This is a genomic window from Pectobacterium carotovorum (genome assembly GCF_900129615.1).
GTDB lineage: Bacteria > Pseudomonadota > Gammaproteobacteria > Enterobacterales > Enterobacteriaceae > Pectobacterium > Pectobacterium carotovorum.
Genome location: NZ_FQWI01000004.1, coordinates 230,520 through 288,190 on the forward strand (window position 1 = coordinate 230,520; position 57,671 = coordinate 288,190).

The 57,671-nt window shown below is 52.5% G+C and carries 50 protein-coding genes (2 of these 50 cut by a window edge); 17 read left to right on the plus strand and 33 right to left on the minus strand.

The annotated features are described in order from the left end of the window. From lpdA to pdhR, 4 genes are all read right to left on the minus strand, one after another. On the minus strand, positions 1–1,165 hold the 5' portion of the coding sequence (gene lpdA, locus BUB06_RS10690; protein ID WP_010306320.1) for a dihydrolipoyl dehydrogenase. 260 nt of this gene lie to the left of the window's left edge; the window shows 1,165 of its 1,425 coding nt (coding positions 1–1,165); it begins with the start codon at positions 1,163–1,165; its stop codon lies beyond the left edge, outside the window. Positions 1,166–1,379: 214 nt separating this feature from the next. Then, positions 1,380–3,266, minus strand: a complete 1,887-nt coding sequence (gene aceF, locus BUB06_RS10695; RefSeq protein WP_039470082.1) for a pyruvate dehydrogenase complex dihydrolipoyllysine-residue acetyltransferase — start codon at positions 3,264–3,266, stop codon at positions 1,380–1,382. A gap of 14 nt (positions 3,267–3,280) precedes the next feature. Next, entirely contained in the window at positions 3,281–5,944 is a 2,664-nt protein-coding gene (gene aceE, locus BUB06_RS10700; protein WP_010306325.1) for a pyruvate dehydrogenase (acetyl-transferring), homodimeric type, read from the minus strand. A 141-nt stretch (positions 5,945–6,085) separates the two neighbouring features. Beyond that, positions 6,086–6,850 carry a pyruvate dehydrogenase complex transcriptional repressor PdhR gene (pdhR, locus tag BUB06_RS10705; RefSeq protein WP_010306328.1) on the minus strand — a complete coding sequence of 255 codons (765 nt, stop codon included), beginning with the start codon at positions 6,848–6,850 and terminating at the stop codon, positions 6,086–6,088. Between the two features lie 682 nt (positions 6,851–7,532). Between pdhR and BUB06_RS10710 the strand changes: the two genes are divergently transcribed. From BUB06_RS10710 to BUB06_RS10720, 3 genes are all read left to right on the plus strand, one after another. Next, positions 7,533–8,891, plus strand: coding sequence for an amino acid permease (locus BUB06_RS10710; protein ID WP_039470080.1), 1,359 nt, complete (start codon positions 7,533–7,535; stop codon positions 8,889–8,891). Between the two features lie 188 nt (positions 8,892–9,079). Beyond that, a complete protein-coding gene (locus BUB06_RS10715; RefSeq protein WP_039470078.1) occupies positions 9,080–10,513 on the plus strand; it encodes a glycoside-pentoside-hexuronide (GPH):cation symporter in 1,434 nt (477 codons plus the stop codon). Then, complete coding sequence (locus BUB06_RS10720) at positions 10,491–11,447, plus strand: glycoside hydrolase family 43 protein (protein ID WP_039470969.1); 957 nt, start codon at positions 10,491–10,493, stop codon at positions 11,445–11,447. Before BUB06_RS10715 ends, BUB06_RS10720 begins: the two co-directional genes overlap by 23 nt. A 36-nt stretch (positions 11,448–11,483) precedes the next feature. Here the strand turns inward: BUB06_RS10720 and ampE are convergent, their stop codons facing one another. Both ampE and ampD read right to left on the minus strand, forming a co-directional pair. Continuing rightward, positions 11,484–12,338 carry a beta-lactamase regulator AmpE gene (ampE, locus tag BUB06_RS10725; RefSeq protein ID WP_039470076.1) on the minus strand — a complete coding sequence of 285 codons (855 nt, stop codon included), beginning with the start codon at positions 12,336–12,338 and terminating at the stop codon, positions 11,484–11,486. Further along, the gene (gene ampD, locus BUB06_RS10730; protein WP_039470074.1) at positions 12,338–12,910 is read right to left on the minus strand and encodes a 1,6-anhydro-N-acetylmuramyl-L-alanine amidase AmpD; all 573 of its coding nucleotides are present in this window, start codon (positions 12,908–12,910) and stop codon (positions 12,338–12,340) included. The genes ampE and ampD overlap by 1 nt, the downstream gene beginning before the upstream one ends. Before the next feature lie 418 nt (positions 12,911–13,328). Here ampD and BUB06_RS10735 point away from each other — a divergent pair, with 418 nt between their 5' ends. The 5 genes from BUB06_RS10735 to hofC all read left to right on the plus strand — a co-directional run bounded on the left by BUB06_RS10735 (position 13,329) and on the right by hofC (position 18,682). Beyond that, positions 13,329–14,189, plus strand: coding sequence for a nucleoside-specific channel-forming protein Tsx (locus BUB06_RS10735; protein ID WP_039470072.1), 861 nt, complete (start codon positions 13,329–13,331; stop codon positions 14,187–14,189). Between the two features lie 144 nt (positions 14,190–14,333). Beyond that, positions 14,334–15,224, plus strand: a complete 891-nt coding sequence (gene nadC / locus BUB06_RS10740) for a carboxylating nicotinate-nucleotide diphosphorylase (protein ID WP_039470070.1) — start codon at positions 14,334–14,336, stop codon at positions 15,222–15,224. A 322-nt stretch (positions 15,225–15,546) separates the two neighbouring features. Further along, positions 15,547–15,993, plus strand: a complete 447-nt coding sequence (gene ppdD, locus BUB06_RS10745; RefSeq protein WP_039470068.1) for a prepilin peptidase-dependent pilin — start codon at positions 15,547–15,549, stop codon at positions 15,991–15,993. Between the two features lie 2 nt (positions 15,994–15,995). Beyond that, positions 15,996–17,480: a type II secretion system protein GspE gene (gspE, locus tag BUB06_RS10750; protein WP_039470066.1), complete on the plus strand. Its 1,485-nt coding sequence runs from the start codon at positions 15,996–15,998 to the stop codon at positions 17,478–17,480. Beyond that, positions 17,477–18,682 (plus strand): protein transport protein HofC, encoded by a 1,206-nt coding sequence (gene hofC, locus BUB06_RS10755; protein ID WP_039470064.1) that lies wholly within the window; start codon positions 17,477–17,479, stop codon positions 18,680–18,682. The genes gspE and hofC overlap by 4 nt, the downstream gene beginning before the upstream one ends. Positions 18,683–18,766: 84 nt before the next feature. Here hofC and BUB06_RS10760 read toward each other — a convergent pair whose 3' ends face one another. Next, a complete protein-coding gene (locus BUB06_RS10760) occupies positions 18,767–19,807 on the minus strand; it encodes a GMP reductase (RefSeq protein ID WP_010297966.1) in 1,041 nt (346 codons plus the stop codon). Between the two features lie 419 nt (positions 19,808–20,226). Here BUB06_RS10760 and coaE point away from each other — a divergent pair, with 419 nt between their 5' ends. Genes coaE through yacG form a run of 3 tightly spaced genes read left to right on the plus strand, consistent with a single transcriptional unit; the run spans position 20,227 to position 21,850 of the window. After that, complete coding sequence (gene coaE / locus BUB06_RS10765) at positions 20,227–20,853, plus strand: dephospho-CoA kinase (RefSeq protein ID WP_039470062.1); 627 nt, start codon at positions 20,227–20,229, stop codon at positions 20,851–20,853. Beyond that, on the plus strand, positions 20,846–21,598 hold the full coding sequence (gene zapD / locus BUB06_RS10770) for a cell division protein ZapD (protein ID WP_039470059.1): 753 nt from the start codon (positions 20,846–20,848) through the stop codon (positions 21,596–21,598). Before coaE ends, zapD begins: the two co-directional genes overlap by 8 nt. A 57-nt stretch (positions 21,599–21,655) precedes the next feature. Next, positions 21,656–21,850 (plus strand): DNA gyrase inhibitor YacG, encoded by a 195-nt coding sequence (yacG, locus tag BUB06_RS10775; protein WP_010297975.1) that lies wholly within the window; start codon positions 21,656–21,658, stop codon positions 21,848–21,850. A 64-nt stretch (positions 21,851–21,914) separates the two neighbouring features. Here the strand turns inward: yacG and mutT are convergent, their stop codons facing one another. From mutT to secM, 3 genes are all read right to left on the minus strand, one after another. Next, a complete protein-coding gene (gene mutT / locus BUB06_RS10780; protein WP_039470056.1) occupies positions 21,915–22,310 on the minus strand; it encodes an 8-oxo-dGTP diphosphatase MutT in 396 nt (131 codons plus the stop codon). 90 nt (positions 22,311–22,400) lie between these two features. Then, entirely contained in the window at positions 22,401–25,103 is a 2,703-nt protein-coding gene (secA, locus tag BUB06_RS10785) for a preprotein translocase subunit SecA (protein ID WP_039470054.1), read from the minus strand. Positions 25,104–25,215: 112 nt separating this feature from the next. Beyond that, the gene (secM, locus tag BUB06_RS10790) at positions 25,216–25,731 is read right to left on the minus strand and encodes a secA translation cis-regulator SecM (RefSeq protein ID WP_170310035.1); all 516 of its coding nucleotides are present in this window, start codon (positions 25,729–25,731) and stop codon (positions 25,216–25,218) included. A gap of 26 nt (positions 25,732–25,757) precedes the next feature. On the opposite strand from secM, the gene BUB06_RS10795 reads away from it, so the two are divergent. Continuing rightward, a complete protein-coding gene (locus tag BUB06_RS10795) occupies positions 25,758–26,285 on the plus strand; it encodes a DUF721 domain-containing protein (RefSeq protein WP_010297988.1) in 528 nt (175 codons plus the stop codon). Positions 26,286–26,303: 18 nt separating this feature from the next. Here the strand turns inward: BUB06_RS10795 and lpxC are convergent, their stop codons facing one another. The 16 genes from lpxC to mraZ all read right to left on the minus strand — a co-directional run bounded on the left by lpxC (position 26,304) and on the right by mraZ (position 44,161). Next, positions 26,304–27,221, minus strand: a complete 918-nt coding sequence (gene lpxC, locus BUB06_RS10800; protein ID WP_029367880.1) for a UDP-3-O-acyl-N-acetylglucosamine deacetylase — start codon at positions 27,219–27,221, stop codon at positions 26,304–26,306. A gap of 104 nt (positions 27,222–27,325) precedes the next feature. Beyond that, a complete protein-coding gene (gene ftsZ, locus BUB06_RS10805; protein ID WP_005975217.1) occupies positions 27,326–28,477 on the minus strand; it encodes a cell division protein FtsZ in 1,152 nt (383 codons plus the stop codon). Between the two features lie 68 nt (positions 28,478–28,545). Further along, positions 28,546–29,802, minus strand: a complete 1,257-nt coding sequence (gene ftsA / locus BUB06_RS10810; RefSeq protein WP_010298002.1) for a cell division protein FtsA — start codon at positions 29,800–29,802, stop codon at positions 28,546–28,548. A gap of 53 nt (positions 29,803–29,855) precedes the next feature. After that, positions 29,856–30,680: a cell division protein FtsQ gene (gene ftsQ / locus BUB06_RS10815; protein WP_029367884.1), complete on the minus strand. Its 825-nt coding sequence runs from the start codon at positions 30,678–30,680 to the stop codon at positions 29,856–29,858. A gap of 1 nt (position 30,681) precedes the next feature. Further along, positions 30,682–31,602, minus strand: a complete 921-nt coding sequence (locus BUB06_RS10820; protein WP_039470050.1) for a D-alanine--D-alanine ligase — start codon at positions 31,600–31,602, stop codon at positions 30,682–30,684. An 8-nt stretch (positions 31,603–31,610) separates the two neighbouring features. Next, entirely contained in the window at positions 31,611–33,071 is a 1,461-nt protein-coding gene (gene murC / locus BUB06_RS10825; protein WP_039470049.1) for a UDP-N-acetylmuramate--L-alanine ligase, read from the minus strand. A gap of 62 nt (positions 33,072–33,133) precedes the next feature. Further along, complete coding sequence (gene murG, locus BUB06_RS10830) at positions 33,134–34,225, minus strand: undecaprenyldiphospho-muramoylpentapeptide beta-N-acetylglucosaminyltransferase (protein WP_039470048.1); 1,092 nt, start codon at positions 34,223–34,225, stop codon at positions 33,134–33,136. Then, positions 34,222–35,424: a cell division protein FtsW gene (gene ftsW / locus BUB06_RS10835; RefSeq protein WP_010298016.1), complete on the minus strand. Its 1,203-nt coding sequence runs from the start codon at positions 35,422–35,424 to the stop codon at positions 34,222–34,224. The genes murG and ftsW overlap by 4 nt, the downstream gene beginning before the upstream one ends. After that, on the minus strand, positions 35,424–36,740 hold the full coding sequence (gene murD / locus BUB06_RS10840) for a UDP-N-acetylmuramoyl-L-alanine--D-glutamate ligase (RefSeq protein WP_039470047.1): 1,317 nt from the start codon (positions 36,738–36,740) through the stop codon (positions 35,424–35,426). Before murD ends, ftsW begins: the two co-directional genes overlap by 1 nt. Positions 36,741–36,743: 3 nt before the next feature. Beyond that, positions 36,744–37,826 (minus strand): phospho-N-acetylmuramoyl-pentapeptide-transferase, encoded by a 1,083-nt coding sequence (gene mraY / locus BUB06_RS10845; RefSeq protein WP_010298023.1) that lies wholly within the window; start codon positions 37,824–37,826, stop codon positions 36,744–36,746. After that, a complete protein-coding gene (gene murF / locus BUB06_RS10850) occupies positions 37,820–39,181 on the minus strand; it encodes a UDP-N-acetylmuramoyl-tripeptide--D-alanyl-D-alanine ligase (protein ID WP_039470046.1) in 1,362 nt (453 codons plus the stop codon). Before murF ends, mraY begins: the two co-directional genes overlap by 7 nt. Next, on the minus strand, positions 39,178–40,665 hold the full coding sequence (gene murE, locus BUB06_RS10855) for a UDP-N-acetylmuramoyl-L-alanyl-D-glutamate--2,6-diaminopimelate ligase (protein ID WP_039470044.1): 1,488 nt from the start codon (positions 40,663–40,665) through the stop codon (positions 39,178–39,180). Before murE ends, murF begins: the two co-directional genes overlap by 4 nt. After that, positions 40,652–42,415 carry a peptidoglycan glycosyltransferase FtsI gene (locus BUB06_RS10860; RefSeq protein WP_010298031.1) on the minus strand — a complete coding sequence of 588 codons (1,764 nt, stop codon included), beginning with the start codon at positions 42,413–42,415 and terminating at the stop codon, positions 40,652–40,654. Before BUB06_RS10860 ends, murE begins: the two co-directional genes overlap by 14 nt. Before the next feature lie 23 nt (positions 42,416–42,438). Next, positions 42,439–42,759, minus strand: coding sequence for a cell division protein FtsL (gene ftsL / locus BUB06_RS10865; RefSeq protein WP_039470042.1), 321 nt, complete (start codon positions 42,757–42,759; stop codon positions 42,439–42,441). Then, positions 42,756–43,700, minus strand: a complete 945-nt coding sequence (gene rsmH, locus BUB06_RS10870) for a 16S rRNA (cytosine(1402)-N(4))-methyltransferase RsmH (protein WP_010298040.1) — start codon at positions 43,698–43,700, stop codon at positions 42,756–42,758. Before rsmH ends, ftsL begins: the two co-directional genes overlap by 4 nt. A 2-nt stretch (positions 43,701–43,702) precedes the next feature. Beyond that, positions 43,703–44,161 (minus strand): division/cell wall cluster transcriptional repressor MraZ, encoded by a 459-nt coding sequence (mraZ, locus tag BUB06_RS10875; protein ID WP_010298042.1) that lies wholly within the window; start codon positions 44,159–44,161, stop codon positions 43,703–43,705. Between the two features lie 886 nt (positions 44,162–45,047). Between mraZ and BUB06_RS10880 the strand changes: the two genes are divergently transcribed. Further along, positions 45,048–45,485, plus strand: a complete 438-nt coding sequence (locus tag BUB06_RS10880; protein ID WP_010298045.1) for an L-alanine exporter AlaE — start codon at positions 45,048–45,050, stop codon at positions 45,483–45,485. Positions 45,486–45,551: 66 nt separating this feature from the next. On the opposite strand, the gene cra is transcribed toward BUB06_RS10880, so the two are convergent. The 4 genes from cra to BUB06_RS10900 all read right to left on the minus strand — a co-directional run bounded on the left by cra (position 45,552) and on the right by BUB06_RS10900 (position 51,202). Further along, positions 45,552–46,556: a catabolite repressor/activator gene (gene cra / locus BUB06_RS10885; RefSeq protein WP_010298048.1), complete on the minus strand. Its 1,005-nt coding sequence runs from the start codon at positions 46,554–46,556 to the stop codon at positions 45,552–45,554. Between the two features lie 267 nt (positions 46,557–46,823). Next, the gene (ilvN, locus tag BUB06_RS10890; RefSeq protein ID WP_010298051.1) at positions 46,824–47,315 is read right to left on the minus strand and encodes an acetolactate synthase small subunit; all 492 of its coding nucleotides are present in this window, start codon (positions 47,313–47,315) and stop codon (positions 46,824–46,826) included. A gap of 2 nt (positions 47,316–47,317) precedes the next feature. Beyond that, entirely contained in the window at positions 47,318–49,036 is a 1,719-nt protein-coding gene (ilvI, locus tag BUB06_RS10895; protein ID WP_039470039.1) for an acetolactate synthase 3 large subunit, read from the minus strand. Positions 49,037–49,396: 360 nt separating this feature from the next. Then, on the minus strand, positions 49,397–51,202 hold the full coding sequence (locus BUB06_RS10900) for an AMP-dependent synthetase/ligase (RefSeq protein ID WP_039470967.1): 1,806 nt from the start codon (positions 51,200–51,202) through the stop codon (positions 49,397–49,399). Between the two features lie 410 nt (positions 51,203–51,612). Between BUB06_RS10900 and leuA the strand changes: the two genes are divergently transcribed. Genes leuA through leuD form a run of 4 tightly spaced genes read left to right on the plus strand, consistent with a single transcriptional unit; the run spans position 51,613 to position 56,321 of the window. Beyond that, positions 51,613–53,211 (plus strand): 2-isopropylmalate synthase, encoded by a 1,599-nt coding sequence (leuA, locus tag BUB06_RS10905; RefSeq protein WP_010298061.1) that lies wholly within the window; start codon positions 51,613–51,615, stop codon positions 53,209–53,211. Beyond that, positions 53,211–54,302 (plus strand): 3-isopropylmalate dehydrogenase, encoded by a 1,092-nt coding sequence (gene leuB, locus BUB06_RS10910; protein WP_039470037.1) that lies wholly within the window; start codon positions 53,211–53,213, stop codon positions 54,300–54,302. The genes leuA and leuB overlap by 1 nt, the downstream gene beginning before the upstream one ends. Positions 54,303–54,304: 2 nt before the next feature. Beyond that, the gene (gene leuC / locus BUB06_RS10915; protein WP_010298066.1) at positions 54,305–55,705 is read left to right on the plus strand and encodes a 3-isopropylmalate dehydratase large subunit; all 1,401 of its coding nucleotides are present in this window, start codon (positions 54,305–54,307) and stop codon (positions 55,703–55,705) included. Between the two features lie 13 nt (positions 55,706–55,718). Next, positions 55,719–56,321 (plus strand): 3-isopropylmalate dehydratase small subunit, encoded by a 603-nt coding sequence (leuD, locus tag BUB06_RS10920; RefSeq protein ID WP_010681723.1) that lies wholly within the window; start codon positions 55,719–55,721, stop codon positions 56,319–56,321. 71 nt (positions 56,322–56,392) lie between these two features. Here leuD and BUB06_RS10925 read toward each other — a convergent pair whose 3' ends face one another. From BUB06_RS10925 to BUB06_RS10935, 3 genes are all read right to left on the minus strand, one after another. Beyond that, positions 56,393–56,704, minus strand: a complete 312-nt coding sequence (locus BUB06_RS10925) for an AzlD domain-containing protein (RefSeq protein WP_039470036.1) — start codon at positions 56,702–56,704, stop codon at positions 56,393–56,395. Then, a complete protein-coding gene (locus BUB06_RS10930) occupies positions 56,701–57,435 on the minus strand; it encodes an AzlC family ABC transporter permease (protein ID WP_039470034.1) in 735 nt (244 codons plus the stop codon). Before BUB06_RS10930 ends, BUB06_RS10925 begins: the two co-directional genes overlap by 4 nt. Positions 57,436–57,539: 104 nt before the next feature. Then, positions 57,540–57,671, minus strand: the final stretch of a protein-coding gene (locus BUB06_RS10935) for an AraC family transcriptional regulator (protein ID WP_039470032.1). It continues 705 nt past the right edge of the window; only the last 132 of its 837 coding nucleotides appear in the window; its start codon lies beyond the right edge, outside the window; its stop codon occupies positions 57,540–57,542.

The window sequence follows — 57,671 nt, forward strand, 5'->3', positions numbered from 1 at the left end:
CGATAGCACGGCCAGACGCTGCCCATGGGAAGGTCGCGGTTTCGTAGCTGATGCCTTTCTCTTTCGCTTCTTTCTCGGTCAAACCTACCCACGCTACTTCCGGTTCGGTATAGGCGATAGAAGGAATTACTTTCGGATCGAAGTAGTGTTTCTTACCGGAGATCACTTCAGCAGCAACGTGGCCTTCATGCACGCCTTTGTGCGCCAGCATCGGCTGACCAACGATGTCGCCGATAGCATAGATGTGCGGCACGTTAGTACGCATTTGCTTATCAACATGGATGAAGCCGCGATCGTCAACTTCCACGCCTGCTTTGCCAGCATCCAGGTTTTTGCCGTTCGGCACACGACCGATAGCAACCAGAACCGCATCGTAACGCTGTGGCTCGGCTGGCGCTTTTTTGCCTTCCATCGTCACATAGATGCCGTCTTCTTTGGCTTCTACTGCCGTCACTTTGGTTTCCAGCATCAGGTTGAACTGCTTGCTGATACGCTTGGTGAAGACTTTAACGACATCTTTGTCAGCAGCAGGGATAACCTGATCGAACATTTCAACGACGTCGATCTGTGAACCCAGAGCATGGTAAACGGTACCCATTTCCAGACCGATGATACCGCCGCCCATAACCAGCAGACGTCCTGGGACGTTTTTCAGCTCCAGCGCATCGGTAGAATCCCATACGCGCGGGTCATCATGAGGAATGAAAGGCAGTTGGATTGGACGTGAACCCGCCGCGATAATCGCGTTATCGAAGTTGATCGTCGTTTTGCCGTTTTCACCGTCAACTTCCAGCGTATTGGCACCCGTGAATTTGCCCAGACCGTTAACCACTTTAACTTTACGGCCTTTTGCCATACCAGCCAGACCACCGGTCAGTTGGGTGATGACTTTTTCTTTCCACAGACGGATTTTATCAATGTCGGTTTTAGGTTCACCAAACACGATACCGTGTTCTGCCAGTGCTTTGGCTTCTTCAATGACTTTAGCAACGTGCAGCAGGGCTTTGGAAGGAATACAACCCACATTCAGACACACCCCACCCAGCGTGGAGTAGCGCTCTACCAGTACGGTTTCCAGACCCAAATCCGCCGCGCGGAATGCAGCAGAGTAACCCGCGGGGCCGGCACCAAGTACCACTACCTGAGCTTTAATTTCAGTACTCATCATGACCTCTTAATTGATTTCCGGCGGGTCTGTGACGTCATTGTTATTGAGTCTTAACGCCCTCTTCCACCGGGACGTGTCTTTGCCGCTGTAGTTTACAAAATCGTTAACAATTTTGAAACAACAAGCGACTAACGATTTGTCCTTGATCACTGACAGCTGTAACAAATAACAGCTTATCAGAAAAAAGCCGGCCGTCAGGCCGGCTTTTCGATTACATCACCAGACGGCGGATGTCAGACAACGTGTTGTTAATGATGGTAATGAAGCGAGCACCATCAGCACCGTCAATGACCCGGTGGTCGAAGGACAGAGACATCGGCATCATCAGACGCGGAGTGAACTCTTTACCATTCCAGACCGGTTCCATCGCGGACTTAGACACACCAAGAATAGCGACTTCCGGCGCGTTGACGATCGGCGCAAAGTGCGTAGTCCCGATGCCGCCCAGGCTGGAGATAGTGAAGCATCCGCCCTGCATTTCGCCAGCGGTCAGCTTACCGTCACGGGCTTTCTTGGAGATCGCCATCAGTTCGCGAGACAGCTCAGTGATGCTCTTCTTGTTCACGTCTTTGAACACTGGAACCACCAGACCATTCGGGGTATCAACCGCTACACCGATGTTGATGTATTTCTTCAGCGTCAGACGTTGAGCGTCTTCAGACAGTGAACTGTTGAAGCGTGGCATCTGCTCAAGGGCAGCGGCAACGGCTTTCATGATGAAGACAACTGGGGTGAATTTCACATCCAGTCTGCGCTTCTCAGCTTCGGCATTCTGCTGTTTACGGAACGCTTCCAGATCGGTGATATCCGTTTTATCAAAGTGCGTAACGTGCGGGATCACCACCCAGTTACGGCTCAGGTTGGCACCAGAGATTTTCTGGATACGGCCCAATTCCACTTCTTCAACTTCACCAAACTTGCTGAAATCGACTTTCGGCCACGGCAGCAGCCCCGGCAGAGAACCACCGGTAGCAGCGGCAGGCGCAGACTCAGCGCGTTTCACGGCATCTTTCACGTAAGCCTGAACGTCTTCGCGCAGGATACGGCCTTTACGACCAGAACCCTTCACTTTCGCCAGATTCACGCCGAATTCACGTGCCAGACGACGGATAACCGGCGTTGCGTGAACGTAAGCATCGTTCTCAGCGAAGTCGCTCTTGCCTTCAGCTTTCGCTGCCGGTGCAGCAGCAGGTTTTGCCGCTGGAGCCGGTGCAGCCGCCGCTTCTTGCTTGGCAGCCGGAGCCGCCGCAGGTGCAGCGCCTTCCACTTCGAAGACCATGATCAGTGAACCGGTTTTCACTTTGTCGCCGGTGCTGATTTTGATTTCTTTAACCGTACCCGCGAATGGCGCAGGGACTTCCATTGAAGCCTTGTCGCCTTCAACGGTGATCAGTGATTGCTCAGCCGCGATTTTATCGCCAACTTTAACCATCACTTCAGTCACTTCGACTTCGTCACCGCCGATATCCGGTACGTTAACTTCTTTAGCGGCAGAGGCCGCTGGCGCAGCTGCTGCTGGAGCAGCGGCTTGTGCCGGAGCGGCAGCAGGTGCAGCACCCGCCACTTCGAATACCATGATCAGAGAACCGGTAGAGACTTTATCGCCGGTGCTGATTTTGATCTCTTTAACCGTACCTGCGAAAGGTGCCGGGACTTCCATAGACGCTTTGTCGCCTTCTACGGTGATCAGAGACTGTTCAGCAGCAACGGTGTCGCCCACTTTAACCAGCACTTCGGTCACTTCAACTTCGTCACCGCCGATATCCGGTACGTTGACTTCTTTCGCTGCCGATGCCGCTGGGGCAGCAGCCTGAGCCGCTTCTTTCTTCTCTTCTGCCTTGGCAGGTGCAGCGTCAGCTGCACCGTCGGCGGAATCGAAAATCATGATCAGTTTGCCAGTTTCAACTTTGTCACCGACAGAGACTTTAATCTCTTTCACGACACCAGCCTGCGGAGAAGGGACTTCCATAGAAGCCTTATCACCTTCAACCGTGATCAACGACTGTTCAGCTTCAACTTTGTCGCCAACCTTCACCAGCACTTCGGTGACTTCAACTTCATCTGCACCGATGTCCGGTACGTTGATTTCGATAGCCATGTAATCTTTACCTCTTATGCCAGACGCGGGTTAACTTTATCTGCATCGATGTTGAATTTAGTGATGGCATCTGCAACCACTTTCTTATCGATTTCACCGCGTTTAGCCAGTTCACCCAGAGCCGCAACCACGACGTAAGACGCATCCACTTCGAAGTGGTGACGCAGGTTCTCACGGCTGTCAGAACGACCGAAACCGTCAGTACCCAGTACGCGATAATCGCTAGCCGGGACGAAGCTACGGATTTGCTCAGCAAACAGCTTCATGTAGTCAGTAGATGCAACCGCTGGCGCATCGCTCAGAACCTGAGCTACGTAAGGTACGCGTGGCGTTTCGGTCGGATGCAGCATGTTCCAACGCTCACAATCCTGGCCTTCGCGTGCCAGTTCAGTGAAGGAGGTTACGCTGAATACGTCAGAACCGATGCCGTAGTCTGTCGCCAGAATCTGAGCCGCTTCACGTACGTGACGCAGGATAGAACCTGAACCCAGCAGTTGCACTTTACCTTTGCTACCTTCAACCGTTTCCAGCTTGTAGATACCCTTACGGATACCTTCTTCCGCACCCTGCGGCATTGCAGGCATGTGGTAGTTTTCGTTCAGCGTGGTGATGTAGTAGTAAATGTTTTCCTGCGCTTCGCCGTACATGCGGTGCAGACCGTCATGCATGATGACAGCAACTTCGTAGGCAAATGCCGGATCGTAGGAAATACAGTTCGGGATAGTCAGAGACTGAATGTGGCTGTGACCATCTTCGTGCTGCAGACCTTCGCCGTTCAGCGTCGTACGACCTGAAGTACCACCGATCAGGAAGCCACGCGCCTGTTGGTCACCCGCTGCCCAGCACAGGTCGCCGATACGTTGGAAACCGAACATGGAGTAGTAGATGTAGAACGGGATCATCGGCAGGTTGTTGGTGCTGTAAGACGTTGCCGCCGCCAGCCAGGAAGAACCTGCGCCCAGCTCGTTGATACCTTCCTGCAGAATCTGACCTTTCTGGTCTTCTTTGTAGTAAGCAACCTGCTCACGGTCCTGCGGAGTGTACTGCTGGCCTTTCGGGCTATAGATACCGATCTGGCGGAACAGGCCTTCCATACCGAAGGTGCGCGCTTCGTCAGCGATGATCGGAACCAGACGATCTTTGATAGATTGGTTCTTCAGCATCACGTTCAGGGCACGTACAAACGCGATAGTGGTAGAGATTTCTTTGTTCTGCTCTTCCAGCAGAGTGCTGAAATCTTCCAGCGTTGGCAGTTCCAGTTTTTCGCTGAAGTTAGGCTGACGAGACGGCAGATAGCCACCCAGTGCCTGACGACGCTCGTGCAGGTATTTGTACTCTTCAGACTCTTTATCGAAAGTGATGTACGGCAGTTTTTCGATATCAGCATCAGACACAGGCACGTTGAAGCGGTCGCGGAAGTAACGCACGCCATCCATGTTAACTTTCTTAACCTGGTGAGCGATGTTCTTACCTTCAGCCGCGTCGCCCATACCATAACCTTTAATGGTATGTGCCAGAATAACGGTTGGTTTGCCTTTGGTGTCCTGCGCTTTTTTCAGTGCAGCGTAGACTTTCTTCGGATCATGACCACCACGGTTCAGTGACCAAATTTGATCGTCAGTCCAGTCTTTAACCAGTTCTGCCGTCTCCGGGTATTTACCGAAGAAGTGCTCACGCACATAGGCACCGTTTTTGGATTTGAAGGTCTGGTAGTCACCGTCGACGGTTTCTTCCATCAGTTGGATCAGTTTACCGCTGGTGTCTTTACGCAGCAGTTCGTCCCAACGGTCGCCCCACATGACTTTGATCACATCCCAGCCAGCGCCGCTGAAGATACCTTCCAGCTCGTTGATAATCTTGCCGTTACCTGTAACCGGACCATCCAGACGTTGCAGGTTACAGTTGATGACGAATACCAGGTTGTCCAGTTTTTCACGGGTCGCGATAGTGATCGCACCTTTGGATTCTGGTTCGTCCATTTCACCGTCGCCCAGGAAGGCATAAACGGTTTGTTTAGAGGTATCTTTCAGACCACGGTTTTCCAGATACTTCAGGAATTTAGCCTGGTAGATAGCACCGATCGGGCCCAGACCCATAGAGACGGTCGGGAACTGCCAGAAGTCCGGCATCAGTTTAGGGTGCGGATAAGAAGACAGACCGTTACCGTGAACTTCCTGACGGAAGTTGTTCATCTGATCTTCAGTCAGGCGGCCTTCAAGGAAGGCACGAGCGTAAACGCCCGGAGAGATGTGACCCTGGAAGTAGACCAGGTCGCCGCCGTCCTGCGCAGTGCGAGCACGGAAGAAGTGGTTAAAGCACACTTCATAGAAAGTGGCGGAAGACTGGAAAGAAGCCATGTGGCCGCCCAGATCCAGATCTTTTTTAGAAGCACGCAGCACTGTCATGATCGCGTTCCAGCGGATTGCTGAGCGAATACGACGTTCCAGATCCAGATTACCAGGGTATTCCGGCTCGTCTTCCACTGCGATGGTGTTGATGTATTGACGTGCAGCTGTACCAGCAGCAACGCTGACACCGCCTTTACGTGCTTCACTCAGAACCTGATCAATCAGGAACTGGGCGCGTTCAACACCCTCTTCACGGATGACCGATTCGATCGCCTGCAGCCAGTCGCGGGTTTCGATCGGATCCACGTCATTATTTAAACGATCTGACATGGTTATTCCTTATCTTCTCTAATCAGTTAGTTTATGGAGCCTGTCTTCCTGCATTCTGACTTAGGTTTCGTCCTAAGCAAAACGCATGAAGACAGGCTCATCGTCGTCATTACCGCATTCAGAGCCCCAAAGTACGGATGCTCAATCCCTGCGTTGCTGGAGCCGACGCAGCGATCTCTCGCGCCGACTATGTTCCCGGTTAAGATCCAGCAATACTTCCTCAATAAACGCCAGATGACGGTGTGATGCTTCGCGCGCCTTTTCCGGCTCACGGGCAACAATCGCCTCAAAAATGCTGGCGCGATGAATGCTAACCTGAGCCAACACTTCACGGCTCAAATAAAGCAATTCAAAATTCTGCCTCACGTTCTGTTCGAGCATCGGCCCCATACAGCGCACCAAATGCAGCAACACCACATTATGCGTGGCTTCTGTTACAGCAACCTGATACTGCATAACGGCTTCTGACTCGGCGTCCAGATCGCCCGCTTCCCTCGCCTTCTCAATCACGGCATGACAATCCCGGATACGTTGCAGATCCGACTCGGTGCCACGCAACGCAGCATAGTAGGCAGCAATGCCTTCCAGCGCATGACGCGTTTCCAGAAGATCGAACTGTGATTCGGGATGTGTGCTAAGTAATTCTGCCAGCGGATCGCTGACGCTTTGCCATAGATTGGCTTGAACGAAGGTACCACCACCCTGACGGCGCAAAAGGAGACCTTTGGCTTCCAGGCGTTGAATGGCTTCTCTCAGAGAAGGGCGGGAAACATCGAACTGTTTTGCTAGTTCGCGCTCCGGTGGGAGCTTCTCGCCGGGGCGCAAGGTTCCCTCAAGAATCAGAAACTCCAGCTGCTGTTCAATCACATCTGACAGTTTGGGCTGACGGATCTTGCTGTATGCCATAGTGAATTCTTCTCTGCGAATGGCGCGGAGTCAATTGGTAATACCAATTTCAAAAACGTGACGCTAAAGTAACAAAGTATTCACCTTCTGTCCATAAGGACCTTGAGCTAAATCACCAATCCCACCAGATTTTAACAAATGCACGAGAAACATGCGGCAAAGTGATAGCCCGCCTGTGGTATTACCATTAATCCCCTCTGTCTATATTTTAACTTTTTTGAAACGTAAAACAGGCGTTGCTGAACCGTTTAAATACGAAAATAGTGAATTTAAATGCAAAAAATAAGGTTTTTTATTCTCATAAGGAAAGTGTAATTACCCGCAGATCCCTATCGGGGTAAACACCATTTTACAGCAGGGATAAAGAGATAATAAAAGGGAGTAAACCCAAAGGGGTAGAAAGCCCCTTCTACCCTAAAAAATCATCTCTCGATTTTCTCGTCATCAGGTTCTTAATCAGGGAGAGGTAAAATTTTTGATGTGGCGATAGTTTTTAATTATCAGACTATAAGAAATCAGTGCAATCTTGCGTACTTACCACTATTCTCTGCCAAACGGTAGCGGTTTTCTTATTTTAAGAAACATCACCCCGTAAAAATAAAATTACACAAACGTATAGTCACTAATACGCGTGTTCGTTCACACCGTGTTTTTTACTTGCACTGGCAGAGGGTTAAATTTGATGGATAATCAACAAACGGACGGCACGCTAAAGCGTGGTCTGAAAAACCGTCATATTCAGTTGATTGCCTTGGGTGGCGCGGTAGGTACTGGCCTCTTTCTTGGTATTGCGCAGACAATCAAAATGGCCGGACCATCGGTCCTGTTAGGCTATGCGATTGGCGGGCTGATCGCGTTTCTCATTATGCGCCAACTGGGCGAGATGGTGGTTGAAGAGCCGGTAGCCGGATCGTTCAGCCACTTTGCTTATAAATATTGGGGCGATTTCGCGGGCTTTGCATCAGGATGGAACTACTGGGTGCTGTATGTTCTGGTCGCCATGGCCGAGCTCAGCGCCGTGGGGATTTACGTCCAGTACTGGTGGCCAGACATTCCGACCTGGGTATCCGCCGCCGTCTTCTTCCTGCTGATTAACGCCATCAATCTGGCGAACGTCAAAGTCTACGGTGAGATGGAATTCTGGTTTGCCATCATCAAAGTCGTCGCGATTATTGGCATGATCGTCTTCGGTGGCTGGCTGCTACTCAGCGGTACGGGCGGGCCGGAAGCAACCGTAACCAACCTGTGGGCGCAGGGCGGGTTCTTCCCGAATGGCGTGCTCGGTCTGGTGATGGCGATGGCCGTTATCATGTTCTCATTTGGCGGGCTGGAACTGGTGGGGATTACCGCAGCAGAAGCGGATGACCCAGAGAAAAGCATTCCACGCGCGACCAATCAGGTTATCTACCGCATCCTGATTTTCTACATCGGTTCACTCGCTATCCTGCTGTCACTGTACCCGTGGGGCAAGGTTGTGGAAGGCGGTAGCCCGTTCGTCATGATCTTCCATGAACTGAACAGCAACGTCGTAGCAACGGTGCTGAACATCGTGGTATTGACCGCTGCGCTGTCCGTTTATAACAGCTGCGTGTATTGCAACAGCCGCATGCTGTTCGGTCTGGCGAAACAGGGTAACGGGCCGAAAGTACTGAAAACCGTTGATGGCCGTGGCGTTCCCGTTGTTGCTATCGGCATCTCCGCGCTGGCAACGGCGCTGTGCGTGCTGATCAACTACCTTATCCCCGGCAAAGCGTTCGAACTATTGATGGCGCTGGTCGTGTCTGCTCTTGTGATTAACTGGGCGATGATCAGTCTGGCGCACCTGAAGTTCCGTGCGCAAAAGGACAAAGAAGGTACGGTGACCAAGTTTAAAGCGCTGCTTTATCCGCTGGGTAACTACCTCTGTCTGCTGTTCCTGGCCGGTATACTGGTCATCATGTTCCTGACGCCGGGCATTCAGATTTCCGTCATGCTGATTCCGGTCTGGCTGGTTATTCTGGGCGTGGGCTACTTTATCAAAAAGAAAAATCAGGCGAACTAAACAGCTCCAGCGTTCACCGATCCTCCTTTTCCATGGCCGACTCTGTCGGCCATTTTCATATTTGCAATCTCTATCACACTTTGCCCCACCCGACCCGTTTGTCCATTTTTGCAACCGATTTCATACGCTCTTTTATCCCTATCGAGGGGAATAATCGTGTTTACACGTTAAGCACAGGAGTCGTATTCATGAAGAACAACGCACTGTCCGTTAAAGAAAAAATCGGCTACGGAATGGGTGACGCAGGATGCAACATGATTGGCGGAGCCATCATGCTATTTCTGAGCTATTTCTACACGGATATCTATGGGCTCTCGCCTGCCTTGGTCGGTACCCTGCTACTCTCCATTCGTGTCATCGATGCCGTCACGGACCCGATTATGGGCGCTATCGCCGATCGCACCCAAAGCCGCTGGGGTCGCTTTCGGCCTTATCTGCTTTGGGTCTGCGTGCCCTACGTTCTGTTCAGCGTACTCATGTTTACCACACCGGATTGGAGCTACAACGGCAAAGTCATCTACGCCTTCGTTACCTATTTTCTGATGTCGCTGACGTATACCGCTATCAACATCCCCTACTGCTCGCTGGGCGGCGTGATCACCGCGGACCCGCATGAACGGGTGTCCTGTCAGTCATACCGCTTCATCATGGTCGGTATCGCCACGCTCATTCTCTCTTCGACGCTGCTGCCGATGGCCGAATGGTTCGGCGGTGAAGACAAAGCGCGCGGCTACCAAATGTCGATGGGCGTGATGGCGATCATTGCCCTCTTCATGTTTCTCTTTTGCTTTGCCACCGTTCAGGAGCGGATTAAGCCCGCCATCCCCACCAACGATGCACTGAAAGCAGATTTGCGAGACGTTTGGAAAAACGACCAATGGCCGCGCATTCTGCTGTTAACTCTGTGCAATGTCTGTCCTGGATTTATTCGCATGGCGGCTACGATGTATTACGTCACCTGGGTGATGGGAAAGTCCGCCCCATTCGCCAGCCTGTTTATCAGCCTCGGCGTGGTCGGCATGATGTTCGGCAGTGCATTGGCAAAACCCCTGACTGACCGTTTCTGCAAGCTGAAAGTGTTTTTCTGGGTCAACATCGCACTGGCGATCTTCTCCAGCGCCTTCTATTTTTTCAACCCTCACCTGACTAGCTTTATTCTGGTGATGTACTTCCTGCTGAATGTCCTGCACCAGATCCCCTCCCCGCTCCACTGGTCGCTGATGGCCGATGTGGATGACTACGGCGAGTGGAAAACTGGCAAACGAATCACCGGGATCAGCTTCTCTGGCAATCTGTTCTTCCTGAAAGTCGGGCTGGCGATTGCAGGGGCGATGGTCGGTTTCCTGCTGTCCTACTATGGTTATGATGCCAATGCCCCGCAGCAAAATGCAGAAGCCATGAACGGCATCATTATGTTGTTCACCCTTATTCCCGGCGTAGGTTATTTGATTACCGCAGGCGTGGTGCGTTTGCTGAAGGTCGATCGCGAGCTTATGCAGCAAATACAAATCGATCTGGAAAAACGCCGTAATAACTATCGGGAACTGAGCGAGAGCCGCGACAGTCAATCACTCAACGTCAAAAGAGGAGGAGAGAATGATGAACCCACATCAATGGCCTAACCCACTGATAGAACAGCGGGCAGACCCTTTCATTCTTCGTCACACGGATGGGCAGTACTATTTTGTTGCCTCCGTGCCTGAATACAGTCGACTCGAAATTCGCCGGGCCAGTTCGCTGGAGGCACTTGCCCACGCTACCCCGGTAACGATATGGCGCAAGCATGAACGTGGCCCTTTAAGCGCGCTGATTTGGGCACCGGAACTGCACGTGATTAATGGCAAATGGTATATCTATTTCGCCGCTGCACCGACGGAAGACATCAAAGACGGCTTATTCCAGCACCGCATGTTTGCGCTGGAATGTGCAGACAGCGACCCGCTGAAAGGCAACTGGGTCGAAAGAGGCCGAATTTATACGCACTTCGATACCTTCTCACTGGACGCCACCCACTTTGAACATCGGGGCAAGCGCTACTATCTGTGGGCGCAAAAAGATCCCACGATTGCAGGCAACTCGAATCTGTATCTGGCGGAAATGGAAAATCCGTGGACGCTGAAAGGCACGCCGGTCATGTTGAGCAAGCCGGAGTTGTCGTGGGAAACCATCGGTTTTAAAGTCAACGAAGGCCCCGCCGTCATTAAGCACGGCGAACGCATCTTTATCACCTATTCCGCCAGCGCCACCGATGAAAATTACTGTATCGGCCTACTGTGGGCGAATATGGACAGCGATCTGCTGAACCCGACAAGCTGGCATAAATCGCAGCAGCCGGTCTTTACCACCAGCCGAGAAAACCGACAGTTTGGGCCGGGCCATAATAGCTTCACCCAAACAGAAACGGGCGAGGACATTCTCGTTTACCATGCCCGCAACTACACGGAGATCGAAGGCGATCCGCTGTATGACCCCAATCGTCACACGCGGATTAAAACGTTCACCTGGGATCGTGATGGTATGCCCGTATTCGGCGAACCGCCCGCAGACAGGCAATAAGCGAGAAACGGGTGCGCTGGGACGTACGTTAGGAAATCAAACCAGCGCACCGTATATCGTCAGGAGCGCGACCACCACCACCAAGACCAGCGTCACCTTTTTCGCCAGCGTCACAGCGGCTTTGGGCGTCTCTACAGGCTCAACGTGGGACTCACGCGCGAGAGAAAATTGGGCCAACTGAGTTAACACCCAGTATTGAGAGCTTCGGGAATCCCCCAGCGAGGCGAACCAGGCTGGCAGCGCTTTTTCGCCGTGCCCCAGCAGTGCGTAAGCGGCACCGGCCAAGCGGGCAGGAATCCAGTCAAGCCAATGCAACAAACTATCGACGCCAGACTGCGCGCGCTCCAGCGGGGTGTGGTGGCGGGCAAGCCAAGTCTGTCTGGCGCGTAAAAACGCATACCCCGTCAGCGCAATCGGCCCATATGGCCCGGCAGCGATAAACCAAAACAGCGGGGCTAAATAAAACCGGAAATTTATCCACAGCAGCGCGTTTTGCAGTTCTTTCAACTGCTCGCTTTCCCCCGTACCAACGGGCAGACCGTGAATCAGCGCCAGTTCTGCCGCCATTTCCCGGCTGGCATCGGCTTCGCCGCGCTGTGCCGCCTGCAAATAGCGCCGATAGTGCTGGCGGATTTCACCCGCACCAATGCACATCAGGCTGATGATAATCCACAGCAAAAGAGAAATCAGGCCGAACAGAATGCCGCTCGTGAGCCACAGCAGGCCCGCTACCACGCCCATGCTGCACAGCGTCAGGAACAGCGTTTGCAACAAAGACGGAGACGGCACGTGCCGGAACACGACCTCAAGCCGATGATCGATCTGCCAGTGCTCGCCCTGTTTGAACAAGCGCTCCCATGCCAGCGTAAGCAACAGTGTAAACAGCGTCATTAATCCAGGCTCCCTTTGTTCTCTGTCCAGTTTTCTTGTAGCAGACGATGATAGCCGTCCCAGTCAAATGCTGGGCCGGGGTCGGTTTTACGGCCCGGAGCGATGTCGCTGTGTCCGGTAATGCGCGACAGCGTAATGGGATAGGCCCGCATTAACAGGCGTGTAATCGCAGCCAGTGAGTGATACTGCTCCGCGGTAAAAGGCAGCGTATCCGTCCCTTCCAGCTCAATGCCAATAGAGAAATCATTGCAGCGTTCCCGGCCTTCAAACACCGAAACGCCAGCATGCCAGGCGCGCTGATCGAAAGGTACATACTGTGTGATTTGCCCATCACGGCGAATCAGGCAGTGTGCCGCGACGCGTAAATGGGAAATATCGGCGAAATAGGGATGCGCCGAGGGATCCAAAGTAGCCGTAAACAGTTGATCAATATACGGGCCGCCAAACTCACCGGGCGGCAGACTAATATTGTGGATCACCAGTAGGGAAGGCACCTCATTATTCGGGCGACCATCATAATGTGGTGAAGGTGTGTGTGTAATGTCGGATAACCAGCCATTTTCCAAAAGCATCGGCGATAACCTCGCATCGTATCGTTTGCCGGCTGAATCAGGCGAAAAATCAATTTCAGGTATAAAACCATGTAACCAAAAGTCCTTGTATCCAAGATACCATGTTTCACGCCATGCTATCTATTCAACTGGGTATCAATAGGTTTTACCGTTTGTTTTGTGATATTCGCGCCAGTTTTCCTGCCTGAAAGTAATCCCGATATCTTTTTTAGTAAGGTGAAATCCCTAACACCATTATGTGATTAAAGTCACATTACAAATGTAATAGAGCAATAACAGGCAATCGTTTTCGTGCATTGCGTCTATTTTTACTTAAAATGCATGACAAAATTATCTTCTGATTTTTTTAGATATTACCAAAACTTATTTTGCGGTCTCACGTACGACGTACATGACGTCTAACACTATGGTACTTAACATGAAAAAAACTTTCGCTGCAGGCGCCTTGCTCGCCCTGTCATGCTCAATGCCTGCTCTTGCCGACAGCAATAAAGCCGAATATCTGTCCGACTGGTGGCATCAGAGCATTAACGTCGTCGGCAGCGCCCACACCCGTTTCGGACCGCAACTGAACAGCACGACCTACCTGGAATACGAAGCGTTTGCACGTAAAGACTGGTTCGATTTCTACGGCTACGCCGATGCGCCTAAATTTTTTGGTGGCGATCCCGACAGCCGTGGCATTTGGGACAAAGGCTCTCCGCTGTTTGTCGAGATCGAACCACGCTTCTCTATTGATAAGCTGACGGGGGCTGACCTCAGCTTTGGTCCGTTTAAAGAGTGGTACATCGCCAATAACGTTATTTACGATCAGGGTCGCAACAGCGGTTCACGCCAAAGTACGTGGTACATGGGCTTAGGTACCGATATTGATACCGGCACCGATCTGTCTCTGTCAGTGAACGGCTATGCCAAATACCAATGGCAGAACTACGGCGCAGCGAACGAAAACGAGTGGGACGGCTACCGTGTAAAAGTGAAATACTCTTACCCACTGGGTTCGATGCTGGGCGGCAACGTCTCGTATATCAGCTTTACCAATTTCGATTTCGGTTCAGAACTGCGTGATAAATCGAATGCAAGCCGCACCAACAACTCCATTGCCTCCAGCCATATTCTGGCGCTGGGCTACGACCACTGGCACTACTCTTTCGTCGCACGTTATTTCCACAACGGCGGCCAATGGGCTGATGGCGCAGAGCTCAATTTCGGCAAAGGTCCGTTTGAAGTGAAATCTACCGGTTGGGGCTACTACCTGGTCGTTGGTTACAACTTCTAAAATCGCACCCCTTTCCGGCGATCGGAGATCGCTCGCCGGAAAGTTAATAGCAGTAACAGATTGAATTGTAATAACTATTCATTCTGGATGTCCTGATATAAACAAGGTAGCATAGACCTCCGAATCCCCCTTCGGAGTTTTGTCATGTCAACGCGTCGCTACAGTCAGGAACAACGCCAAAAAGCCTTGCTCGCTCGTATTGCACAAGATATCCCCGCCAGCGTGCAACTGGCCTTGCGTGAAGATTTAGGTGGCATCGTCGATGCTAATCAAGATATTACCGCCCTTCTGTTACCCGACAATGAGACCGTCAGCGCACGCATCATCACGCGTGAAGCGGGTATATTCTGCGGCACGCGCTGGCTTGAGGAAGTCTTTTCTCAATTAGGCAACACGACAACGATCGTCTGGCACGTTACCGATGGCGACGCTATCACCCCCAACCAAACGCTGTGTGGCATCACAGGTCCAGCCAAACAGCTCCTGACAGGCGAACGCACTGCGCTGAATTTCCTGCAAACGCTGTCCGGCGTCGCAACCGAAGTCAGCCGCTATGTCGCCGTATTGCAGGGAACACGCACTCGGCTGCTGGATACGCGCAAAACGCTGCCGGGGCTGAGAACCGCGCTGAAATACGCCGTATCATGCGGTGGCGGAGACAACCACCGACTCGGTTTATCCGACGCCTTCCTGATTAAGGAAAACCACATCATCGCCGCTGGCTCAATCAAAAATGCGGTAGAAAAAGCGCAGTCTTTACGCAGCGATGTTCCGGTAGAAGTTGAAGTCGAATCGCTGGATGAGTTACAGCAGGCGCTGGAAGCTGGCGCAGATATCATCATGCTGGATAATTTCAGTCTGGATAACATCCGGCAAGCGGTTGGCATGACACAAGGTCGCGCGTTGCTGGAAATATCCGGCAATGTCACCCTCGACACGCTGCGTGGCTATGCGGAAACTGGCGTGGACTATATCTCAGTAGGGGCGTTAACCAAGCACGTACAGGCACTGGATTTATCCATGCGCTTCGTCTAACCGTTCCTCTATTTCTCCCGGCGAGGTGCTATTTCGCACCTCGTTTCTCTGCCTCTCATCCTCTCGCACACCATCGTAACGCCATAGACTGACAATCCCACACGAACGTCCTGCCCCGACAGCGTGAAAATTGCGCCTCTGCTCGCAAAAAATTTTCAATCCTCTGCAAATATCTAAAAACATGTCGTGGCGCTTTCCTGTTTCACCTTTCCCTGCTCGTCAGCCTTCACGCGCTTTTCTATGCTGCCAGCCATCCGTATGGATTTCTGTAACGCAACATTTATGCGCCACAAAATTTATATGCAACAACAGGGAAATCAACATGACAACACAACAAGGATTTACGCTGATTGAGCTGATGATCGTCATTGCGATCGTCGCCATCCTCAGCGCTATTGGCGTACCGGCTTATCAAGGCTATCTGCAAAAAGCAGCGCTGACGGACATGCTACAAACGATGGTGTCTTATAAAACGCCAGTCGATCTCTGTGGTCTGGAAAATGCCGCTTTTACGGCCTGCAATGCAGGTAATCAGGGAATACCGGGCAGCAAATCTTCACGCTATGTCAGCGCCGTTAGCGTCACTCAAGGGGTGATTACGCTGACTGGACAATCCACTCTGCAAGGGTTGCGCGTTATTCTGACACCAACGTGGGATACCGAAATCGGCGCTTCACGCTGGACGAAAAACTGTGCCACGGATGGCAACGCAGAGAGCCTGCAATCCGCCTGTCAGGACGTTTTCCGTTTCGATAATACGGCAGGCTAATCATGACAGATTCCTCCTTCTCCTCCGAGCATACGCTCAGCGAGTTACAGACGCTGTGCCGACGTTATCAGGCCCTGTTGCTCAGCCTCGATGAACAAACGCTGTCGGTCGCCGTCACGGCGTCCCCTTCTGCGGAAATGATTGCCGCGCTGCGTTTCGCCAGCAATCGCCGAATTATGGTAGAACAATGGCCACAGGCCAGAATGGAACAGCAGCTTAACCCGGTGAACGCCGTTGCCGAGCCCACAGAAACCTACCATGCCGGCACTTATAACAGCACTCATCACAACAGCACCGGGCAACAGGATCATGACGACGATTCCCCCGTTGCACAGTTTATCCATCAAACGCTGCGTCTCGCCATTCAGCGGCGCGCCTCTGATATCCATTTTGAGCCGTTACTGGACAGCTATCGCGTGCGACTACGCATCGACGGCGTGCTACAGGCCATATCCGCACCGCCTCCCGAACTGACGAACCGTATTACCGCGCGGCTGAAAATCATGGGCAAGTTGAACATCGCCGAACGGCGATTGCCGCAGGACGGCCAATTCAGCCTGACGCTGGATCAACAGGCCTATTCGTTGCGCATCGCTACGCTGCCCGTGCAACAGGGAGAAAAAGTCGTACTGCGTATCTTGCAAACGCATCAGCAGGAGCTGGCACTGGATAAACTTGGGCTCACCGCAAAGGCATTACAGCAGGTGATTAGCGTGCTGAGCGCCTCACAGGGGATGCTGTTAGTCACGGGCCCAACGGGCAGTGGAAAAACCGTCACGCTTTACAGCGCAATACGTTGGCTAAATGAGTGCAGCCGCAATATCTGTAGCGTAGAAGATCCAGTTGAAATCCCCCTGGAGGGAATCAACCAAACAGCAATCAATCCCAAAGCCGAACTGGGCTTTGGCCGAATTTTACGAGCACTGCTGCGACAGGATCCAGACGTCATTATGATCGGTGAAATACGCGATGCCGAAACCGCAGAAATTGCGGTAAAAGCCGCACAAACCGGCCATCTGGTCATGTCCACACTGCATACCAATTCTGCCGTAGAAACATTAACTCGCCTCAGTCATCTCGGCATCCCCGGTTACCTGCTAGCCGCGGCGCTAAAACTCATCATCGCCCAACGCCTTGTTCGTCGGTTATGCCCGCACTGTAAAACCCCAGGAGAACCGCTACTTTCACTGCCAAACGACGTATGGCAAGGGCCACTACACCATTGGCAAGCCCGCGGCTGTAGCCACTGTTTTTCTGGCTACTATGGCCGCGTCGCGCTCTATGAATTGTTGCCTATCACGCCAGATTTTCAGGTCGCACTGGCGGGCAACACCAGCACAGGTGAATTATCCGCACTGTCTCACAACTCAGGTTTTCCAACGTTGCTGACCGCAGGGCTTGAGTTGGTCAACGATGGCCTGACCTCACTTGCTGAAGTCTACCGTGTGGTGGGCGATGAGCGATCCATGAATCAGGAGGCGCAATGAGGCTACAGCGCTTATATCACTGGCAAGCCATCACGTCTGAGGACGAATTTATCGATGGAGAACTCATTAGCACACATCGCCAGCACGCCTATGCCAGCCTGATTGCGCAGGGCTACCAGCCGCTTCTCGTAAAAGCCGGCCATTACCTGTCGCTACGCGACTGGAAACGTGAACAGCTAGGCGAGTTAATCAAACAGCTTGCTGCCCTGCTACAAGCCGGATTACCGCTGCTGGAAGCATTAAAACTGGTATCGGAACAGCATGAACGCCCCAGCTGGCGTTGCGTATTACGGGATGTGCGTACCCATGTTGCTCAGGGAAATTCGTTCTCTGAGGCGTTACAGGAATACCCGCATATCTTTCCCGTTCTGTATCGTTCCCTCATTGCCGTCGGCGAATTGACCGGGAAACTAGATGCATGCTGCCTACAGCTCGCTCAGCAGCAAGAAAAACAGTCCAGACTGCAACAGAAAGTCATCAAAGCGCTACGCTACCCCTGCTTTGTTTTGGCAATTGCCATAGTGGTCAGCATGATGATGTTGACGCTGGTTCTGCCCGAGTTTGCGTCGCTCTATTCCTCGTTCGATACGCCGTTACCGTGGTTTACCCGTCAGTTGCTCCATCTGGCAGAGTTAGTAACTGACTACGGATTCATTGGGTTACTGGTACTCAGTAGCCTGATCGTGGGGTACGCCCGCTTGAGGCAGAAACGGCCATTATGGAAAATTCGAGAGCAAGAGTGGCTGCTGAAGCTTCCTATCGTATCCAGCCTGCTACGCGGTAAATCGCTAAACCAGATATTCCATATTCTCGCCATGACGCAACATGCCGGTTTGACGCTCCCGGAAGGACTGGATGCCGCCGCGACAATCCGTCACCCGCTTTATCAGACCGCGATTCAACAAATACAAGCGCAACTGCATCAGGGCACGTCGCTATACCATGCCACACAGCATCATGCTTCTCTGTTCCCTGCGCCTTGCCCGCAGTTAATTCGCGTGGGAGAAGAAACGGGTGCGTTGGATGCGATCTTTACACAACTGGCAGAATGGCATGAGGGTCGGGTACAACAGCAGGCGGACATGCTGACACAAACGCTGGAACCGTTGCTGATGATGGTCGTCGGGGGAATGGTCGGGGCACTGGTGATTGGCATGTATTTGCCTATCTTCCAGTTGGGGAATGTATTGGCCGGAGCCTGAACCGACCAATACAGCACGACAACGTTTACACGTTAGGCCGCACGCTCTCGCTAACAGCAAAAAGACGGCGCGTAACAGCGGCAGCTATCCGTTGAAAATACGGTTTTCCTGTTCAGCCACGCGGATAAACGTTGTACGCTTCGTCAGCTCTTTCAAACGGGATGCACCAACATAGGTGCAGGCCGACCGCAGGCCGCCAAGAATATCGCGTACGGTATTGTCTACCGGACCACGCAGAGGCAATTTCACGGTTTTTCCTTCTGCGGCACGGTACTCTGCCACGCCACCAACGTGACGCTCCATCGCAGATGCGGAACTCATGCCGTAGAACAGCATCATTTTCTCACCGTTTTCTTCAACGATAGTGCCTTCACATTCATCATGTCCTGCCAACATACCGCCCAGCATGACGAAATCGGCTCCGCCACCAAATGCTTTCGCGACATCGCCCGGCATGGCGCATCCGCCATCGCTCACGATTTGCCCACCGAGACCATGTGCTGCATCGGCGCATTCGATCACGGCAGAAAGCTGAGGGTAACCGACACCCGTTTTAACGCGCGTCGTGCAGACAGAACCTGGGCCAATACCAACTTTCACAATATCCGCGCCGGAGAGGATAAGCTCTTCCACCATTTCACCGGTCACGACGTTTCCAGCACAGATAACTTTGTCTGGGCAAGCCTCGCGTGCTTTTTGCAGGAACGTGACAAAGTGCTCGGAATAACCATTGGCCACATCAATACAGATAAATTTCAGCTCAGTCGACAACGCTAAGATTTGCTTTAACTTGATGAAATCAGCATCAGATGTCCCGGTCGAGACCATCACATGGCGCAATACCGATGCCGGTGTGCGTTGCACAAACTGAGACCATTGCTCGACAGAATAGTGTTTATGGACAGCCGTCAGAACATCAAAAGAGGCCAGCACCTCCGCCATACTAAACGTACCGACAGTATCCATATTGGCTGCGATAATCGGTACGCCGGACCAGTTGCCGCCAGCATGGAGGAAGGTGAATTGACGTTCCAGTTCAACGTCGGAGCGGCTTTTCAGCGTCGAACGCTTTGGCCGGATGAGAACGTCTTTAAAGCCTAACTTTAAATCTTCTTCAATACGCATGAGGTTCGAGTTCCTGGTTAGTGACGGCGGAATGCTCAGTATTGTTACTAAGCGATACCCTAAATAATTCGAGTTGCAGGCAGGCGGCGACCGCACGAATTTCCAGGAGCTTACTCAAGTAAGTGACTGGAGTGAGTAAGGGAAGCCAACGCACATGCAGCTTGAAGTATGACGGGTATAATCATTTCTGAAAAAATAATAGCCCTTTACCAGTGACGTTATCATACGCAGGAATAATCCTGCGGCAAGACTGCGATTTTCACTTTATTTGGGATAAAATCAGAGAAATTTACCTATCACCCAGCAAAGTGATAACGTGAAGCACACTGCGGTTGATGCCTGATTGACTTCAAAGAGGCAGGAACACAATTCCTCACCTTTGAAAATAGTAGAGATGTTAACTTTTCAACACGGGTGCAATGACATACATCGTAGCCTTAACGGGCGGTATCGGCAGCGGAAAAAGCACCGTTGCTGATGAATTTGCCACATTAGGGGCCACTATCGTTGATGCGGATATCATCGCGCGTCAGGTAGTCGAGCCTGGGAAACCCGCACTGGATGCCATCAGGCTCCGGTTTGGCGACGCTATGCTCAATACCGATGGTTCATTGGATCGTGCCGCACTACGCCAACGGATTTTTTCCTCACCGGCGGAGAAACAGTGGCTGAATAATTTACTCCATCCGTTGATCCATCAGGAAACACAGGCCCAGTTTCAGGTTGCGTCCGCACCGTACATTCTGTGGGTCGTCCCTTTACTGGTGGAGAACGGTTTACAACAGCGAGCCCAGCGTATTCTGGTCGTTGATGTAGACAAAGAAACACAGCTTGCACGCACGCTAGCTCGCGATGGCATCAGTCGGCAGCAAGCAGAAAACATACTGGCAGCACAGGCTACCCGAGAACAGCGCCTGGCTTATGCCGATGATATTATTGATAACAGTCGCTGCCCGAACGAGCTGGCTCCACAGGTTGCGGAATTACACCGCCAGTACCTGGAGCTCGCCGCCTCAGCAGCCGACAGGATGACTAAGAATGAGTGACGCTCCCTCAACGATTTTATTCGAATACCCGCTGAACGAAAAAACACGTACCTGGTTGCGTATCGAGTCATTATTGCAGCAGTTGCATCAAAACCACTCCCTGACCGATATGGGAGGCGCTCTGACATTTTTTCGTGCTATCGCCGAACTGCTCGATGTGCTGGAACGTGGAGATGTCCGTACTGAGCTGCTGAAAGATCTGGAGCGGCAACAGCAAAAACTGCTGCAATGGAGTGATGTACCGGGCGTTGACATGGAGCGTATTCATACGTTGAGACGCCAGTTGAAAGATCTGGCCAGTACGTTGATGGCCGCACCACGAATGGGGCAGTTCTTACGGGAAGATCGCCTGATTGGCATGGTACGCCAGCGTCTTGGTATTCCCGGCGGATGCTGTAGTTTCGATCTGCCCACTCTGCATAGCTGGCTGCACCAGCCTCAGGAACTGCGTGAAAAATTGGTTTCCGGCTGGCTTAACTCGTTGTCGCCGCTCAAACAAGCGCTGGATATGATCCTGGAACTGATCCGCCACTCCGGCACGTTTCGCCCGCAGACCAGCCTGAACGGTTTCTTTCAGGACAATGCCTCCGATGCTGACCTGCTACGTTTGCGCCTTGAACAGGTACATCAGCTCTATCCGCAGATATCTGGCCATAAGACACGCTATGCCATCCGTTTTCTGCCATTAGATAGCGAAAACGGCCACATTCCTCCGCGTTTAACATTTGAACTGGCCTGCTGCTAGACTCAGCCCTGACAAACCAGAATGTGTTAAATCACAAATAGAGTGAAAAAGAATCTTATGACAACAGAAGTTACGACGGTGAAATGCCCAACCTGCAAACAGGCGGTCATCTGGGAAGCAGCCAGCATCTATCGCCCATTTTGCAGCAAACGTTGTCAGCTCATCGATTTGGGTGAATGGGCTGATGAAGAAAAGCGCATTCCAAGTGATGATATGGTTTCTGATAGTGAAGAATGGAGCGAAACGCGCTAACGGCCGCGTTCCGCTACTATAGTTTGAAGGCAGGGGCTTTCAGACAGGAAAAAGTAAAGCTAGATTAAAGCGATTTCAGCCAGCGGATCATCTCCGCATTCGCTGGCGGAAATTCTTCCTCACGTAATTCGTCTACGTTAACCCAGCGAGATTCCTGACCTTCCCGGCCATAGGGTTCCCCCTGCCACGTTTCAACCAGAAAGAAATGAAGCGTGATGATTCTCTCCGGCGTAGAAAACGTTTTGTCGTTTAGCGCCTGTGGTGCGCTGGCTTCGATACCCGTTTCTTCATGCAGTTCACGAATCAGCGCCTGCTCTGGCGTTTCGCCCTCTTCAACTTTACCGCCGGGAAATTCCCACATCCCTGCCATATGCACGCCATCAGGGCGGCGAGCAATGAAATATTGCTGCTCCGCATTGCGGATGATGCCGACCGCGACGGATAACTGTTTTTGCGTCATGACACTTCCTATCAGGTTCTTATCAAGTAAAAGGCGGTCAATGACCGCCCTTGTACTTATCACATTTTAATCACTGGATTCAGCAGTCAATTATTTCTGTAAGCGACCGTGGCACTGCTTATATTTCTTGCCTGAACCACATGGGCAAGGGTCGTTACGTCCAATTTTACGGTCTGCCTGCGCAGGTGAACCCGTATTCAGGCTATCTTCTTCCTGATGGCTAAACTGTTGCTGCTGTGCCAAACGCTCAGCTTCTTCGCGGCGTTGTTGCTCCAACGCTTCAATTTCTTCCGGCATTCTCACCTGGACTTTGCTCAGCGTACTGATCACTTCATATTTCAGTGATTCCAGCATCGCGGCAAACATAGAGAACGACTCACGCTTATATTCTTGCTTCGGATCTTTCTGTGCATAGCCACGCAGATGGATGCCCTGACGCAGGTAATCCATTGCTGCCAGATGCTCTTTCCACAAGGAATCCAGCGTCTGCAACATCACGCCTTTCTCGAAGTTGCGCATGACTTCAGCGCCAACCACTTCTTCTTTGCGATGATAAACCTCAAGCGCCTGCTGGAAAATACGCTCACGCAGCGTTTCTTCGTGCAGCTCATGCTCTTTATCCAGCCACGCCTTGATCGGCATATCCAGATCGAAGTCGTTCTTCAGGCGCTGTTCCAGACCTTCCGTATCCCACATTTCTTCCAGAGATTCCGGTGGAATATAGCTGTCGATAGTCGCTTTAAACACATCCTCACGAATACTGGTGATGGTTTCACTGATATCGGACACATCCAGCAGTTCGTTACGCTGTGTGTAGATCGCACGACGTTGGTCGTTCGCCACATCATCGTATTCCAGCAGTTGTTTACGAATATCAAAGTTACGGCTTTCCACTTTACGCTGGGCGTTAGCAATCGCCTTGGTGACCCACGGGTGCTCAATCGCTTCGCCCGGTTTCATACCTAGCTTGCGCATCATGTTGGAAACGCGATCGGAGGCAAAAATACGCATCAGCGCATCTTCCATCGACAGATAGAAGCGTGATGAACCCGCATCCCCTTGGCGACCAGAACGACCACGCAACTGGTTATCGATACGGCGAGATTCATGGCGCTCTGTACCGATAATATGCAAACCACCCGCAGCCAACACCGCATCATGGCGCACTTTCCAGGCCGCTTTGATTTCTGCAATTTGTGCGTCATCTGGGTTTTCCAGATGTGCGACTTCTGCCTGCCAGCTACCACCCAATACGATGTCCGTACCACGACCGGCCATGTTGGTCGCGATGGTGACCGCACCAGACTGACCAGCTTGTGCAACGATGTCCGCTTCCATGGCGTGGAATTTCGCATTCAACACATTGTGTTTGATGCCCGCTTTTTCCAGCGCCTGAGAAACCACTTCTGATTTTTCAATGGAGATCGTACCGACCAGAATAGGCTGGCCTTTTACAGAGCGGTCTTTGATATCTTCAATGATGGCATCGATTTTTTCCTGCTCGGTCATGTAGACCAGGTCAGGCAAGTCTTTACGAATCATCGGACGGTTAGTCGGCACCACAATCGTATCCAGCTTATAGATGGAGCTGAATTCGAACGCTTCGGTATCTGCCGTACCAGTCATACCGGCCAGTTTTTCATACAGGCGGAAGTAGTTCTGGAAGGTAATGGAAGCCAGCGTCTGGTTTTCATTCTGAATGGTCACCTTCTCTTTCGCTTCTACAGCCTGATGCAAACCATCAGACCAGCGACGTCCCTGCATGGTACGGCCAGTGTGTTCGTCGACGATGATTACTTCACCGTCTTTCACAATGTAGTCCACATCGCGGGTAAAGAGCACGTGCGCACGCAGCGCGGCGGTAACATGGTGCATCAGCATAATATTGGTCGGAGAGTACAGCGACTCGCCCTCTTCCATAATGCCTTCTTTCACCAGAAGTTCTTCGACCAGAACCAGACCACGCTCGGTGAGGTTAACCTGACGCGCTTTCTCATCAACAGAGAAGTGGCCTTCGCCATGGAAGGTATCCGAATCTTCTTTCTCCTGACGGATCAGGTGAGGGATGATTTTATTGACGCTGATATAAAGCTCAGAGCTGTCTTCAGCCGGGCCAGAAATGATCAGCGGCGTACGCGCTTCATCGATCAGGATGGAGTCAACCTCATCCACCAGCGCGTAGTACAATTTACGCTGTACACGTTCTTCTGGGCTGAACGCCATGTTGTCACGCAGGTAGTCAAAACCGTATTCGTTATTGGTACCGTAGGTAATGTCTGCAGCATACGCTTCACGCTTCGCCGGAGCAGGCATTCCCGGCAGGTTGATACCGACGCTCAGGCCAAGGAACTCAAACAGCGGACGGTTATTTTCGGCATCACGCTGTGCCAGATAGTCGTTCACGGTAACCACGTGTACGCCACGACCCGTCAGCGCATTCAGGTACGCAGGCAGAGTTGCCGTCAGCGTTTTACCTTCACCGGTACGCATCTCCGCGATGCAGCGTTCGTTCAGTACCATACCGCCGAGAAGCTGCACGTCGAAGTGGCGCATACCAAATACACGCTTACTGGATTCACGCACCACGGCGAAGGCTTCTGGCAGCAGGCTCTCCAGCGTCGCGCCTTTTTCCAGACGAACACGGAACTCCAGCGTTTTCGCTTGCAGTTCCTCATCTGAAAGTTTTTCCATTTCCGGCTCTAAACGACTGATGACATCAACATTTTTACGCATACGACGCAGCGTACGATCGTTACGGCTACCAAAAATTTTGGTTAGGATATTCATGACCATAATAGTTTTAATCTCACAAATGCCACGTATCCAGTGGCAACACAACATCGAAAAACTGAGAAACTCAGCAAAAAACGAGAGAAATTTCTTCAGCTAATTATCCACTACACTTTCAGCTGAGAAGGGAAGGTCCTGCACGGATGCCGCGGATTTGGGCAAGCCAGATGCCGATTTGATGGTGTGCCTGAGGATAAAAAGTGACGCGCCCAGCATGGGGGGAGATCACAAAGGGATACTGGGAATCCTGCGTCAGCAACGCATTTAGCGTATCCAGCAAAACCAGAGAATGAGGTTGAAGATCGTCAACCTGCTGGGCACTAGCCGTCTGTGGCGTCGTCAACGCAAAAGAAAGGTGGCGAATTACCGTACGAATCGCATGCTGATGCCAGTAGTCAACGCTGTAGGACGAGCGCCGATGCGCTTCCTTCAGCGCGACCAGATCGGTAAGGTTCAGCGATACGTTATTCTGGCGACTAACACTGGAGCTTGAATTAGGGAGTGAGGCGATATCCTGTGAGTCGTTCAGGCTTGTCGGCAGGCCAAGACTCGCCGCGACCATCCCTAATAAGAGATGCGGCCAGAAATAACGTCTGCCAAATTGCCGCCAACGATTTAGAATACCAATCACGAGTAACATCCACCGGAGCCAGGTCTATGCGTGATAGCCGCCCACAATCACTGGAATTTCTGTTTGATAGCGCATCCATGTCGGGTAAAGGCCCGCTACAAGATGTGCAACAACGCGCTATCGCCTTATTAAAACTCAACCGTGCCGTACGCGGATTACTGCCTGCACCGTTGCACCCATGGTGCCGCGTCGCTAATTACCGGCAAGGTTTACTGATACTGGAAACCGCCAACGCAAGTTGGCTGATGCGGTTACGTTACGAACAGCCTGCGCTGCTCTCTGCATTACGCGCACAAATACTACCATCATTGGCTTCAATCGACATCAGGATTAATCCAACGCTTGCCGCAAAAGGGCATGAAATCGTGAAAAATAGTGACATTGCAGCGACGGAAAATACCGACGATAAACCGTTGCGTCAGTTGAGTGAACAAAGTGCGGAGACATTGAGGACGTTAGCAGGCAACAGCCCCGAAAAACTCAGAAAGATATTAGAACGACTGGCCTCATTGGCCGGAGAGAGTACCAATAAAACCAGTCGTAATAAGAAATGATTACTTCAATTTCAAGCGTTACGCCAGCACGATAGACGGTGCTTTAAACGCCAACGGCATTTCAGCTTCGTCTTCAAAGGTCACGTATTCCCACGCTTCCTGATTTGCCAGCACAGCCTGCAACAGTTTGTTGTTCAGCGCGTGTCCAGATTTAAACGCAGAAAACGCACCGATGATGTTGTAGCCACACATAAACAGGTCACCGATGGCATCCAGCATTTTATGGCGGACAAACTCATCTTCAAAACGCAGACCGTCTTCGTTCAGTACGCGGTAATCGTCAACGACGATGGCACAATCCATACTGCCGCCCAGGCACAACCCACGAGACTGCAAGTATTCGATATCGCGCATGAAGCCGAATGTACGCGCACGGCTGATCTGGCGAACAAACGCATCAGCGGAGAAATCCAAACGATAGCGCTGGTTGCCCGCATCAATCGCCGGGTGGTTGAAGTCGATAGTGAAATCCAAGCTGAAGCCGTTAAACGGTTTCATTTCTGCCCACTTGTCGCCATCTTCAACGCGAACGGACTGTTTGATACGTACGAATTTCTTGGCACAATTCAGCTCTTCGATACCCGCATCTAACAGCAGGTAAACGAACGGGCTGGCGCTGCCATCCATAATTGGAATTTCTGGCGCGTCAACATCAATGACAATATTGTCAATGCCCAACCCTGCAAGTGCAGCGTTAAGATGCTCCACCGTAGAAATACGGACGTCATGCTCATTAACCAGGCAAGTACAGAGCATGGTATCACGCACGGATTTTGCATCAGCCGGAAAATCAACCGGGGGATTCAAGTCTGTGCGACGATAGATGACCCCGGTATTTGCCGGTGCAGGACGCATGGTCAACGTGACCTTCTTGCCGGTATGTAACCCGACACCAGTCGCCTGAACAATACGTTTTAATGTACGTTGTTTGATCATCATTTTATCTCGCATGTTACTGAACCTACGAACCTAGTATAAACCAGGTTCGGTGGCACAGTTTAGCACAAAGAGCGGAGATTCCAACGTTATCTGGCAGCAAATTAGTCTGCCTGCTTACGCAGAAACGCTGGGATATCCAGATAGTCTGGCTCTTTATTCGTCTGCGGATTCTGGTCGTTAACCACTTTGGCAGCCGGTTTTTCCTGCGCCAGCGGCGTCATACCGTGTTGCTGATAACGATGATCCATCACAGGCTGGCTGGCCTGCTTGTTCGTTACCAGAGTAATCTCAGGACGCTTGTCCATGCCGATACCCGTCGCAACAACCGTGACACGCAGTTCATCATTCATTTCCGGGTCAAGCGACGTACCGATTACGACTGTCGCATTATCGGACGCGAATGCACGGATGGTGTTACCTACCGTCTCGAACTCATCCAGACGCAGGTCAAAGCCCGCCGTGATGTTGACCAACACGCCACGTGCGCCAGACAGATCGATGTCTTCCAACAGTGGACTGGAGATCGCCATTTCAGCCGCTTCTTCTGCACGGTCTTCACCACGCGCAACACCGGAACCCATCATGGCATAACCCATTTCGGACATCACGGTACGCACGTCTGCAAAGTCGACGTTCATCAGGCCCGGACGTGTGATCAGCTCGGCAATACCTTGCACCGCGCCTTTCAGTACATCGTTTGCCGCGCCAAATGCATCCAGCAGGGAGATACCGCGTCCCAGCACTTTCAGCAGTTTGTCGTTTGGAATGGTGATCAGCGAGTCGACGTGCTTAGACAGCTCGGCGATACCCTGCTCTGCAAACGCCATACGCTTTTTGCCTTCAAAGTTGAAAGGCTTGGTCACGACAGCGACAGTCAGAATACCCAGGTCTTTTGCAACTTCGGCAACAACTGGTGCAGCACCAGTTCCCGTACCACCGCCCATACCTGCGGCGATAAACACCATGTCCGCACCTTCCAGTGCTGAACGCAGTGCTTCACGATCTTCTTCAGCCGAATTACGGCCGACTTCTGGGTTAGCGCCTGCACCCAGACCTTTCGTGATGCCACTACCGATCTGAATAGTCTGGCCAACAGCTGTTTTACGTAATGCCTGCGCATCCGTGTTGACCGCAAAGAACTCGACGCCTTCGATGCGCTCACGCACCATGTGTTCGACGGCATTACCACCGCCGCCACCGACGCCGATGACTTTAATCACCGCGTCGTTGGTTAATTCCATTGGTTCAAACATAATTTCTCTCCGTTTGTGCCTGTAACTGCGAGATCATAAAACTGTGCCAGGTGATCTCTTTGATAAAATTAAAATTCTTTCCTCAACCAGCTGTTGATTCGCTTGAACCAGTTGCTCACTGAGGCACGTTTTTCGACTTCATGCTCACCACCCAGATGAGATTCTTTTCCGTAATGCAGCAACCCAACCGCCGTTGAGTAATAAGGCTCTTGGGCATAATCCGTCAGCCCTGTTATATTCATTGGTTGTCCAATACGCACTTGTGTATGGAACACACGCTGCGCACAGGCCGCCAGACCGTCTATTTGCGCGGCACCGCCCGTCAGCACAATCCCTGCCGCCAGATGGTGTTTCACGCCTTGTTGACGCAACTGCTCCTGCAACTGTAAAAGTTCATCGTTCACCAAGTTCAACAGCTCGGTGTAACGTGGTTCAATCACTTCCGCCAATGTCTGTCTTTGCAGACTGCGGGGTGGACGTCCTCCAACGCTCGGGACTTCCACATTCTCATCTTTGCCAACAATCGCGCCTAACGCACAGCCGTGGCGCACCTTGATCGCTTCGGCATCCGTCGGCGGCGTACCAAATGCGTAGGCAATATCGCTGGTAACCACATTGCCCGCATACGGAATCACTTTAGTGTGTCGCAATGCGCCGCCGGTATAGACCGCGATGTCCATTGTACCGCCGCCGATATCAACAACACACACGCCCAGCTCACGTTCGTCTTCAGTCAGCACCGCATAACTGGAAGCCAGCCCTGCAAAAATAAGCTGGTCGACCTTTAAGCCGCAGCGTTCAACGGCTTTAACAATGTTCTTCGCCATATCGTTATGGCAGGTTATCAGGTGGACTTTCGCCTGCATACGCACGCCAGATAAGCCAACCGGGTTTTTAATCCCTTCCTGATAATCGATCGCGTACTCCTGTGGAATCACATGGAGCACACGGTGTTCATCACGCACACGCACGGATTTAGCGGTATGCACCACGCTTTCCACGTCGTCCTGCGTGACCTCTTCCTCTGAAATAGGCACCATCCCTATTTCATTCTGGCAGCTGATGTGTTTTCCCGAGAGCGCCAGATACACGGAGGAGATCTGGCAGTCTGCCATCAACTCAGCCTGATCAATAGCGCGCTGAACACATTTAACGACCGATTCCAGATCGTTTACGCCGCCTTTATCCATACCGCGTGACGGGCAACTGCCTACGCCAATAATGTTGACCATGCCATCGGGCAGAACTTCCCCTACCAGCGCAGCCACTTTTGCTGTACCGATTTCCAGCCCAACTACCAGTTTTCTGTCCGTCGACTTGATCATTGTTGTTTAGCCTGTGCTTGTTTCTGGTTACTGTTCTGTTGCTGATCAATGTCTTAGTGCTGACCAACTCGTTGCCGATCAACGTTTTGTTGATCAAGCAAGGCTGGAGCCCAGCCTATCGCGGCCCCGCTGTCGTACCGCAAGTCCACATGGCTGATACGTTTGTTTTCGCTCTGAGCCTGCCGCTGCAACAGCGGATACAGCTCGATAAAGCGTTGCAGACGTTTGGCCCTATCGTCCCGCCCCAACTCAAGGCGAGTATCATCGTCTAATCCTAGTTGCCACGAATGCCGTGCGCTCATCGCAACCGTCTTTAACGTAAACTTCCCGGCGGCCAGCGTCTGATTCATTGTGCGATAGCCTTCCAGCACTTCTGCTTCACTACCTTCTGGACCATACAGCAGCGGCATCTTGCGATTGCCAATACGTTCGGCGGGTACACTGAACGAATTTCCTTCCGCATCAACCATTAGCTGGTCATTCCAACGTGCTACCGGAACATATTCAACCAGATGAATCTTTAATTCGTCCGGCCACTGCTTGCGCACGCTGGCCTGTTTTATCCACGACAGGCGTTCAATCTGCTGCTGGATCACGTTCACATCCTGTGTCATGAACGTTCCCGGCGACCCCAACGACAAAATGGCCTGACGGATATCGTCGTTGGTGGTGTACTGCCTTTCCCCTGTCACTGCCATGCGGGAGAGCGGTAAGCGGCTGGCATCTTTCATCCACCCCACTACCATCCAGCTTCCCCAGACGATCGTCCCTATCACCATCAGCAGGAAAATCATCCCTGCCAATTGGCCTCCATTACTGCGACGTGTTCCTTTCGTTTCAGGCTCTCGTCCGCGTGTATTCAGCGCTGCCTGCGACATATCAGCCAGCGAGCTCTAAAATTTTCACGACCAGTTGCGAGAAAGTCAGCCCACGTTGGCGCGCGGCCATAGGAACCAGGCTGTGGCTCGTCATCCCTGGAGACGTATTCACTTCAAGCAGATAGAAGGCGCCGTCGCTATCCAGCATAAAATCGACACGTCCCCACCCGCTGCAACCCACCGCACGATAAGCCGCCATCGCCAATCCAGCTAATGCTTGCTCTTGCTCATCCGGCAAACCACTCGGACAGAAATACTGCGTATCATCCGATAAATACTTCGCTTCATAATCGTAAAACGTACCCGCAGGCTGAATACGAATAGAAGGCAACACTTCATCACCCAGGATAGCCACCGTATACTCTGGGCCGCTCAGCCATTTCTCGACCAAAATATCGTCATCGTGACGGAATGCTTCTTCCAATGCCGCAGGCAGTTCGCTAAGCGTATTCACTTTGCTCATACCCACGCTGGAACCTTCACGGCTTGGCTTAACGATCAGCGGCAAGCCGAGATGGGTAAACTTCGCCAACAAGGCGTTTGCCGCCGTTTCCGAATATTGGCGACGATCTAGCGCTACATACGGCGATACCGGCAATCCCACGGCTTGCCACACCTGTTTGGTGCGGAGTTTATCCATCGTCAGTGCGGATGCCATGACACCGCTACCGGTATAAGGCAAGCCCAGGAATTCCAGAACGCCCTGCAATGTACCGTCTTCGCCACCACGACCATGTAAGGCGATGAATATTTTGGTGAAACCTTCTTCTTTTAACGTCGTCACAGAGACGTCACGGGTATCAACCGCATGCGCATTGATGCCCGCTTCTTTCAGACCAGCCAAAACCGCCTGACCGGAAAGTAACGAGACTTCACGTTCGGCAGAGGTTCCACCAAGCAATACAGCAACTTTCTCAGTCATGATGTTCCTCATTCACTCATCTGTGGCTGTAATCTGGAATCAGCCAGTTTACGCGCCAGTTTACCGATGTTGCCGGCGCCCTGAACCAAAATCAGGTCTTCACCTCGCAGCGCCTGTGACAACAGTTCCGGTAAAGTATCCACATCCGTCACCAGAATCGGATCAATCTTACCTCTTCCGCGAATCGTACGGCACAGCGAACGGCTGTCCGCGCCTGGAATCGGCGACTCTCCAGCGGAATACACATCCAACATCAGCAGCACGTCAACCTGTGATAACACATGCGCGAAATCATCATACAAATCGCGGGTTCGCGTATAGCGATGCGGCTGAAAAATCATGACTAACCGCTTATTCGGCCACCCAGCACGGGCAGCTTTAATCGTGGCATCAACTTCCGTCGGATGGTGGCCGTAATCATCCACCAACATCGCCGTACCGCTTTGCCCATTCACCAATTCAAGCGGGTACTCACCGAGGAAATCAAAGCGACGTCCGGTGCCCTGAAAACGCTCAAGCGCGCGCAGAATCGCCTCGTCATCAATGCCTTCATCGGTCGCCACCGCAACCGCCGCCGCTGCGTTGAGCGCATTGTGACGCCCCGGCGCATTCAGCGTAACAGTGAGCAGCGGTTTATCTTTCCGCTCCAGCGTAAAATGCCCTTGCGCACCAGTCTGGTGATACCCTGAAATTCGCACATCGGCATCGTCGCTAAAGCCATACGTAGTGATATGACGTCCCACGCGCGGTAACAGCTCACGGATTACCGCATCATCAATACACATCACCGCTTGCCCGTAAAACGGCAGGTTGTGCAGGAAATTGATGAACGTCTGCTTCAGGTTCTCAAAATCGCCCTGATAGGTGTCCATATGGTCGGCTTCAATGTTGGTCACAATCGCCACCATCGGCTGCAAATGCAGGAAAGACGCATCGCTTTCATCTGCTTCCGCAATCAGGTAACGGCTTGAGCCCAAACGCGCATGCGTTCCCGCCGCCTTCACTAATCCGCCATTCACAAACGTCGGGTCTAATCCCGCTTCCGCGTAAATACTGCTGACCATCGCCGTTGTGGTCGTCTTACCGTGCGTACCCGCAATCGCAATACCGTGACGAAAACGCATCAGTTCCGCCAACATCTCGGCACGACGGATCACCGGAATACGTGCGTCATGCGCGGCGACAATCTCAGGGTTATCTGCAGTAATCGCACTCGATACCACCACCACGCTGGCGTTCAGAACATTCTCCGCACGGTGGTGGAAATAAATTTGCGCGCCAAGTTCGGTCAACTGCTGCGTCACCGCATTCGGTGCCAGATCGGACCCGCTAATCTCATAACCTTCGTTGGCCAACACTTCGGCGATACCACCCATGCCAGCACCGCCGATGCCGACAAAGTGTATGTGCCGGACGCGATGCATCTCGGGCACGATTGAACGTAGTTTCGCCAGTTGTTGAGTATTCACTTTATTCTATCGCTACCTTGTAGCGTCGTCGCACAGCCGTATGTCCGACAACGTTGTATTAATTAACCATGAGCCACATGTGTGGCCCGACTGCCTGCCGCTGCACTGACTTCCGCCGCAACCCGTTCGGTTGCATCTGGAATCGCCACTGCGCGGGCTTTTTGCGCCATTGTCAGCAAGGTTGCGCGATCCCAACCGGACAGCACCTCGCTAACAGCCGCCACGCTAAACTGTGGCTGCTCAATAATTTTTGCCGCGCCTGCCTTTTCCAACGGCAGCGCATTCCAGTACTGCTGCCGATCTTTATGTTGGAATGGGACAAACAGCGCCGGTAACCCAGCCGCCGCAATTTCACTGACGGTTAATGCGCCGGAGCGGCACACCACAACATCCGCCCAAGCGTAAGCTCCCGCCATGTCATCAATAAATTCGGTAATCTTGTGCTGCGTCTGTCCAACATCCTGGTAAGTCTGCTGAACGGTTGATAACGCGCCTTTACCGACCTGATGCCAAATCGTCACGCGATCGCCCAACTCTGCCGCCACACCGGGTAGCGTTTGGTTCAGCACTCTTGCGCCCTGACTACCGCCAACAACCAGCACCCTCACAGGGCCTGAGCGATCGGCTAATCGTGTTTCTGGCGCAGGCAACGCCAACACATCGGTTCTTACCGGGTTACCCACGACGTCCGCTTTAGGAAACGCGCCCGGAAATGCCTGCAATACCTTTTTTGCGATATGGGATAACCAGCGGTTGGTCAACCCGGCAATCCCATTCTGCTCATGCAGGACGACCGGAATGCCACACAGCCAGGCTGCCAAGCCGCCGGGGCCGGAAACGTAACCGCCCATACCCAGCACCACATCAGGCTGGTAGCGGCGCATAATCGCCCGCGCCTGACGCACTGCCTGAAAAATACGAATCGGCGCGCTTAACTGCGCCAGAATGCCTTTACCACGCAAGCCAGAAATGCGGATAAAATCAATTTCGATACCATGCTTAGGCACCAAATCGGCTTCCATACGATCCGCCGTACCTAACCAGCGAACCTGCCAGCCCTGCGCCATCAGGTGGTGCGCAACCGCCAGCCCGGGGAAAACATGCCCGCCCGTACCGCCAGCCATCACCATCAAACGCTTGCCTTCGCCACTCATCGGGCACCTCTCGTAAACGCCTGCGCTTTCGTCAGACGCGTTTCAAAATCAATGCGTAACAGCAACACAATCGCCGTCGACATAATCAGCAGGCTAGAACCACCGTAACTGATCAGCGGCAACGTCAGCCCTTTCGTCGGTAGCATCCCCGCCGCCGCGCCTACGTTCACCAGCGTCTGAAAGCTGAACCAGACACCGATAGAACATGCCAGAAAGCCCGAAAAGCGCTGATCGATCTCCAACGCCCGCTTCCCGATAGACATCGCGCGAAAAGCGACGAAGAATATCATTAACAACGCCAAAACCACACCGATATAGCCGAGTTCCTCACCTAAAATAGAGAAAATGAAATCGGTATGTGCTTCCGGCAAATATTCCAGTTTCTGTACTGAATTCCCCAGCCCTTGCCCCCAGAATTCACCGCGCCCAAACGCCATCAGGGATTGCGTTAACTGGTAGCCGCTGCCAAACGGATCGTCCCACGGATTCCAGAAAGACGTCACACGGCGCATACGGTAAGGCTCAGCGACAATCAGCAGGCCAACGGCAAACACGCCACAGCCGATGATTGCCAGAAACTGCCACATCTTGGCGCCAGCCAGAAACAACATCGCCAGCGTCGTAATAAACAGTACAACCACGGTACCGAGGTCAGGCTGCGCCAGCAGCAGCACCGCCAACACCACCATCACGCCCATTGGTTTGCAAAAGCCCCAGAAGTTATTTCGCACTTCTTCAACTTTGCGCACCATGTAGCTGGACAGGTAGCAAAACAGCGCCAGCTTGGATAATTCCGCAGGCTGAATACGCAATGGCCCCAGAGAAATCCAGCGTGAGGCACCGTTAACCGAGCTTCCCACCGCGAGTACCACCAACAACATAACCATGGCGAGCAGTAGCAGCACCGGGCTGTAACGTTGCCATATCTCCATCGGGACACGCAGCGTGATTAACGACAGGCCAAATGCCAACCCCAGATAAATCGCATCACGCTTCGCGAACAGGAACGGGTCGCTAGCAAGGCGCTGCCCAACAGGCATAGAAGCCGACGTCACCATCACAAAACCAATCACGGCCAGCCCAAGCGTCAACCACACCAACGTTCTGTCGTACAGAACCACGCTGAGCGTATCGCTTTCGCGCGTTCCCATCACCCAGCTCTTGATGCGTTCGATAAACGCCAGCCCGAAGAACCGCATCAGCCTAACTCCTCCGCCAGACGAGCGAATTCATCGCCTCGCTGTTCAAAACTGCGGAACTGATCCAGGCTGGCGCAGGCTGGCGACAGCAGCACCATATCGCCCGGCTTAACGCGTTCGGCGATGATGCGCATCGCCTGTTCCATCGTTTCTGTCTGCTCGGCAATGTCCGGACGCAGCGCAGCCAGCTGTTGCCCATCCTGGCCGAAGCAATACACATGAATGTGTTCGCCCTGCAAATACGGCACCAGCGGCGAGAAGTCAGCAGATTTACCGTCACCGCCTAACAGCAGGTGCAGCGTGCCTTCTACCGCCAAACCGCTCAATGCGGCCTCGGTGCTGCCTACATTGGTGGCTTTAGAATCATTGATCCACCGCACACCGTTGCGCTCAAAGGCCATTTGAAAGCGATGAGGCAGCCCAGTAAATGACGTCAACGCCGTCAGCGCAGACGAGCGCGGAATCTTCACGGCATCAGCCAGCGCCAGCGCGGCCAATGCGTTCGTATAATTGTGCTGCCCGACCAGCTTGATTTCACGGGTATTGAGCACACGTTCACCGTCCACCCGCAGCCAGGTTTCTCCCTGCTGGCGGTTAAGATGATAATCGCCGACATCAACCCCAAAGCTGCGGCAGCGTGCATCCGCACCACGAACTGGCATGGTCAGCGCATCATCAGCATTCACAACACACAAATCCGCGTGTTCATAAATACGCAATTTCGCCGCCCGGTACTGCTGTAGACCAAACGGGTAACGGTTGGTGTGATCTTCCGTCACGTTCAGGATGGTTGCCGCAGCAGCGTGCAGGCTACTCGTCGTTTCCAACTGGAAACTCGACAGTTCCAACACATAAAGCTGAGCAGGCTGTTCAAGCAGTTGCAACGCAGGTAGACCAATGTTGCCACCGACCCCCACCTGCCAACCCGCCGCTCGTGCCATTTCGCCGACCAGCGTCGTCACCGTGCTTTTACCGTTAGAACCAGTAATCGCCACAATCGGTGCCTGCGCTTCACGGCAGAACAGTTCGATATCGCCAACGATTTCAATGCCAGCATCGGCGGCGTCACACAGAATCGGCGTTGCCAACGCAACACCGGGGCTGGCGACGATCAAATCCGCACTCATCAACCAGTCTTCATTCAGGCTACCGAGATGTCGCTCCACCTGCTCCGGCAGCTTATCCAGACCCGGCGGACTGATACGGGTATCCACCACGCGCGGTATAACACCACGCGCGAGAAAGAAATCAACACAGGAGAGCCCGGTCAGACCCAACCCGATAATGACGACTTTTTTACCCTGATAGTCCACCATGTCTTACCGTACCTTCAGCGTTGCCAGGCCAATCAGCACCAGCATCAACGAAATAATCCAGAAGCGCACAATCACGCGCGGTTCCGGCCAGCCCTTAAGTTCATAATGATGATGAATTGGCGCCATGCGGAAGATCCGCTGCCCGCGCAACTTAAAGGACCCGACTTGCAAAATCACCGACAGCGTTTCGACCACGAAGACACCGCCCATAATCACTAACAAAAACTCCTGACGCAGCAGGACCGCGATCGTCCCCAACGCGCCGCCCAGCGCCAGAGAACCTACGTCTCCCATGAAGACCTGCGCCGGATAGGTGTTAAACCACAGGAACCCAAGCCCCGCGCCCACAATCGCGGTGCAGACGATCACCAGTTCACTGGCATGACGGATATACGGAATATGCAGATAACCAGCAAAATTCATGTTCCCCGTTGCCCATGCCACCAGCGCAAAGCCTGCGGCAACAAACACAGTCGGCATGATTGCCAAACCATCCAGACCATCAGTCAGGTTTACAGCATTACTGGTGCCGACAATCACAAAGTAGGCCAATGCAACATAGAGCAGGCCCAGTTGCGGCATCACGTCTTTGAAAAACGGCACAACCAGCTGCGTGGCTGGCGTATCTTTGCCGATGGAATACATGGTGAACGCCACCACGAGCGCAATCACTGACTGCCAGAAATATTTCCAGCGGGCAATCAGCCCCTTGGTATCCTTACGGACCACTTTACGGTAGTCATCAACAAACCCGACCGCGCCATAGCCTGCTAACACCAGCAGTACGCACCAGACATACGGGTTCGACAGATTCGCCCACATCAAAACGGAAACGATGATTGCGACGAGGATCATCACGCCCCCCATCGTCGGGGTGCCGCGCTTACTGAAATGTGATTCTGGCCCTTCGTTACGCACAACCTGCCCAATCTGCAAACGCTGCAACCAGGCAATCATATGTGGTCCCATCCATAGGGAAATAACCAATGCGGTCAGCAGGCTGACAATGGCGCGGAACGTCAAATAAGAAAAGACGTTAAAACCGGTATAAAGTTTGGCCAAATGTTCGGCCAGCCATACTAACATTGAGCATTCTCCTGTAATGCATGTACAACCTGCTCCATCGCAGCACTGCGTGAGCCTTTGACCAATACGCTGATGACGTTATGTTCTGACATCAGCACCTTCAAACGTGAAACCAGCGCGGCTTTATCCTGAAAATGCTCACCATTGCCACTGGCAGTGCCGATCAATTCACTCAATGTTCCCACACTCAATACGCGATCAATGCCCGCAGCACGCGCCGCTTCGCCCACTTGGCGATGGCACTCAGGGGCTTCATCCCCTAGCTCGCCCATATCACCAACGACCATCACGCGGTAGCCCGGCATGTCAGCCAATACCTGTGCAGCCGCTGTCATCGAGCCCACATTCGCGTTGTAGCTGTCATCCAGCAGCAACTTGCCCTCAGACAAAGCAATCGGAAACAACCGCCCCGGCACCGCTTGAAGCTGGGATAGACCAGATTTAACGGCTTCCAGCGTTGCTCCGACGGACATTGCCAGCGCGGCCGCTGCCAGTGCGTTAGAAATGTTATGTCGACCGGGTAAAGGCAACAGAATCTGCGTTTTGCCAAATGGCGTGTGAAGAGTGAAACGCGTACCTTGCGCCAAAACGTCTACGTCGCTGGCAAAAAAATCGATATCGCAAGCCGCCTGCGGCGAGAAACGCCACACGGTTTTATGATTAAACATGACCTGCCAGTGCGGGAAATCGTTGCTGTCCGCATTCACGATCGCCACACCGTCTACTGGCAAACCCGCAAAAATCTCACCTTTCGCCTGCGCCACACCGGCCAGTGAGCCAAACCCTTCCAGATGCGCAGCGGCCAGATTATTGACCAGTGCGCTTTCCGGCCGCACTAAATCGGTGGTATAGGCAATCTCACCAATGTGATTCGCCCCTAATTCAATCACCGCAAACTGGTGTTCCGCCGTTAGGCGCAGCAGCGTTAACGGCACACCGATATCGTTGTTGAAGTTACCGGCGGTATACAACACGGAGCCACACTGGCGCAGAATCGCCGCCGTCATCTCTTTAACCGAGGTTTTGCCGGAGGATCCGGTCAGAGCCACAACGCGTGCCGTTGATTGCTGACGAACCCAGGCAGCTAATTGGCCCAACGCCACACGCGTATCGCTCACCAACAGCTGTGGTTCGTCAACGAGTAAGCGCTTACTGACTAAAAGAGCCGCCGCACCGCCTTTCACCGCATCAGCGGCGTAATCGTGCGCATCAAATTTTTCGCCTTTCAGCGCGACAAATAAGCAGCCAGAAGACAGCTTACGCGTATCGGTTGAAACATCTTCAATATCAATGCTTTCGCCAATCAACTGTGCATTCAGCACCGTGGCAAGCTGCTGCAAGGAGACGCGGATCATGCAATCACCCCCAACAGGCGGGCAACGGTGATGCGATCGGAATAATCAAGACGCTGATTGCCAACCAGTTGGTAGTCTTCGTGCCCTTTACCCGCAACCAGAACAACGTCATTTTCCTGTGCCTGCATGATCGCGCTAGTGACCGCTTCAGCACGTCCGTGAATCACCTGAACCCGCCCCGCATCCAGCAGCCCAGAGAGAATATCGGCAACGATCGCCTGAGGCTCTTCACTGCGCGGGTTATCATCAGTCACAACAACGCGGTCGGCCAGCTGTTCTGCAATTCCGCCCATAAGTGGGCGCTTACCTTTATCACGATCGCCACCGCAGCCAAACACGCACCAGAGTTTCCCCTGACAGTGCAAACGCGCCGCTTCAAGCGCTTTTTCCAGCGCGTCTGGCGTGTGAGCGTAATCCACAACGACCGTTGGTTTTCCTTCTGCCTGGAAAACTTCCATGCGGCCACATACAGGTTGCAGCTGAGATCCCGCGATAACCAATTTGTCGAGCGGATAGCCAAGAGACAGCAGCGTTGCCAGCGCCAGCAGCATATTGCTGACGTTAAACGCGCCCATCAGGCGGCTTTCAATTTCGCCGTGTCCCCAGCTTGAATCAAACGCAATCGTGGCACCGTTGTCGTGATAATCAATCTGTGTCGCTTTCAGCCAGCGCCCACGGCAGCCGGGAACCAAATTGTTTTCCATGGTTACAGCAACCGCGTCCGGCAGCTTCGCCAACCAGCGCAGACCGACCTCATCATCAGCATTGATAATCATCTGGCCAACGCGATGCTCACCGAACAGCGCCCATTTGGCCGCTTCGTAGCTTTCCATATCGCCATGGTAATCAAGGTGATCGCGACTCAGGTTAGTGAACACCGCCGCCGCAAACGGCAACGCAGCCACACGATGCTGCACCAGACCGTGGGAGGACACTTCCATTGCGGCGAACGTCGCGCCTTGCTCGACCAGTTGGCTTAACACCTGCTGAACATCGACAGCGGAACCCGTCGTATTTTCTGTCGGAATCGCCCGACCCAATAGGCCATTGCCTACCGTGCCCATCACCGCACTCGTTTCGCCTAATGCCTGGCTCCACTGTGCCAGAAGCTGAGTCGTCGTCGTTTTTCCGTTGGTTCCTGTTACGCCAATCAGCTGTAACTTTTCCGCAGGCTGCTGATAAAAACGGCCTGCCAACGCGGACAGTCTTTGGTTCAGATTGCTGAGATACACCACTGGCACACCGTGCATTTCGCGAACGGTGCCATCAGCGGCCTCACCTTCTGCTTCGGCAACAATCGCTGCTACGCCTTGCGCAATTGCCTGCGGAATATAGCGCCGTCCATCTGCTTTGTGCCCGACAATCGCGACAAACAGATCCCCGGCAGCCGCAACGCGGCTGTCTAATGTCATTTCCCGCAGCGCGCGCGCCGGAGTGTCTTGCACCCACGGCGCAAGTAAATCGCGCAAATTACGATCTGCCACCTGATCCCTCTTCTCTATTAATTACAAACTCGTTTTTGTCGCCCGTCGGCAACGCATCCGGTTCAATATTCATCGTACGCAGAACGCCGCCCATGATGGCGCCAAAGATTGGCGCAGAAACCGCGCCGCCGTAGTACTTCCCTGCCTGCGGATCGTTAATCACGACAACCAGAGCAAAACGTGGGTTACTGGCTGGCGCCACACCCGCCGTGTAGGCAATATATTTGTTGATGTACTTGCCATCTGGGCCAACTTTCTTGGCCGTACCGGTTTTAATCGCGATACGGTAACCTTTGATGGCCGCCTTGGTACCGCCGCCGCCGGGCAGCGCTACGCTTTCCATCATGTGCACTACGGAACGCACCAGCGCTTCAGGGAAGACACGCTCGCCTGGAACGGGTGGATCAACTTTGGTAATCGACAGCGGACGGTAAATACCGAAACTGCCAATCGTGGCGTAGACTCGCGCTAACTGTAACGGCGTTACCATTAGCCCGTAGCCGAAAGAGAAGGTGGCCCTCTCTATGTCAGACCACCGTTGTTTTTGAGGGTATAAGCCACTGCTTTCTCCGACCAACCCCAAATTGGTCGCTTTTCCTAATCCAAAGCGCGCGTAAGTATCTACTAGCGCAGAGGAAGGCATCGCTAACGCCAGCTTAGATACGCCAACGTTACTCGATTTCTGAAGCACGCCCGTCAGCGTCAATTCGCTATAACGCGCTACGTCTTTGATTTCATGACCATTGACGTAATACGGCAGGGTGCTGAGTACACTGTTTTCTTTCACGACACCGCGCTGTAGCGCCGTCATCACCACCATTGGTTTAACGGTAGAGCCGGGCTCGAAGATGTCGGTAATCGCGCGGTTACGCATAATGTCTTGCGGCGTACCCGCCAAATTGTTCGGGTTATAAGACGGGCTATTCGCCATCGCCAGCACTTCGCCAGTATTCACATCGACCAGTACGGCCGTTCCTGACTCCGCTTTGTTAAAGGCAACTGCGTTATTGAGTTCACGGTAAACCAGCGCCTGCAAGCGTTCATCAATACTGAGCGCCAGATTGTGTGCGGCCTGGCTGTCAACGGAAGAGATATCTTCAATCACGCGGCCAAACCGGTCTTTACGCACGGTTCGTTCACCGGGTTGCCCGGTCAGCCAGCGGTCAAAACTTTTCTCAACGCCTTCAATACCCTGTCCATCGATATTGGTGAAGCCAATGAGGTGAGAGGTAACTTGTCCAGAAGGATAGTATCGGCGAGACTCCTGCCGCAGATTGATGCCCGGCAGCTTCAGCTTATGGATATATTCACCAATGGCTGGATTCACCTGACGAGCCAGATAAACGAAGCGACCTTTAGGGTTAGCATTGATCTTCGTTGCCAACTGATCCAACGGAATATCGAGCGCATCAGACAGTGCTTTCCAGCGCGTATCCAACGTAATACCGCCACGATCGTTCACTTCTTTCGGATCGGCCCAGACGGCATTCACCGGTACGCTGACGGCCAAAGGACGACCCGCGCGATCGCTAATCATACCGCGTGCCGTTGGCACTTCCTGCACGCGCAGAGAACGCATATCCCCTTCGCGCACCAGTTTGTCTGGGTTGATGACCTGAAGATAAGCCGCACGCGCCATCAAGCCAACCATCGCAAGCAGGATACAGCCGCAAAGCAACGCAAAACGCCAGCTAACAAAGCTGGCTTGATCTTCCTGGCGCTTTAACTTTCCTGTACGGGCTGCTTTCATGCTTAGCTGGTTGCCTATTTAGTTCATTGCTTAACCACAATGTTTTCCTGTGACGGATCAACGTGCCCCATTTGCAGTTTTTCCGTCGCGATCCGCTCCACGCGGCTATGATCCCCTAGTGAGTTTTCCTCCAGGATCAGGTTTCTCCATTCGATATCCAACGCATCACGCTCCAGCAGAAGCTGTTCGCGTTCTGCCGTCAGCAGACGTGTCTTATGCGCCGTGGTGACCACAAAGACCGCAGAGACCAGCACGGCAATCAGCAGCAGCACCGGGAGTTTTGCATTACGCAGCAAATCCTCACCGATGACGCCGACCAGAGTGTGCCGCTCGTTACCGATCACGCTGGCAGTCTCTCAGCGAAGCGCAGAACTGAACTGCGCGCGCGTGGGTTTTCTGCAACTTCTTCTTCCGAAGGCATCAGTTTCTTGCCGACAGCTTTTAACGTCTGTCCGCCCTGACTGCGCAGTTGCTCTTCCGTTAACGGCAGGCCAGCCGGCACCTGTGGTCCACGGCTCTGATGGCGAATAAACCGTTTCACAATCCGATCTTCTAACGAGTGGAAGCTGATCACCGACAGACGGCCCTGCGGAGCCAGTACGCTCAGTGCGCCTTCTAATGCACGTTCGATCTCTTCCAGTTCGCTATTGATGTAAATGCGGATCGCCTGAAAACTGCGCGTTGCCGGATGCTTATGCTTTTCTCTAATTGGGCTGGCGGCAGCGATCAATTCAGCGAGTTCTTTTGTCCGTGTCATCGGATCGAGACGATTACGCTCCACAATGGCGCGGGCAATACGCTTGGCAAAACGCTCTTCGCCGAACGTTTTCAAGACCCAGACAATGTCGTCAGCTTCCGCTTTCATCAGCCATTCAGCAGCGGATAAGCCACGTGTCGGATCCATACGCATATCCAGTGGGCCATCGCGCATAAATGAGAACCCACGTTCAGGGTCATCAAGCTGAGGAGAAGAAACGCCAAGATCGAGCAGAACGCCATCGATCTGCCCGGTCAGTCCGAGTTCCGCGACATACTCCGCCATCGCGGAAAACGGCCCGTGAATAATAGAGAAACGAGGATCGTCAATCGCCCTGGCGGCTTCAATAGCCTGAGGATCGCGATCGATAGCTAACAGGCGCCCTTCCGGCCCCAGTTGGGAAAGAATCAGACGAGAATGACCACCACGGCCAAATGTGCCGTCGATGTATATGCCGCCGCTGCGAATGTTCAGGCCATTTACTGCCTCATCCAACAGGACGGTGGTATGTTTATAATTTTCCAGCATGGCTATAGCGATAGGTCCTGCAACCGCTCAGACAAAGGTTCCTGAGTCGATTGTTCAGCGTCAATATCATCCCTGACCTGTTGATACCAAGTCTGTTCATCCCACAGTTCAAACTTGTTGAACTGCCCGACTAGCATCACTTCTTTTTTGAGGTCCGCATGCTGCCTTAACGTATTCGCAATCAACAAACGCCCTGCACTATCCATTTGGCACTCGCTGGCATGCCCCAATAACAAACGCTGAACACGACGTTCAGCAGGGTTCATGCTCGACAAGCGCGATAGCTTTTGTTCAATAATTTCCCATTCAGGTAAGGGATAAAGCAGCAGGCATGGCTGATGCAGATCAATGGTGCAAACCATTTGACCTTGCGATTCCCCGTTCAGCATTTCCCGATATCGGGTAGGCACAGCAAGGCGCCCTTTACTGTCGAGGTTAACCAGCGTAGCCCCACGAAACATACCTGAGTTACCCCTCCATAACCTTTTTCACCACTTTACCCCACAAAATCCCACCTTTAAGAGTGTACGGAGGGTATGAAAACCTTGTCAAGCCAGAGCTGGCGCGCTTTGGGATTATTCCTGAATGAATTGGGGCCGTCATAGAGGTAAAAGGAATAAGGAGTCAGAATTAACAAAGATTAACATCATGATAATTTGAGAAAAATTCATAGCGGAACGGGAATATTGCAAACATATAGCCACCAACTCCGGCATATCGATTATTTTTATTGTCACACGCTGATACCAAAGGTAGCGGTTTTCAGAATAGTCTTACCAGGCCAAACACCTTGAATACCAAGGCCTACACAAGCCCGCAGCATCATACAGTAGCTGTTAACATCTGCTCAATGTCACATTTTTAACATCAATATCGCCGATTCTTCCTTAATCAGCCGATTTACGTTAATTGGTGCCCCTCCCGACGAATGCAGTTTCCTGAAAAAAAGCAGGCTCAAGAAACGGACCGAATAAATTGAGCGCACACCAACCCCAAAGACGCATTAAAAACGGGGCACCACAAGCAACCCTGTTTTATCGGTCATCTACTCACTTCCTTTAATGCTTTAACGCAATTCCTTACCGCGCAGAAAGGCTTTTCCCAAAAAACCATAACGGCTTGTTTTTAAAAAATTTTAAATCCCTTGTCGCGATAAAAAAACGGGAAAATTACCGGACAAACATAAAGTAGCGGGAAAGTATAAAAAACACTCACAAATAAATATTTTTACCTAGTACAAAGCCAATCATGCAGTGATGTAAACTACACAAACAAAATAAGGCATGACAAAAAACCACACCAAACCATTACGCCAGTTTATCCGCCCTAAGAATGGAGCAACCAAGAATGTTTTCCCCGACGTCACGATTGCGAAGTGCCACCGCAGATACCTTTGCGCTCGTTGTCTATTGTTTCATCACCGGCATGGCAATTGAAATCATGCTTTCCGGTATGAGCGTCGAGCAATCGCTGTCTTCACGCTTGTTGTCGATCCCCGTTAATATTGCTATTGCCTGGCCGTATGGGCTTTACCGCGATCGCGTATTGAATATGGCCAGACGTCACGGTGGCGATCATTTCCTGGTGCGCAGCGTTGCCGATCTGTTTGCCTATGTCAGTTTCCAATCCCCCGTTTACGCCATCATTCTCTGGTCTATCGGGGCGAACCCCGCGCAAATCCTGACCGCCGTCACCAGTAATTTGGTGGTGTCGATGGTGACGGGCGTGATATATGGCTACTTTCTGGAATATTGCCGTCGGCTATTCCGGGTCGCATTGCCATAAAAGAGAATTGAGGCAGGGTAAGGAAGAGGCGCCATAGCAATCTATGGCGCAAAAAGCAGGTAGAGATTACGCGCGGCTCAAAGAACCACGACGATACAGATTGCGCCGGATACGATTCAAACCAGGTTTCGGCCTTTTCGGCTCATCCAGACTGGCCAGCACCAATTCCAGTACGCGCTCCGCGACTTCACGATGGCGCTGAGCGACAGACAATACCGGGCACTCCAGATAATCCAACAGCTCATTATCCCCAAAGGTCGCAATGGCCAAATTATTCGGCAAACGCCCGTTAATCTTCAGGTTGACGTCCATCACTCCCTGCAATAACGGGAATGAGGTGGTGAATAACGCTTCGGGCATAGGATTATCTTTCAAATAATCCATAAACGCGGCAGCAGAAGCCACACGTTCATAGCTATTGGAATAAAGGTAATTCACTTCACGCGGATCGCCCGCCCACGCCTGACGGAACCCTTGCTCACGCAAGAAACTGACGGAAAGCTCAGGCAAGGCACCAAGATAAAGTACCGATTTCGCAGGCACCTTCCTTAATTCCTGCGCCAGCATTTCAGCATCTTCAAGATCGGCACCCACCACGCTGGTGAAGTGCTCACGATCTAACGCCCTGTCTAACGCAATAATCGGCAGGCTGCCGTTTATCCAACGCTGATAAAACGGGTGCTCCGGCGGTAATGCGGTAGAAACAATAATCGCGTCAACCTGGCGCTGTAACAGATGCTCAATACACCGCATCTCGTTGTCCGGCTGATCTTCTGAACACGCAATTAATAGCTGATATCCGCGCTGTCTGGCCTGACGCTCCAGATAATTAGCAATGCGTGTATAGCTGGTATTTTCCAAATCGGGAATAACCAAACCAATTGAACGCGTACGCCCGGCACGTAATCCAGCCGCGACGGCGTTGGGATGATAATTGTGCTCCCTGACGACAGCCATGACTTTCTCAACGGTCTTATCGCTGACGCGATATTGTTTCGCTTTCCCGTTAATGACATAGCTGGCTGTCGTGCGTGAAACACCCGCAAGACGCGCGATTTCATCCAGTTTCACGGTAACCCCTTAGTAGGCCGGAAAATAAGTAGGCCGGCTCAATAAATAGTGTGATGACCATAAAATCATCATGGATATGGCGTAGATCTAACAGCAGAAGCTTTTGTACGGCAACTGCTTTTATCACGTTACCCACATATTTCAAGCTGCCATATCAATAATGGATGTCTTTTAAGCTGAATATATTGTGTTTATATAAGATAAGGGAAATAAAAAGGCCCGATACTATTATCGGGCCTCTTAAAAGAAAAAGCAGCGAAAAGTCGATTAACGCATGATTTTATCGCCGCGCGATACGCCGACGATACCAGAGCGCGCCACTTCAACAATTTCGGAGACTTCACGCACGGCGCTGAGGAATGCATCCAGTTTATCGCTGGTGCCAGCAAGCTGTACAGTATAAAGCGAAGAGGTGACATCCACGATCTGACCGCGGAAAATATCGGCGCAGCGTTTCACTTCTTCACGACCATATCCTGTCGCCTGTAGCTTCACCAACATGATCTCACGCTCAACGTGCGCTCCCTGCCCCAGCTCGCTGACGCGCAGGACATCCACCAGCTTGTGCAGTTGCTTTTCGATCTGCTCCAGCACTTTCTCATCGCCTACCGTCTGGATAGTCATACGAGATAGCGTTGGGTCTTCGGTTGGCGCTACCGTCAGGCTTTCGATGTTGTAGCCGCGCTGTGAAAACAGACCGACGACACGTGACAAGGCGCCTGATTCATTCTCAAGTAATACTGATAAAATCCGCCGCATGATCAGGTCCTCTCCGTTTTGCTCAACCACATTTCGTCCATCGCCCCGCCGCGAATCTGCATGGGGTAAACATGCTCGCTGCTGTCGATGTTGATATCAACAAACACCAGACGATCTTTCTGCGCCAGCGCTTGCAACAGCTTACTTTCCAGTTCGTCCGGCGTATCGATAGAAATCCCGACGTGACCGTACGCTTCAGCCAGCTTGACGAAATCCGGTAGCGATTCCATGTAAGAACTGGAATGGCGGCCAGAGTAGATCATGTCCTGCCACTGCTTCACCATGCCGAGGAAACGGTTGTTCAGGTTGATCACCACAACCGGCAAATCATATTGCAGCGCCGTAGAAAGCTCCTGAATATTCATCTGAATACTGCCGTCGCCCGTTACGCAAATGACTGTTTCTTCCGGCAGCGCAAGCTTGATACCCAATGCCGCAGGCAGGCCAAAGCCCATCGTGCCCAGCCCACCGGAGTTCACCCAGCGGCGCGGTAAATCGAACGGATAATACAGCGCGGCGAACATCTGGTGCTGGCCGACGTCCGATGCCACATAAGCTTTGCCTTCGGTCAGTCGGTGCAGCGTTTCAATCACCGCCTGCGGTTTAATCTTGTCGCCTTCGGTGCTGTATTTCAGACAGTGACGCCCACGCCATTGCTCAATACCCTGCCACCAGTCGCGCAGCGCATCAAACTGCTGCGGTGCGCCATCTTGTTCCAGTAGCTCCAGCATCAGGCTTAGCACCTGTTTAGCATCGCCCACGATAGGGATATCGGCATTTACCGTTTTGGAAATCGACGCGGGATCGATATCAATATGCAATACCGTCGCATTCGGACAGTACTTTGCCAGATTGTTCGTCGTACGGTCGTCGAAGCGAACCCCTACGGCGAAAATCACATCGGCGTTATGCATTGCCATGTTGGCTTCATACGTCCCGTGCATCCCCAACATGCCGAGGCATTGGCGGTGCGTTCCGGGAAAACCGCCCAGCCCCATCAGAGAGGTTGTCACTGGCAGGTTAAGTTTTTCCGCCAGCGTCAGCAGTTCTTCGTGGCACTCCGCGTTAATCACACCGCCACCGCTGTAGATAATCGGCTTTTCTGCTGCCAACAGGGTTTGCAGCGCGCGACGAATCTGCCCTTTGTGCCCTTGAACCGTTGGGCTGTAGGAACGCATGCTGATGCTTTCGGGATAAACGTACGGCAGCTTATTCGCCGGATTCATGATGTCTTTCGGCAGATCGACCACCACAGGCCCCGGACGTCCGGTTGATGCCAGATAAAATGCTTTTTTCAGGATCGTCGGGACATCTTCCGCTTTCTTGACCAGAAAACTGTGCTTAACGATAGGCCGGGAAATCCCCACCGTGTCGCATTCCTGAAAGGAATCGTAGCCAATCAGCGAAGTTGCAACCTGACCGGACAACACCACCATAGGAATGGAGTCCATATAGGCAGTCGCGATACCGGTAATCGCGTTGGTCGCACCGGGACCGGACGTGACCAGCACGACGCCGACCTCACCCGTCGCACGCGCATAGCCATCCGCCATATGTACCGCACCTTGCTCATGCCGCACCAAAATATGCTCGATACCGCCAACCGTATGCAGGGCGTCGTAAATATCCAGCACCGCACCGCCCGGATAACCGAACACATGTTTTACGCCCTGATCGATCAACGATCGGACCACCATTTCGGCGCCTGACAACATCTCCATGGGTCTGCCTCTTTTGTTCAGAAAGCGGAATCCGCTTCTGTATTGACCGGGGAAATCCCCGCGCTCACATTGTATTAATACTGTTAACTTTTAGTACAAGAATACGAAATTTTATAGGGATTACTGATAACCCATTAACATAACGCCAGATTATGACGCAGACAAACGGCAAAAAACCACCGCCCTTAATCAGGCCTAGGGGCAATCGAACGTGAGGGAAAAAGGAACTGAGATAAAATACTAACTGGGAACCTTCAGACCTGAGAGATCGTCCATAAAGGCTATAAATTACAGAGTGAAATATTGAGGCCGAAAATCACATTTCTTTTCAGGAAACGCGCTTTTCGGCCTACGACAGCATCAAGACTCTGCGTACATCGCATCAATTTCCAGTTGGTAACGCTGGTTGATGATCTTTCTGCGCAGTTTGAGCGTTGGCGTCAATTCCCCTTCCGCCATCGAAAACGGTACAGGCAACAGCGTGAATTTCTTCACTTGCTCAACGCGGGAAAGCTCCTTCTGCATCTCCCGCAGGCGCTGTTCAAACAGCTCAATAATATGGCTGTGGCGCAGCAGCTCCAGACGATCGTGATATTTCAGATTGATGGAGTGAGCGTATTCTTCCAGCGCCTCGAAACAGGGAACAATCAGCGCAGACACGTACTTACGCGTGTCCGCAATAATCGCAACCTGTTCAATGAAGCGATCCTGCCCCAACGTGCCTTCCAGATGCTGCGGTGCAATATATTTACCGCCCGAAGTTTTCATCAGATCTTTCAATCGTTCGGTAATAAACAGGTTACCGTTGGCATCCAGTTCCCCCGCATCGCCGGTTTTCAACCATCCGTCTTCGGTAAAGGTTTCTGCGGTTTCCTGCGGACGGTGGAAATAACCTCGCATGATGGTTGCACCGCGTACCTGAATCTCTTTTTCCTCACCAATGCGGACCTCAATGCCCGGCAGCGGCGTACCAATAGAGCCTAAGCGGAAGCGGCCCTCTTCCCAGCAGGAAACCGTCGCGCAGGTTTCAGTCATGCCGTAGCCATAGATGATGCGAATCCCAATCGACCGGAAAAACAGAATGATGTTGTCATCCAGTCGCGCGCCCGCAGCTGGCATAAAGCGAATCTCGCCCCCCAGCAGTTGGCGCAGTTTCCCTAACACCAGTCGGTCTGCATAGCGATGCATCACGCGGCGGAAAAGACCGCCCTTCTTCGCGGCCTGGCTAGCCAGAAAAGCGTGTTGCCCCTGCGCAAGAGCCCAGTTAAATAGACGCTGGCGATACCACGGTGCCTGCGCCACTTTTTCATGGATCGCGCTGTAAACTTTCTCATAAAAACGCGGCACGGCACACATCACGGTAGGCTTCACCGCCTGCATCGCGGCACGCACCAGATTCGTATCGCTGAGGTACACGTTCTGCGCGCCACGGTGCATAATGACAAAGCTCCATGCGCGCTCAAATACGTGAGAAAGCGGCAAGAAACAGAGCGATACGTCGTTTTCTGACATATCCAGACGATCGTCGTGCAGCTTTAGCTGCATTGCCATGTTGGTGTAATCCAGCATGACGCCTTTCGGTTCACCCGTCGTGCCAGAGGTATAAATCAGCGTAAACAGATCGTTGAGATCGCGGCTGTCGATGCGCGTTTGCCATTCCTCACGCCAGAAATCGTCTACCGCCTGCGCTTCAAACTCGCACAGGGATTGCACAATGTCGCTGCCGCGCAGGTTAACACCTTCATCCATCACGATGATGTTTCGCAGCTGTGGGCAGGTATCGCGCAGCGCCAGCAGCGCATCCAACTGTTCCTGACCGCCAACGAATATCGTACGGATGTCCGCATCATTGATGATAAATGCCGCCTGTGCCGCCGTATTCGTGGCATAGATTGGCACGCTGATCGCACGCAGGTGCAGCAGTGCCAGATCGGCCAGCGACCAGTTCATTGAATTATGAGAGAAAATCGCAACCCGTTCCTGAACATCCAGCCCCAGCGCTAAGAGCGCGCTGGCAATGCGCTGAATGCGCTGCCCGGCCTGTGTCCAGGTGAGCTGCTGTTCGCCCGCAGGCGTCCACTCACGCAACGTAATACGGCCTGCGCAGTGATTGATTTGATCTTGGACCCGGTGCACCACATGGTATGGCTGTAAATGATTATTCATCTGTAAAAGAATTTCTAAGGGGGAAGAATTTGACAGCATTTCAGCGTACAGCTGTACATTATTTGGCGTGCAGTCTACCGTCATTGTTCAAAACCGCAACGATCTTTCGTTCATTCGGCGCAGGCTATCGCTGGTTTACTTGACGCATGTCACACCAATCAAAAGTTGACATAACCCTGATAATCGCGTACCAATAAAGGAACACCGAATTTCAGATGACGAGACACCATGTTCAACTTTACTGTCCTACTAGGCCTACTACTAAACGCATCCTTCTTGCGCGGTAGGTTTGTGGGCAGAGTTCAGAACTAAGTTTCTCGCCACACGATACAAAAACCCGCGCCGATGCGCGGGTTTTTTTTTACTCGCCGAGCGCTAAGTACAAGTAGACACGACAAGGAACTAAACCGATGAGCGAGCAAGTCATTATTTTTGATACCACATTACGCGATGGTGAACAGGCTTTACAGGCGAGTCTGAGCGTAAAAGAAAAGCTGCAAATTGCCTTTGCCCTAGAGCGTATGGGCGTTGATGTCATGGAAGTTGGCTTCCCCGTGTCCTCTCCCGGCGACTTTGAATCCGTTCAGACGATTGCCCGCAACATCAAAAATAGTCGTGTGTGCGGCCTGACACGCTGTGTTGAGAAAGATATCGATGTCGCCGCAGAAGCACTGCGTGTCGCAGAAGCGTTCCGTATTCACACCTTTATCGCGACCTCACCGATGCACATCGCCACCAAGCTGCGCAGCACGCTGGATGAAGTGATCGAACGCGCCATTTACATGATCAAACGCGCGCGTAACTACACAGACGACGTTGAATTTTCCTGCGAAGATGCGGGCCGTACGCCAATCCCAGACCTGTGTCGCGTGGTTGAAGCCGCCATCAACGCCGGTGCTCGCACGATTAATATCCCAGACACCGTCGGCTACACCATGCCGCATGAGTTCGGCAATATCATCGCCTCTCTGTACCAACATGTTCCCAATATCGATAAAGCCATCATTTCTGTTCACACTCACGACGATCTGGGTTTGGCCGTCGGCAACGCCATGGCAGCGGTACATGCAGGCGCTCGTCAGGTAGAAGGCACACTGAACGGTATCGGCGAGCGTGCGGGTAACTGTTCACTGGAAGAAGTCATCATGGCGATCAAAACCCGCCATAACATCCTGAATGTGCACACCAACATCAATCATCAGGAAATCTACCGTACCAGCCAGTTGGTCAGCCAGATTTGCAATATGCCCATTCCTGCCAACAAAGCGGTTGTGGGTGCCAACGCCTTCGCTCACTCCTCTGGTATTCACCAGGATGGCGTGCTGAAGAACCGTGAAAACTACGAAATCATGACACCGGAATCCATCGGTCTGAAAGAAGTACAGTTGAACCTGACTTCCCGTTCTGGTCGCGCGGCGGTGAAACACCGCATGGAAGAGATGGGCTATCAGGACAGCGACTACAATCTGGACGATTTGTACTCTGCCTTCCTGAAACTGGCGGATAAGAAAGGTCAGGTCTTTGATTACGATCTGGAAGCATTGGCCTTTATCAGCCGTCAGCAGGAAGAACCTGAGTTCTACCATCTGGATTATTTCAGCGTTCAGTCCGGCTCCAGCGTGATGGCAACCGCCTCTGTCAAACTGATCTGCGGCGAAGAAACCCAGTCAGAAGCCGCGACAGGCAATGGCCCGGTGGATGCCGTTTATCAGGCGATCAACCGCATTACGGGTTATCAGGTTTCGCTGGTTAAATACCAACTGACCGCCAAAGGTCAGGGCCGTGATGCGCTGGGTCAGGTTGATATTGTCGCGGACTATCAAGGGCGTCGTTTCCACGGCGTCGGTCTGGCAACGGATATCGTTGAATCTTCCGCGCAGGCAATGGTAAATGTATTAAACAATATCAAACGTGCTCAGCAGGTAGAAAAAGAAATTCAACGTCTGCAGCAGCACAGTAACCAACAACAAAACGATAGCAAACAACAAAACAGTCAGGAAACAGTGTGATGACAAAGAGCTACCATATCGCCGTTTTACCCGGAGACGGCATTGGCCCAGAAGTAATGGCGCAGGCCCATAAAGTACTGGATGCGGTACGTCAGCGTTTTGGCATCCGCATTACCACCAGCGAATATGACGTCGGCGGTATCGCCATTGACCGTCAGGGCACGCCGCTACCGCAGGCGACCGTCGCAGGTTGTGAGCAGGCCGATGCGATTCTGTTCGGTTCCGTTGGCGGCCCGAAATGGGAACACCTGCCACCGGCAGAGCAGCCGGAGCGCGGTGCGTTATTGCCTCTGCGTAAACACTTCAAACTGTTCAGCAACCTGCGTCCTGCGCGTCTGTATCAGGGGCTGGAAGCGTTTTGCCCACTGCGTAGCGACATCGCCGCCAAAGGCTTTGATATCCTGTGCGTCCGCGAACTGACGGGCGGCATCTACTTCGGCCAGCCAAAAGGGCGTGAAGGTAGCGGCCAGTATGAACGTGCTTTCGATACCGAGGTCTATCACCGTTTCGAGATTGAGCGCATCGCGCACATCGCGTTTGAATCCGCCCGTAAACGTCGCAGCATCGTGACCTCTATCGATAAAGCCAACGTGCTGCAAAGCTCGATTCTGTGGCGCGAGATCGTCAACGAAGTCGCCAAAGACTATCCGGATGTGAAGCTGTCCCACCTGTATATCGATAACGCGACAATGCAATTAATTAAGGATCCGTCTCAGTTTGACGTGATGCTGTGTTCTAACCTGTTCGGTGACATTCTGTCCGACGAGTGCGCCATGATTACCGGCTCAATGGGCATGCTGCCTTCTGCCAGCCTGAACGAGCAAGGCTTTGGCCTGTATGAACCGGCTGGCGGTTCCGCACCAGATATCGCCGGTAAAGATATTGCCAACCCGATTGCACAGATTCTGTCGCTGGCGCTGCTGCTGCGCTACAGCCTGGGTGCAGACGATGCCGCAGAGGCGATCGAAAAAGCCGTTAATACCGCACTGGCTGAAGGCTATCGCACTGCCGATTTGGCAAGCACCGGCAGCGCGATCGGTACCAATGAAATGGGCGACGTGATTGCGCGTTTTGTCGCGCAAGGGGCATAACCATGGGTAAGACGTTATATCAAAAATTGTTCGAAGCGCACGTGGTTCATGAAGCGCCGAACGAAACGCCGCTGCTGTATATCGACAGACATCTGGTACACGAAGTGACTTCCCCACAGGCCTTCGACGGCCTGCGTGCGATGGGCCGCAAGGTTCGTCAACCGGGGAAAACCTTCGCGACCATGGACCACAACGTGTCCACGCAGACCAAAGACATCAACGCCAGTGGCGAGATGGCCCGCATTCAGATGCAGGAGTTAATCAAGAACTGTGCAGAATTCGGCGTTCAACTGTATGACCTGAACCACCCGTATCAGGGCATCGTTCACGTTATCGGCCCTGAACAAGGGATGACGCTGCCGGGTATGACCATCGTCTGCGGTGACTCACACACGGCAACGCACGGCGCGTTTGGCTCACTGGCTTTCGGTATCGGTACGTCGGAAGTAGAACATGTGCTGGCAACGCAAACCCTGAAACAGGGTCGCGCCAAAACCATGAAGATTGAAGTCACCGGCGATGCACCACACGGCATTACCGCGAAAGACATCGTGCTGGCGATCATCGGTAAAACCGGTAGCGCAGGCGGCACTGGTCATGTGGTTGAATTCTGCGGTACAGCTATTCGTGCGCTGAGCATGGAAGGCCGTATGACGCTGTGTAATATGGCGATTGAAATGGGTGCGAAGGCAGGTCTGGTCGCGCCGGACGAGACAACCTTCAACTACCTGAAAGGCCGCCAGTTTGCACCGAAAGATGCAAATTGGGATGCCGCCGTTGCGTACTGGAGTACGCTGAAATCCGATGATGACGCGCAGTTCGATACGATCGTCACGCTGGATGCCGCGCAGATCGCTCCGCAGGTTACCTGGGGTACTAACCCCGGTCAGGTTATCGCCGTCAATCAGGAAATCCCTAGCCCTGACTCTTTCAGCGATCCAGTAGAACGAGCCTCCGCGGCTAAAGCGCTGGCCTATATGGATCTGCAACCCGGCATTAAACTGACCGACGTGAAGATCGATAAAGTCTTCATTGGCTCCTGCACCAACTCGCGCATTGAAGATTTGCGTGCAGCAGCAGAAATCGCCAAAGGGCGCAAAGTTGCCGCTGGCGTTCAGGCTATCGTCGTACCTGGCTCCGGCCCGGTAAAAACGATGGCGGAGCTGGAAGGGCTGGATAAAGTGTTCATCGAGGCGGGCTTTGAGTGGCGTTTACCGGGCTGTTCTATGTGTCTGGCGATGAATAATGACCGCCTGAACCCCGGCGAGCGTTGTGCATCAACCAGCAACCGTAACTTTGAAGGCCGTCAGGGTCGCGCTGGCCGCACCCATCTGGTCAGCCCGGCAATGGCTGCGGCAGCGGCAGTGACGGGTCGCTTTGCCGACGTCCGCGAGTTGAATTAAGAGAGAAACCGACATGGCTAAATTTACCCAACACACAGGTCTGGTGGTTCCTCTGGATGCCGCTAACGTCGATACCGACGCCATCATTCCCAAGCAGTTTCTGCAAAAGGTGACGCGTACCGGTTTCGGCCAGCATCTGTTCCACGACTGGCGTTTTCTGGACGATGCGGGCCAACAGCCCAACCCTGAGTTTGTGCTGAACCAACCGCATTACAAAGGGGCGAGTATCCTGCTGGCGCGGGAAAACTTCGGCTGTGGCTCTTCCCGTGAGCACGCTCCGTGGGCGCTGACCGATTACGGCTTCAAAGTCGTTATCGCCCCAAGCTTCGCCGATATTTTCTACGGCAACTCGTTTAACAACCAACTGCTGCCGGTGAAGTTGAGCGATGAAGAAGTGGACGAGCTGTTCAAGCTGGTTGACGGGCAGGAAGGCATTACCTTCACGGTCGATCTGGAAAATCAGGTCGTTCAGGCGGGCAGCAAAAGCTATCCGTTCGAAATCGACAGCTTCCGCCGTCACTGCATGATCAATGGGTTAGACAGCATCGGCCTGACGCTACAACACGAAGCGTCTATCACCGAGTATGAAAAGAATCAGCCAGCCTTTTTGAACTGATTAAAGATTACAGATAGCCCAAAGCCCGCACTGTTATTTGCGGGCTTTTTCTTTTTGAAGAATGACGTGGATTACAGCAACCCGGCAATGAGATAAAAAGCCAGCATACTCAAGAGCACCGCGACCACAATATTTCTGATAAAAAACGAAATCACGACACTCACTATTGCGCCGAGAAAATACGGATTATCAGGAAATGCGCGAATAACACCGTGGTCCATCAAAATAATCGGTCCGCAAATTGCGGTGAGTAAACAGGGTGCTGAATACTTTAACGCCCGATGGAGTAAAACCGGGATTTTTACTGGCACCGCGGGTTCAAGAAAGATATAGCGATTAAAAAACACGATCCCTGCCAGAACGAATATCAATAACCAGCTCATTTTTCTTCCTTAAGCACAGACGCAATGAACACAGAGAAAAACATGCCGCCGACACCGGCAATAGCAATGGCACCGTCTACCTTGAAATAGCTTAATAGCATCGACAACAGCAGAGAAAACAGGACGCCAGAGAAGGTACTGATCTTCTTTATCATCGGTACAACGATGGTGATGAACGTGGCAACGATAGAGTAATCAAGGTGATACTTATCTAAATCGGGTACAGATGAGGCCATGACCACGCCAAGAATACTGAAGATATTCCAGAAAATATAAAAGGTGAAACCCGCACCGATTAAATAGCTGGTACTAACGTTGTTCTTTCTGTCTTTCTTTTCACTGAGTGCAAAAAGCTCGTCTGATAATAAAAATCCGATAGGAAGCCGTTTTCTTAATTTCAACGTTGAAACATATTCACGTAGCGTCAGACCATATATCAGGTGCTGTGCGGTGATAAAAAAAACGGAGATTAATAGCGTCGCGACATTCGCCCCAGACATGAGCAAACCAAGCGCCACGAGTTGCGCCGCTCCCGCGAAAATAATCGCGGACATCCCGATACTTTGCCCGACAGATAATCCCGATTGAATAGCCATAGAACCAGCCAGAATGCCCCAGGGCACAACGGACAAACAGAGCGGCAGCATTTCAACCACGCCGGTCATAAAATGCTTCCACGGACTAACGGTGTCTTTTGATTCAGACGATGAACGGGCTACGGTGTTTTCCATATAACATTGCACTACCAGAAATAAATCGATAGCGGAAAACTAACAAACCGTCTTTTAAGAGTATTGGATAAAGTTGCTACCCTCGGAATAGAGGGACAGCCTATTTATGCGTAGCCTTTAGCAAACTCGCCAGGCGTCAATCCCAACGAGTTTTTGAAATGGCGATGGAAATGGCTCTGGTCGGTAAAACCACACGATACGGAGACATCAAGGATAGCACCGCCTTTGCGCAATAG

Bases quoted from the DNA above. Each gene is read 5' to 3' on its own strand.
- murG (WP_039470048.1), bottom strand. From the start codon at position 34,225: ATGAGTGGCGAAGGCAAGCGTTTGATGGTGATGGCTGGCGGTACGGGC.
- mraY (WP_010298023.1), bottom strand. From the start codon at position 37,826: ATGTTAGTATGGCTGGCCGAACATTTGGCCAAACTTTATACCGGTTTT.
- leuC (WP_010298066.1), top strand. From the start codon at position 54,305: ATGGGTAAGACGTTATATCAAAAATTGTTCGAAGCGCACGTGGTTCAT.
- murD (WP_039470047.1), bottom strand. From the start codon at position 36,740: ATGGTGGACTATCAGGGTAAAAAAGTCGTCATTATCGGGTTGGGTCTG.
- BUB06_RS10860 (WP_010298031.1), bottom strand. From the start codon at position 42,415: ATGAAAGCAGCCCGTACAGGAAAGTTAAAGCGCCAGGAAGATCAAGCC.
- mraZ (WP_010298042.1), bottom strand. From the start codon at position 44,161: ATGTTTCGTGGGGCTACGCTGGTTAACCTCGACAGTAAAGGGCGCCTT.
- coaE (WP_039470062.1), top strand. From the start codon at position 20,227: ATGACATACATCGTAGCCTTAACGGGCGGTATCGGCAGCGGAAAAAGC.
- BUB06_RS10820 (WP_039470050.1), bottom strand. From the start codon at position 31,602: ATGACTGAGAAAGTTGCTGTATTGCTTGGTGGAACCTCTGCCGAACGT.
- BUB06_RS10795 (WP_010297988.1), top strand. From the start codon at position 25,758: ATGCGTGATAGCCGCCCACAATCACTGGAATTTCTGTTTGATAGCGCA.
- ftsZ (WP_005975217.1), bottom strand. From the start codon at position 28,477: ATGTTTGAACCAATGGAATTAACCAACGACGCGGTGATTAAAGTCATC.
- BUB06_RS10715 (WP_039470078.1), top strand. From the start codon at position 9,080: ATGAAGAACAACGCACTGTCCGTTAAAGAAAAAATCGGCTACGGAATG.
- gspE (WP_039470066.1), top strand. From the start codon at position 15,996: ATGACAGATTCCTCCTTCTCCTCCGAGCATACGCTCAGCGAGTTACAG.
- BUB06_RS10930 (WP_039470034.1), bottom strand. From the start codon at position 57,435: ATGGAAAACACCGTAGCCCGTTCATCGTCTGAATCAAAAGACACCGTT.
- secA (WP_039470054.1), bottom strand. From the start codon at position 25,103: ATGGTCATGAATATCCTAACCAAAATTTTTGGTAGCCGTAACGATCGT.
- mutT (WP_039470056.1), bottom strand. From the start codon at position 22,310: ATGACGCAAAAACAGTTATCCGTCGCGGTCGGCATCATCCGCAATGCG.
- BUB06_RS10880 (WP_010298045.1), top strand. From the start codon at position 45,048: ATGTTTTCCCCGACGTCACGATTGCGAAGTGCCACCGCAGATACCTTT.
- ppdD (WP_039470068.1), top strand. From the start codon at position 15,547: ATGACAACACAACAAGGATTTACGCTGATTGAGCTGATGATCGTCATT.
- BUB06_RS10760 (WP_010297966.1), bottom strand. From the start codon at position 19,807: ATGCGTATTGAAGAAGATTTAAAGTTAGGCTTTAAAGACGTTCTCATC.
- rsmH (WP_010298040.1), bottom strand. From the start codon at position 43,700: ATGCTGGAAAATTATAAACATACCACCGTCCTGTTGGATGAGGCAGTA.
- BUB06_RS10925 (WP_039470036.1), bottom strand. From the start codon at position 56,704: ATGAGCTGGTTATTGATATTCGTTCTGGCAGGGATCGTGTTTTTTAAT.
- ilvN (WP_010298051.1), bottom strand. From the start codon at position 47,315: ATGCGGCGGATTTTATCAGTATTACTTGAGAATGAATCAGGCGCCTTG.
- BUB06_RS10710 (WP_039470080.1), top strand. From the start codon at position 7,533: ATGGATAATCAACAAACGGACGGCACGCTAAAGCGTGGTCTGAAAAAC.
- aceF (WP_039470082.1), bottom strand. From the start codon at position 3,266: ATGGCTATCGAAATCAACGTACCGGACATCGGTGCAGATGAAGTTGAA.
- aceE (WP_010306325.1), bottom strand. From the start codon at position 5,944: ATGTCAGATCGTTTAAATAATGACGTGGATCCGATCGAAACCCGCGAC.
- ampE (WP_039470076.1), bottom strand. From the start codon at position 12,338: ATGACGCTGTTTACACTGTTGCTTACGCTGGCATGGGAGCGCTTGTTC.
- leuA (WP_010298061.1), top strand. From the start codon at position 51,613: ATGAGCGAGCAAGTCATTATTTTTGATACCACATTACGCGATGGTGAA.
- ftsW (WP_010298016.1), bottom strand. From the start codon at position 35,424: ATGCGGTTCTTCGGGCTGGCGTTTATCGAACGCATCAAGAGCTGGGTG.
- lpxC (WP_029367880.1), bottom strand. From the start codon at position 27,221: ATGATCAAACAACGTACATTAAAACGTATTGTTCAGGCGACTGGTGTC.
- murF (WP_039470046.1), bottom strand. From the start codon at position 39,181: ATGATCCGCGTCTCCTTGCAGCAGCTTGCCACGGTGCTGAATGCACAG.
- ftsA (WP_010298002.1), bottom strand. From the start codon at position 29,802: ATGATCAAGTCGACGGACAGAAAACTGGTAGTTGGGCTGGAAATCGGT.
- BUB06_RS10735 (WP_039470072.1), top strand. From the start codon at position 13,329: ATGAAAAAAACTTTCGCTGCAGGCGCCTTGCTCGCCCTGTCATGCTCA.
- zapD (WP_039470059.1), top strand. From the start codon at position 20,846: ATGAGTGACGCTCCCTCAACGATTTTATTCGAATACCCGCTGAACGAA.
- leuD (WP_010681723.1), top strand. From the start codon at position 55,719: ATGGCTAAATTTACCCAACACACAGGTCTGGTGGTTCCTCTGGATGCC.
- pdhR (WP_010306328.1), bottom strand. From the start codon at position 6,850: ATGGCATACAGCAAGATCCGTCAGCCCAAACTGTCAGATGTGATTGAA.
- yacG (WP_010297975.1), top strand. From the start codon at position 21,656: ATGACAACAGAAGTTACGACGGTGAAATGCCCAACCTGCAAACAGGCG.
- BUB06_RS10720 (WP_039470969.1), top strand. From the start codon at position 10,491: ATGAACCCACATCAATGGCCTAACCCACTGATAGAACAGCGGGCAGAC.
- ampD (WP_039470074.1), bottom strand. From the start codon at position 12,910: ATGCTTTTGGAAAATGGCTGGTTATCCGACATTACACACACACCTTCA.
- ftsQ (WP_029367884.1), bottom strand. From the start codon at position 30,680: ATGTCGCAGGCAGCGCTGAATACACGCGGACGAGAGCCTGAAACGAAA.
- nadC (WP_039470070.1), top strand. From the start codon at position 14,334: ATGTCAACGCGTCGCTACAGTCAGGAACAACGCCAAAAAGCCTTGCTC.
- BUB06_RS10900 (WP_039470967.1), bottom strand. From the start codon at position 51,202: ATGAATAATCATTTACAGCCATACCATGTGGTGCACCGGGTCCAAGAT.
- leuB (WP_039470037.1), top strand. From the start codon at position 53,211: ATGACAAAGAGCTACCATATCGCCGTTTTACCCGGAGACGGCATTGGC.
- hofC (WP_039470064.1), top strand. From the start codon at position 17,477: ATGAGGCTACAGCGCTTATATCACTGGCAAGCCATCACGTCTGAGGAC.
- ilvI (WP_039470039.1), bottom strand. From the start codon at position 49,036: ATGGAGATGTTGTCAGGCGCCGAAATGGTGGTCCGATCGTTGATCGAT.